The following is a 57671-nucleotide window of genomic DNA, read 5'->3' as shown; positions in this document are numbered from 1 at the left end:
ATGGGACAAAAAAGGTGTTTAAACGTACTGTAAACAGTATAAATTGGGGTTGTTGATTGGATTAATCTGCTTTAAATTGGCTAAAATATACTGAGTGCAATCTTTACCGCCAAATGTCAAATAGAATAAAGATTTTGAAATGTAAGATGGCCTTAACAAAAGCGTGCGCCAGCTATGCGTTATATTTTTAAAGAAGTGTTTTAATGCGTATTTGATTGGTTTTTCCTCTGGACGAATGAAATAAATAGTGTAATCTTTAAGTTTAGTGATCAGATTTGGAAACATTACAAATCTTCCGCCTTGCTGTATCAATAAACTTATTTCAAACAATGACAAACCTTCAATATTTTCTGTTTTCATGATCTATTGTTTTTAATTTAATGTTAGTGGTAGTATTACGATGCAAAGTTGCGACAGAAATTTAAAAACAAAAGGCTTTAAAAGTTTTAAAACTAATAACTTAAGACATTTTTTAAATAAAAAAATCGGAAACTCAACTGAATGAATTTCCGATTATTATTTTATATATGCCGTTTCGCATTAATTTACACTAAGAGACAATTGATTATTTAATTCTGCATCTTTTTCGTAAACATCTTGAAAGAAACCAATTTCTCCGTTTTCATTTACCAATGAAGTAAAATAAGTAATGAAAATAGGTACTTTTTTAGAAAGTTTAAAACTGTTTTCTGCTTTACCATCCATTGCTTTGTCAATTTTTGCCTGATTCCATTCAGGATAATCTTTCAGCATGGCAACAGCCAATTCTTTTGCCATTTTTACATTAATACATCCGTGGCTAAAAGTTCTTTTTTCAAAATCGAATAAAGTTTTAGATGGCGTATCGTGCATATAAATATCATCTGGATTTGGGAACATAAATTTTACCAATCCTAAAGAATTGTCTGGACCTGGTTTTTGTCGTACTTGACCATTAACCATTTCCATGTTTTTCTCTGCAAGATAATTTGGGTCTGCAGCAATTTTAGATCTCAACTCGTTTTGTACAATACTTTGAGGAACTGTCCAATAAGGGCTAAAAACGATTCGGTCAATTTCTCCATTAAAAATGGTTGTTTTGGTAAGAGGAGCTCCAACAAAAACACTCGAAGTCAATACTACTTTTCCGTTTTTAACATAAAACAATTCATAAGAGGGAACATTAACCAAAACATACTCATCGCTGGCAGCAATTTGAGCCGAAATCTCACGGCATCTTTCCATGTTAAGTTTTAAAGTCGCAACTTTACTTTCAAGCGGAATATTCATTTCGTTAATATGCTCTTCTGCCAGAATGTAATTCGGTTTAAATCCGTTACGAACTTTGTATTTCATAACAGCGTCCATCAATTCACGATCGTAAACATCGCTTTTAGAATCTGTTTTTAAATCTCCTAATAAATACAAACGAGTTCTAACTTGCGAAATAGTGCTTGAAACAGCATCTGGACGCAACTCTTTATAAGGAGACTCAGCCGGAACAATTGGTTTGTATTTACTAGATTTTTCTAATCTTTTGTATTTTTTTAAAGCGTCTTGCAATTTGTAATATTGATCAAATTCTACTTTTTCATTACTTGCAACTGCTGTTGTTTCTGCCTCTTCTAATGTGCTGTAGTTTAAGAAATCTTTTAGCATAGTATCATAAGCTAGTTTTTTCTTGTCGGCATTGCTTTTTTTGGCGTACACTATATATAATGAACTCAGAAGCATATCTGCATCAGTTTGAGAAAGTGTACTTTTATCTGATGAAGTGCTAAACAATTGGTCTATTTCTTTTTGATAAGGAATAATTAAATCATTTGTTTTTTTTGCTTTTTCATACAAAGCAGAGCCAAATTCGTTGATTTCGTTTTCGTCAAACCAGATTGTGCCAAGAGTTCTGGTTTTGTATAAAGACATGACATCAGATTTATATCTTTTCAAATCTGAATATCTTTTGAAGAAATCGTTCGAAATTTCGTTTATATCATTTTGATTATGGTAAACAGTTAAATGATTTGAAGCTTTTTTATATTTAAAATTGTTGTTTTCAATTCTGTTAAAAGAAAATACAAAAAAACTCAAACTTAAAATTACGGTGAATGAATAAAATGTTTTCATTTTTTTAATTTTTACGTTATTACTTTTCTACGTAAGTCGTTGGTAAAAATTTGGGGCTTTTTTACAATGCTAAATTACTATGGGAGTGCTCAAAACGTGTTTCCTGATTTTGTTTAAATGTTGCGAAATTGCCATGTCTTTAAGCTTTCTTTAACTTATATCCATTAGTGGCAAGAATTAATACCTTTATATTGAAGAAAAAATATTTTCTTTTTTATTAACATAATGTTATTTGATTGACCAAATATTAAAATAATTTGTACATTGGTCGCTTAAAATTATCATATTCATAAAATGGAACAACAAATACCATATATTCCTAAAAATAAAGTAAGAATTGTTACCGCTGCTTCACTTTTTGACGGACATGATGCCGCCATCAATATTATGCGCCGTATTATTCAGTCAACTGGGGTTGAAGTAATTCACCTTGGTCATGACAGAAGCGTTGAAGAAGTGGTAAATACCGCCATTCAAGAAGATGCCAACGCCATTGCAATGACTTCGTATCAAGGCGGACACAACGAATACTTTAAATATATGTATGATTTGCTTCGCGAAAAAGGAGCGGGGCATATTAAAATCTTTGGTGGCGGAGGTGGAGTAATCCTTCCAAGTGAAATTTCAGAATTGCATGAATATGGTATCACTAGAATTTATTCTCCAGACGATGGACGTTCTTTAGGACTTCAGGGAATGATTAATGATTTGGTACAGCGTGCTGATTTTCCTATTGGAGATAAATTGAACGGAGAAATTGATCATATCGAAAATAAGGTTCCAACGGCAATTGCACGTTTGATTTCGGCAGCAGAAAATTTCCCTGAAATTGCAAAACCTGTTTTTGATAAAATTCACGAAAGCAATGCCACTTCTAAAATTCCAGTTTTAGGAATCACGGGAACGGGCGGAGCCGGAAAATCTTCTTTGGTAGATGAATTGGTTCGCCGATTTTTAATTGATTTTCCAGAAAAAACAATCGGATTAATTTCTGTCGATCCTTCTAAGAGAAAAACAGGAGGAGCACTTTTAGGAGACAGAATCCGTATGAATGCCATAAATAATCCTCGTGTATATATGCGTTCGCTGGCGACACGTCAGTCGAATTTGGCTTTGTCTAAATATGTAGCCGAAGCAATTCAGGTTCTAAAAGTCGCAAAATACGATTTGATTATTTTGGAAACTTCAGGAATCGGTCAGTCTGATACTGAAATTATGGATCATTCAGATGTTTCTTTATATGTAATGACACCAGAGTTTGGAGCTGCAACACAATTGGAAAAAATCGACATGCTTGATTTTGCCGATTTAGTGGCTTTAAACAAATTTGATAAACGTGGGGCATTAGATGCTTTGCGCGATGTAAAAAAACAATATCAGCGCAATCATGGTCTTTGGGATAAAAGCCCAGACGAAATGCCCGTTTTCGGAACGATCGCTTCGCAGTTTAACGATCCAGGAATGAACACGCTTTACAAAGCGATTATGGATAAAGTGGTCGAAAAAACGGCTTCAGATTTGAAATCGACTTTTGAAATCACTAAAGAAATGAGCGAGAAAATCTTCGTGATTCCGCCACACAGAACGCGTTATTTATCTGAAATTGCAGAGAATAATAGATCTTATGATGAAATCGCCCTTTCTCAGCAAAAAGTAGCGCAGAAATTATACGGAATTTTCAAAACCATCGAATCGGTTTCTGGAAAAGTACCTCAAATCAATAAAGGAGGAATCGATGATGCTACAGTTTTACCAAGCGGAATTGCAGAACACGACGAAAATAGAATTTTTTTAAATCTTTTATTGAATCAGTTTGATAAAGTAAAAATGGATTTAGATCCATACAATTGGGAAATTATCCTGAATTGGGATGAAAAAGTAGCGAAATATAAAAATCCGGTTTACTCGTTTAAAGTTCGTGATAAAGAAATCAAGATTGCAACGCATTCTGAAAGTTTATCACATTTACAGATTCCTAAAATTGCTTTGCCTAAATATGAAGGCTGGGGCGATATCCTGCGTTGGAATTTACAGGAAAATGTTCCAGGTGAATTTCCTTTTGCTTCGGGATTATATCCGTTTAAGCGTGAAGGCGAAGATCCGTCAAGAATGTTTGCGGGCGAGGGCGGACCAGAAAGAACCAACAAACGTTTTCATTATGTAAGTGCGGGAATGCCTGCAAAACGTCTTTCGACAGCTTTTGACAGCGTTACTTTATACGGAAATGATCCAGATTTGCGTCCTGATATTTATGGAAAAATCGGAAATGCAGGAGTTTCAATCTGCTGTTTAGACGATGCCAAAAAACTATATTCAGGTTTCGACTTGGTTCATGCTTTAACTTCGGTAAGTATGACCATTAACGGGCCTGCGCCGATGTTGTTAGGTTTCTTTATGAATGCGGCAATTGATCAGCAATGTGAGATTTACATCAAGGCAAATGATTTAGAAAAAGAGGTTGAAGCTAAAATCAACAAATTATATAAAGACAAAGGAATCGAAAGACCGAAATACCAAGGCGAACTTCCTGCTGGAAACAACGGTTTAGGATTAATGCTTTTGGGTGTTACGGGAGATCAGGTTTTGCCTTTGGAAGTTTATAACGAAATAAAAGTAAAAACGTTAGCTCAAGTTCGTGGAACGGTTCAGGCCGATATTTTGAAAGAAGATCAGGCGCAGAATACTTGTATTTTCTCAACTGAATTTGCTTTGCGATTAATGGGCGACGTTCAGGAATATTTTATTACTAAAAATGTTCGTAATTTCTATTCGGTTTCGATTTCTGGATATCATATTGCTGAGGCGGGAGCAAACCCAATTACGCAATTGGCGTTTACGCTTTCAAATGGTTTCACTTACGTAGAATATTATTTGAGTCGCGGAATGAACATCAACGATTTTGGACCAAATTTATCATTCTTCTTCTCAAACGGAGTAGATCCAGAATATTCAGTTATTGGTCGTGTAGCGCGTAAGATTTGGGCGAAAGCCATGAAAAACAAATACGGAGCCAACGAAAGAGCACAAATGCTGAAATATCACATTCAGACATCTGGTCGTTCGTTACACGCACAGGAAATTGATTTCAACGATATTAGAACAACTTTACAAGCTTTATACGCGATTTACGATAACTGTAATTCATTGCACACAAATGCTTACGACGAAGCCATTACAACGCCAACAGAAGAATCTGTGCGTCGTGCAATGGCAATTCAGCTGATTATCAATAAAGAATTAGGTTTAGCGAAAAACGAAAACCCAATTCAAGGTTCATTCATCATCGAAGAATTGACAGATTTAGTAGAAGCTGCAGTTCTTCAGGAATTTGACAGAATTACAGAACGTGGAGGAGTTTTAGGCGCAATGGAAACGATGTACCAACGCTCTAAAATTCAGGAAGAAAGTTTGTATTATGAAACCTTAAAACACAACGGAGATTTCCCAATTGTGGGTGTAAATACATTCTTGAGTTCAAAAGGATCTCCAACAGTAATTCCGGCAGAAGTAATTCGTGCGACTGAAGAAGAAAAACAATATCAAATTACAATGCTGGAAAACTTGCACCAGTTTCACGAAACAAAAGTAAACGAGCATTTAAATACGTTACAGCAAGCCGCTATTAAAAACGAAAACTTATTCGACCACTTAATGGAAGCTACAAAGGTTTGTTCTTTAGGGCAGATTACTTCGGCGTTGTTTGAAGTGGGTGGGCAGTATAGAAGGAATATGTAAATTTTATTTTTTAATTATATGGAAAAACCTCTCAAGATTATTGGGAGGTTTTTTTGTTAGAAATTATAATATGTCTTTCAATTTGAGAACCTTCTAATTAGGCCAAAGGCCTAAAAGCATCTTTAGCATTGGGCAAAGCCCAATGTCTATAATTGAGCCTGATAATAAAGCCCTGAAAGGGCGTAAGCTATTAGATAACAAGAATGGCTGTTGCCCTTTCAGGGCTTCGATTTGTATTGGGTTTTGTGTAGTAGGAGGTTCGTGGTGTTCAGGGTGTTCTCTAATAGGGCGTTGCCCTATTTTGGAGCTGTTAGCCTTTCAGGCTTTTTTATGCAAGCTTTTAAGAATCTAAGCTTCTTAATAAATTTCCCGTTAGCGCGAGCGTCTCGCTCGTGAATGCAAAGTAATGCACTAGCGTAACGCTTACGCCAGCAAAAAAAGTCCTATTATCAAATATAGCCCGTGGTTTCAACCACGGGTACACAATACGAGTAAGACAATATTACGTTCCCGTGGTTGAAGCCACGGGCTATATGTTTATCGTTTTGGAATAGCAAAGGAGAAAATCATTCATTAACAACCTCCCCAACAAACCCTAAAAACTCCATTTCATCCATAGGAAACAAATGCAGAACAGTTTCCAAAATCAGACTCACATTAATAGTTGCACTTTTATCTTTTTTAGAAAAATTATGCATCTCATTATCAAGCGCTAGAATGCATAATTTCAGTAAATCGGTAATGAGGCAGCCAAGTTCTAAGTAATTGACCACTTTAAATTGTGCGGTATAAGAATTGGCTTCATCGGTTGGTTTTAGCGTTGTAAAATACTGAGCGATTAATTTTTGCAGTTTTTGTAGTTTTTCTGTTTCGTTTGTTTCCATAAGACGTATATTTTTAAATGGTTTACAATTTGACTTTTATGAAATTATTATAAGAAAAATTGTACTTTTGTTTGATTCAGCGAAGGAAGAAATAGATTTTGCTGTACGAAATCATTTTTTGTCGTAATGCACGGCGTAAAATCTGTTTTTTACATTTTACCGATTTTGAGACTTTATTATTATCTTTGAATTATGAGCACACTAACAAAACCAAATCATATAGGGCGAAAAATAAGCCGTATTCGTGAACTTCGTGATATGAAGCAAGAAGCTTTGGCGCAAGCTTTAGGAACAAACCAGCAAGCGATTTCGGCTATGGAAAACAGCGAAACCATTGATGACGATAAACTTGTTGAGGTGGCAAAAGCACTTGGTGTATCAGTTGATGCCATTAAGAATTTTTCTGACGAAGCGGCAATTAATTATTTTAATACTTTTAATGAAAGTCCCAATAATTATTTCGGACTTAATAATTGCACTTTCAATCCATTAGATAAATTAATGGAAACGGTAGAAGAAAACAAAAAGCTTTACGAGCGTTTGCTTCAAGCAGAAAAAGATAAAATCGAATATTTAGAAAAGTTGCTCAAAGATAAGTAGTAATTGAATTGAAATAAAAAGCATCTGCCACGGCGGGTGCTTTTCTCATTTTAAAACTTTCCAATTATTGAAAATAGTACTAGAAAATAAAGGCATTAAAACAGATACTTATTTTATACCGCCATTTACTTTGTATGAAGGCGAAATAATCGTTTTGTATTTGTACAACGGAAAACATTTATATGATGCTGAGATCTTGCTCAGGAATATTTTTTGCGGCAAAACTAAGCATGAAAATGTGACCTTGCATAGAAAAATGACCTTTGTTGAGTATTTTAAAAGATCATACTTCAGGGATATTTTTTTTTCCTTTAACAACAGTAAAAAGATACCTTAAGAAAAATGCAAATTGCAAATTGCAAGAGTCCTTTATATAAAAGAATATTTGAAGATAAATGGAAATGGATAACGCCCGAAACAAGATTGGAGAAAATTCCAGGAACGCCTAAAAAGCTGTTAACCTTGTATGCGGCGCTTTCAAAGACGAAAGATATCGTGTTTGATCTTGTAGCATTGGATGATGAAGGTTATGAGTATTCTTTTAAAGCAATTGAAGCAATTGTAAAACAGGATGAAGGTTCGGCTATTTTATTGCATTGTTTTGATAATATGGAAGAATATGCATCTAATATTATTACCCTTGAATGGAACGCTGGTCATCCTCCGGAGGGAAATGAATTTCAATATAATTTTAAACTGAAAGGTGGTCTCTAGTCTAACAAAACAATAAAACTCCGTAAAGTTTGTCATTTCGACCGAAGGGAGAAATCTTCGCAAGTAGCTCCGCAAAAGTGCGTGCCCAGCGTACGAAGATTTCTCCTCCGTCGAAATGACAAGATTGTGGATTAAATATAAAAACCTCTCAGTAATGAGAGGTTTTTTTATATCAATTCAAGTTTGATTAAACTTTGCTTTTTATCGAAGTTTTTGGTTTGCGTTTTAATTTTTCAATCAGCGCATCGGCTTTTTCATTTTCAGAAATAGAACGTAACGATTCTGCGTAGCGGTAATAATAAACAGGATCTAAATCTGTGGTTAGAGCGAAGAGTTCACTGTACCATTCGGCTGCTTTTTCTAGTTCGCAATTCGAATACGATGAATTTCCTAGTTTTTGAAACAAGTCTACAGACTTGTAGCCTTTTGCCGCAACCTTTTCGTAAGTTCTTATAACATCGACATAGGCATACTTTTCGCCAACTTTATCGGTTTTATAATAAGTTTCGTTTTGTGCAGAAGCACGAAATGAAAATGCGATAAACAATACTAAAATAGCTAGTTGTTTTTGCATAGGTTTAGTTTTGGTATTAATCGTATTTTTTGAATTGCTTTTAAAATGATTCTCTACACCAAAAAAGCTTTATTAATCGTAAACGGCATTTTTACTTTATTATTTTACGATTAAAGATACTTTTAGTATACAAATATATGGAAATCAGTAATGTAAAGTGTTTTTTAACGATTTTTTTTTGATTTGGTCGATTCTGTTAATGATTTTTAAGTGTTTGATTTTGTGTGTTTTTGTGTGTTTTCAAAAGCTAGAAAAGTGATTTTAGATGCCGTGTTTTTCATTCGTTAAAAAATATAATTTAACTTTATGTCATAACGCAATTTTTAAGATGACAATACAAGAATATCTGAATAAAATAGAAGCTTTACGGCAAGAGAAGACAACGATTGCATTTCAAGAGAATGTTGATCTGGAGTTCTGTGTTCAAAAAATACAGCAGAGTAGTCCTGATGCATCTTTTATAATAGATGATTTGTTTCAAGAAATTTCCGAAATAATTTTTATAAATAAAGATGTGGTGAAATATTTTGCCAATCATTTAGGTTTGTTGTTTTTAGAAGAACAAGAATCTGGAAATGTATGTTTTGCCAATAGCGAAGAAGTGCGTGCAGAATATAAACAAAGCTTCAAATTGATAGATGTGCTGGATTATATATATGCTTTTGGACATTCTACTGCTTTTAAAGAATCTCAAAAAGTAATCGTTCCCTCTGAAAAAGATCTTTTTTGGAAACTGGTAAAAATTGGTTTGAGTTTAAGAAATGATAAAATCTAAAACAAAAAAGCAGCTCCTGGTACGGGCTGCTTTTCTAATTCTTTTTTTGGGGGCAAAAAATTAACGACGGAAAGATGGACTCTGGTTAACAGATTGATCTAACTTTACAGTCTTCACTTTTTTAGCAGCGACTTTAATTTCGTGTTTCGCAACTTTGTCGTTTGCTTTCACTTCAAGAACATACGTTCCAGCAGGAAAACTTTCTAAACTAATTGTTTTAGAAACTTCTAATTTGTCTGCTGCAGATTCTCCCGCATAAAGTAAATTGTGATTTTCGTCGTAGATAGAGAAAGATGCATTTTCTACAATGTCTAAAGTAAAGCTAACTACTTTTCCATTTCCTGTTTTGATATTTAAAATGTAATCACCTTTTCCATCAATGGCGTAGGTAAACACAGTCGCTAAAAAAAAGGCAGCAACTAAACCAGCTTTGGTAAATTTTGTCATGTTTTTTTTAAATTGTTAATTACTAAATGTGGAACGCGTAAAACTACAAATACAAATTTAATTTTTAGCAATAAATTAGCATTTTTAAACGCTTAAGTTATTGAATTGTAATTATTTCGGTATTTTGTTTGAACTATGTACGTAAATACTGTGCTTTTGGATTTATTTTTAGAAAACTTTTTTTAACACTTAAAAATCAAAGAGTTGAATTAATAAGAATAATTTTCAGAAATTTTCTGTTTCATCATCTGTTTTAATTCTTAAACAAAAAAAACAGCTCTGTAACCACCACGAGCTGTTTCTTATAAGCGCAATTTTAAAATTTTCTAACCTTAATTTATACCTTTTTGAAGTATAAAATTTTAGCGTGTAGCAACACTAGTGTTTTTAGCAAAACCAGCTTTGTAAACAGAAGAAACTGCATTTCTAGATAAAGATGCATTATCTCCTATTGTGATTTCATATTTTACTCTTTTTACACTGTCTTCTACTTCTAAATAGTAAGTTCCCTCAGGAAATTCTTCTAGGCTGAAAGTTCTTAAAATTCCATCTTTTCCAGATGCGCTTTCAGAATAGATTAAAGTTCCGTCCTTGTCATAAATAGCTAAATTGGCTTTCTGTACTTTGTTAAGTGCGAAAGTGATCAGTTTTCCATTAGCTTTTAATACATGAAGATTAAATTCTCCATTTCCATCAATTGCGTATGTGCTTATTCCTGTGAAAAGCAACGCTGCTACTAAACTCAATTTTGCAATCTTTTTCATGGTACTTAGTTTTAAATTAATAGTTCTAATTCTCTGATGCTAAATTACTTATGTATTGCGTGAAAAAGAGCAACTGTATTTTCCTATTTCTATGCTCTATTCTCATTTACGAAACCGTTATAGGTTAAAACGTGAATTATTTTTAACGTTTTTGTTAATTCATTTATTATTTTTCAATGTTTTACTTGATTTTAAGTTTACAATGGGTTAAGGATTTATTTACAAAAACGAAGTGAGTTTTTTAACCGCAAAGTACGCTAAGAATTATTATACAAGAGGTTTATAAAACGAAAAAGTTCGCAAAGCTTTGTGAAAAAAACTTTGCGAACTTTGCGTAAATCTTTGCGCACTTTGCGGTAAAAAACTTTGTGGTAAAAAAAAACAGCTCTATAACCACAAAGAGCTGTTTTTAAAACTTTTGAAAGTTTTTAAACTTACTAACTATCTAACCTCACTTTTATACTTTATGAAAGCATAAACTTTTTAGCGTGCTGCCACGCTTGTATTTTTAACAAAACCTGCTTTGTAAACAGAAGAAACTGCGTTTTTCGATAAAACAGAAACTTCATCAGTAATCGTGATTTCGTATTTTGCTTTTTTTGTATTGTCTTCTACTTCCAGGAAGTAAGTTCCTTCTGGAAATTCTTCTAGGCTGAAAGTTCTTAAAATCCCGTCTTTACCTGAAGCGCTTTCAGAATAAATTAAAGATCCATCTTTATCGTAAATTGCTAAGTTGGCTTTTTGCGTTTGGTTAAGACCAAAAGTGATTTGTTTACCATTAGCTTTAATTACATGCAGATTAAAATCTGCTGTTCCATCAATTGCGTATGTGCTTATTCCAGTGAAAAGCAATGCTGCTACTAAACTCAATCTAACAATCTTTTTCATGGTATTTAGTTTTTAAATTAATAGTTCTAATTCTCTGATGCTAAATTACTTCAGTTGTAAGTAAAAAATCAATACTATATTCTCCATTTTATATGCTATATTCTCATTTACGAAACCGTTATATGTTAAAATTTAATCTATTTTATACCGTTTTTGTTGATTCGGTTATTATTTTTCAACGTTTTTAGTAATTTTTAATTTACATTGAGATAACGATTTGTTTAAAAAATGTAGGAATTATAAAGGTGCTAAGGTTCTAAGATGTTGAGATTCTAAGTTTTTATTTGGATTGTGTATTGTAACGCAAAGGGCACAAAGGTTACACAAAGTTCACAAAGGTTTTTTGAGTAAATTTTATATAATAAAAAAGTTCGCAAAGCTTTATAATAATATAGCTTTGCGAACTTTGTATTTGCAACTTGACAAAAAAACTTTGTGAGTCTCTGCGAAAAAGCTCTGTGAATCTCTGTGTTATAACCCACAAAAAGTAAAGAGCAAAAAAAAACAGCTCAGTAACCACAAAGAGCTGTTTTTAAAACTTTTGAAAGTTTTTAACTTACTAACTATCTAACCTCACTTTTTATACTGTATTAGAGTATAAAGTTTTAAGTGCCGTGAAGAATTGCACTTAACCTTAATATTTTCTTAGTTAACAGAAACTGTTCCTTTTGAAGACAAAACAGAACTATTAGCGTCAACAGTGATATCGTATTTTACTTTTTTGAAGCTGTCAGCAACCTCTAAAATATATTTTCCTTGAGGGAATTCTTCTAAACTGAAAGTTCTTAAGATTCCGTCTTTACCAGAAGCATTCTCAGTATAGATTAAAGTACCATTTGTATCATATATACTAATAACTGCTTTTTGTAATTGATTAATTCCAAAAGCAATTACCTTGCCATTTCCTTTTAATACATGAAGATTTAATGCTTCATTTCCATCAATTGCATATGTACTCATTCCTGTTAGAAGTACTGCAAATACTAAACTTAATTTCATAACCTTTTTCATATTCTATAGTATTAAATTTTTTTCGTTCATTTTTCTGATGCAAAGTTATAGCAGCATGTGTGGTATTTTAACATCTATATTTTCCAATTTATATGCTATATTCTCATTTACGAAACCGTTATATGTTAAAATTTGACTTTAATGTTGTGTTTTTGTTAATTTGATTGTTTTTATTCAAAGTTTTTAAAAAACTGAATACTTCTTAAAATTTCCATTTTTCTTACAAATTTTAGCATATTGGTATAAAATCGAGTTTTAAATAGGATAAATAAAAAAAAAGTGAAGAAAAAAAATAAGACCCTAAAAAAAAGCCGAATTTGATATAAATTCTTCAGTGTTAAGAAAGTTATTTTAATGTAAAATTCGCATTTACGAAACCGTTATAGGTTAAAATTTAAATTATTTTAGGTGATTTTGTTAAATTTGCTATTATTTTTTAAAGAAATTATCATGAAGACTATTGCCCCAGCTCTTGAAGTGATAACTAACTCATACGGAAGTTCTTTTACCTACACTAAACACGCCGAAAAGACCAATAGTAAAGCTCATTTATGGCACTATCATCCAGAAATTGAATTGGTCTATATAAATGGTGGGGCAGGAAAAAGACAAATAGGAAGCCATGTTTCTTATTATACCAATGGTAGTTTACTTTTAATAGGAGCTAATTTGCCGCATTGCGGTTTTACAAATGAGCAAACAGGAAATACAACGGAAACCGTTATCCATATTAAACCTGAATTTTTAGGAAGCGACTTTTTTGTGGCGCCCGAAATGAAAAAGGTGCAAAATATTTTGAAACAAGCTAAAGGCGGAATCGCTTTTGGAGGTGAAACGAAAAAACGTATCGGTAAGAAAATTGAAATGATGGAGAATGAACCTCCATTTCAAAGACTTATAACGCTTTTGAGTGTTTTAGACGAATTGGAATCTGCTGAAGAATATACCATTTTAAATGCAGACGGATTTTCGATGGAATTGCAAACTCAGGATAATGATCGTATGAATGTGGTTTTCAATTTTGTAAAAGATCATTTTCAGGAATCTATTTCGATAGATGAGGTTTCGAGTCTGGTAAGTATGACCACGCCTTCTTTTTGCCGTTATTTCAAGAAGATATCCAATAAAACATTTACGGAGTTTGTAAATGAATATCGTCTAGTGCACGCTTCTAAGCTTTTGGCAGAACAGCCAATGAGTATTAATGAGGTTTGTTACGAAAGCGGTTTTAATAACTTCAGCCACTTTAGTAAATCGTTTAAACAATATACGGGTAAAAGCGCTTCACAATACCGTCATGAGCATAAGATTATAATCAGCTAGTTTTAGCTTGAGTTTTTTTTAGCCACCAATTCACGAATTTTATTTAATATTAATTCGTGAATTGGTGGCTATTTTTTTTGTTTTTCTATAAATTCTACGAATTGCTAATTTGTACAATTTATAGCATCAAGTGATCTGAATAATATTTCGCAATTATTTGAAAAATAATTCGTGAATCGGTGGTTATTTTTAGCATCCAAAACCAGTCGGATTTTTCATATATTTTATTCTGAAAAAAGTTATATTTACAAACCCTAATCAGAAAAAAAATATCAAAATGAAGAAATTTAAAATGCTATTGTCTGCATTTTTGCTTTGTCTTACCACCATGACATATGCTGCAAAAGTGGACACACTTCAAGTTGCCAGTACCGCAATGGGAAAAACCTATAAAGCAGCGGTAGTTTTGCCAAATTCTTATGCAAAAAGTAAAACGGCTTTTCCTGTAATGTACCTTTTGCATGGTGCTTACGGACATTTTAGCGATTGGCTAAAAAGTACTCCAAACAAAAAATTGGTTCACAATCTGGCGGATCAATACAATATGATTATTGTAATGCCAGAGGGGGAAACGTTTAGTTTTTATATTGATAGTCCTGTAAATAAAGAAAGTCAGTTTGAGACTTTTATTACACAGGAAGTAATTCAGAAAGTAGATAAAACCTATAAAACAATTGCCAATAAAAATGGTAGAGTTATTACAGGTCTGTCTATGGGCGGACATGGTGCATTGTATTTGTCAGCCAGGCATCCAGAATTATTTTGTGCAGCAGGAAGTATGAGCGGGGCAGTAGATATGAGTACGATGCTTAACAGAGATTCCTCAGCGCAGGTTGTAAAATTGATGCAGCCCGTATTTGGGGATAAAAGCGGTAATACAGAATTGTACGAACAAAATTCTGTTTTAAGAATGGCCGATAAATTGAAATCGAATAAGCTTCCTTTAATTATAGATTGTGGTGTAGACGATTTTTTAATCGAGCCAAATAGAGAACTGCACAGAAGATTGGTTTATAATAAAGTTGACCACGATTACACAGAACGTCCAGGAGCTCATACTTGGGATTATTGGGAAAACTCACTTCCGTATCACGTATTATTTTTTAATAAAATACTAGCTAGAAATCAGGTGACTGTGAAAAAATAAGGACATTTTTATGGTAAAATAAGCCAAATCACTTTTTTTGGTTTAATTTTTGGAATACCTTTATATATAATCCTTAAAAAAAAATAATTATGAAAAAGATACTTACCTTATTTGCAGTTATCGGTTTAATTGCATTTTCTAGCTGTGAAGGACCAGAAGGGCCTCCAGGACCAGAAGGGCCTCCAGGTTTAATAGGAGCGGTTTATGAAAACATTGCACCAAATTATTATAATTTTACTAATGCTAATGATTACAGCGTTAGATTTAATTTTCCTGTACCATTAGTAGATTCAGATGTAGTTTTAGTCTATCGTTTTGATGGCACTGATAATGGAGGTAGACCAGTTTGGCAAGCATTACCAGAAACTTATTATTTTGATGATGGAACTAGGGATTTTTCATTAAAATATGTTTTCACTTATAACTATGTGAATATTTATTTGGATGGAAATGATCAAGCAACTATTCCTGCAGATTATAGGTTGAATCAAATTTTTAGAATTGTTGTTGTTCCTGCAGATTTTGCCGCATCAGTAGATAAATCTAATTATTTAGAAGTAATGAAAGGTGCTAATTTAAGTGAAAGCCAAGTGCAAAAAATTAAGTTTTAATATTTTTAAATATAGAAGAATAAAAAAGGAAATCTTACGATTTCCTTTTTTAATTTATAGAAGAGCTTTATTGTTTGATAAATGTTTTTTGAGTAATGCCTAAAATTTGATTTTCAATTATAATAAAATATGTGCCCGTTGTAAGATTTGTAATGTCTATACCTATTAAATTAGGTGTTATAACGGAATAGTTATTTGAATTAACAATATTTCCAAGAACATTGGAAATGGTTACTTTGGAATTAGATATGTTTGCTGTACTTTCAATATTTAAAAAGGAAGAAGCTGGATTCGGGAAAACTTTTATATAAGGTTCTGCTGAGGTGCCTTGGAGAGAAACTTCATTACTGTAGCTCGAAATTGTTGCATTGATCCATTTTGTATTGGAATAGAATTTATAATTAATTTTAGCAATTCGTCTATAATTGTAAGATGATTCAAATGTATAAGTTGCTCCTCTATTGTTGTTGTTAATTACATTTAGAGGTTGGTTTGGAAAGTAATCTTTTGATGTTGCTCCTGTTATGTCTGACCATGTAGTAAGATTTCTTGATTTAGTTTGAATTTGCCATTGATATGAAATAGATGTTACAATAAAATCACGATCGATATTATCTGTATCTTCTACAGTTGAAGTTGATCCTGTAAAAATTTGAGGTTTTTCAAAGTTTGTAAGAGACTGAATTTTTAAAATTTGATCACAGCAAATGGTATTGTTAAAACGTAAACTTCTGACCGCGATTTTTACTTCATTACTTGTTCTTGAAATGTTTTTATAAATTGCTATTCTCCTTACTGAATAGTACGTGTCTTCAAAATTAGAAAGTTGAGATGGATCTGAAAAATCTATAGCTTCTGTATTTGCGTTAGGAATAGTGACCCATGGATTACTATTGTATTTAATGTCTTTGTATTCCCATCTGTAGCTATCTACATCTTTAATATCATCGCCTCTTTGATTCGTATGATTTGGATCACTTAAAATGTTCAAATTTATTTTAGATACAAAACCATTTATATTTAAACTTTTGAGATTAGATAATTCATAAAACCCTTCTGTGTTAGGAATTGAGCCATCAGTTGGGAAAATACTATTGGTCAATATCGGTGAAGGTACAACTGTAATTGTAACTGTATTACTTGTGTTCGGATATTCATTGCGATAAATATAACCTAGCTTTCTTTTTACTGTAAAGCTTCCTAGAGAAGTGGTGTGGTCTAGAGTTAAACTATGGTTAATATTGTCTACATTTAAAATATTAGGAGGAAGAGGGTTGCCATTTGTTTCCCAACTAGCTTTAATGCCATAAGGTTCTTTTTCGTAAGGATTTAAAAATTTAGAACCAGTTATAGGCTGTGGTTTGTCGCCTAGTCTTACAGTTTGGTTGCAACATAATGTATTGGTAATTTTTGTTGGGTTAGGCGCATCTGCAGGAGGGTTAAGAGTTGTGCCTGAATTCATTGTTGAATTTTTAATCACGGCTAAATTTGAGCTTCTATAAGCCGTTCCTGCAGGATTTTTGTATTCAGCAAAAATAAATCCGCCAGAAGTTAGAAAATCACTCCAGAATAAATTTATTACAATGCTACGAGTTGCAATTCTTCCGCCACCAAAAAACAAAGTGCCACTATCTCCTCCAGACGCAATATTGGCATTTAATACACTTGAATTAGAATAATATATTTTTAATGTTCCGTAGTCACTGACAGCAACATTGCTTGGAATATCAACTTTAACGTTTAATGAGACGGTTGAAGTTGGAACAGAGGCTAAATTGATTGGCCCAGAATTTACATTGGTATTATTTACCGCTGTAGGTGTTAAGGTAACGGTTTGTGCAAACATTAAAGCGTTTAGCATTAATGTTGCAATGAGAAATAAATAATTTTTTTTCATAACAATAATTTAAATTAAAAAGTCTAAAATAAATATTTATATGTAATTTCTTTAAATTTAAATGTTAAAATATAGGAAAAGTATTAAAAAATAACTGACAGTTGTATAAAAAAAGGAAATCGTAAGATTTCCTTTTTTATAAATATATGTTTTGAAACTAATTATTCTTCGCTTGACGAATCATTTAAAACTTTTTCTGGTCCGAATTTAAGAGAAACTAAGATTCCTACTAGAAGAGATAAAGCAATAAATCCTAAAGAAGCCCATTCTGGAACGTGGAAGAAATCGTGCAGAAGCATCTTTAATCCAACGAAAGCTAAAATTGCAACTAAACTGTATTCTAAATAACTGAATTTTGCTAACATACTTGCTAAGAAGAAGTACATAGAACGTAATCCAAGAATGGCAAAAATGTTCGAACTGAATACCAAAAAAGGATCTTTGGTAATAGCCAGAATTGCAGGGACACTGTCTACAGCAAATAAAACGTCCATTACTTCAATAACAATTAAAGCTACAAATAGTGGAGTAGCTGCTTTTTTTGCCGTTTTGGTTGAAATGAAAAATTTCTCGCCATCTGTTTCTGCTGTAATCGGCATAACTTTACCTAAAGCTTTATAGATAAAAGAATCTTTTGGATGAAAATCTTCTTCTTCTCCAGAAAAAAGCATTTTTATAGCAGTAAATATTAAGAAAACTCCAAAGACATAAGTTGTCCAAGCAAATTTATTGATCAGCATAACTCCGAAGAAAATCATTAATCCGCGGAAAACTATAGCGCCTAATATTCCCCAAAATAAAACACGGTGCTGGTATTTTTGCGGAATTTTAAAAGAAGCAAAAATAATAGCAATAACAAAAATATTGTCAACACTCAAAGATAGCTCGATTAAATAACCAGTAATAAACTTCATTGAAGCAACAGCAGGTTTGAGGTTATCTGGATTATCTATGTAGTCTGTGGTGTATAGCCAATAAATTACTCCCGAAAACAGGAATGATAAAGTAACCCAAACCAAGGTCCATTTGCTGGCTTCTTTTGTGCTAATAATATGGGGTGTTTTGTTGAAGACACCTAAATCTAAAGCAAGAATAAAAACTACAGCAAGTAAAAAGAGTGACCAGACTATCATAATAATTTTTTTTAATGATTTACAAAGATAAGTTTTGATGTTTAACTTAATTAATTTAAAAATTAAATTAACCCTAAAATTAAGTAATATTTGTTATTTGTAAAATGTTAAGTGTTATAAAGTTATGAGGTTTAAGAGTGAAAATAGGTAAGATGGGAACTTTGACAAAGTTGGCAGTTAATTTGTAATTTAAAGCTCTCGGGTTTAGTATAAAAAAAATGCCAGCAAATAATGCTGGCATTTTTAGAATATAATTTAAGCTTAAAATTATAGTGCTGATTTAACAGTTTTGATAATTCTAGCAGCAATTTTGTAAGGATCTCCGTTTGAAGCTGGTCTTCTGTCTTCCAACCATCCTTTCCATCCTTTTTGAACAGTCATTAAAGGAATTCTGATAGAACATCCTCTGTCTGAAACTCCATAAGAGAAATCGTGAATAGAAGCTGTTTCGTGTTTACCAGTTAAACGTTGGTCGTTGTAAGCTCCGTAAACTGCGATGTGCTCAGCAGTAACAGGGCGGAAAGCCTCGCAGATTCTTTCGTAAGTTGCTTGGTCTCCACATGTTCTTAATACTTCGTTAGAGAAGTTAGCATGCATTCCAGAACCATTCCAGTCTGTATCTCCTAGAGGTTTTGGGTGATATTCAATATAGTAACCATATTTCTCAGTCAAACGGTCTAATAGGTAACGAGCAACCCAGATTTCATCTCCAGCTTTTTTAGCACCTTTAGCAAATAATTGGAATTCCCATTGTCCGCAAGCAACCTCTTGGTTGATTCCTTCAAAGTTGATTCCAGCAGCGATACATAAATCAGCATGCTCTTCAACTAATTTTCTACCGTGTGTGTTTTTTCCACCTACAGAACAGTAGTACATCCCTTGTGGAGCAGGGTATCCTCCAACTGGGAAACCAAGTGGAAGTTGAGTTTTAGTATCCATAATGAAATACTCTTGTTCGAAACCAAACCAAAAATCATCATTATCATCATCAATTGTAGCTCTACCGTTAGAAGGGTGTGGAGTTCCGTCTGCGTACATAACTTCAGACATTACTAACCATCCATTGATACGAGTTGGATCTGGATAAATTGCAACAGGAACTAAAAGACAGTCAGAAGAACCACCTTCAGCTTGTTTAGTTGACGAACCATCAAATGACCAGTTTCCAAGTTCTTCTAATGTTCCTTTGAAGTTTTCGTGTTCTTCAACTTTAGTTTTACTTCTAAGATTTTGAGTTGGTTCATATCCATCTAACCAAATGTACTCTAACTTAATTTTAGCCATAATAATATAAATTAATTTTTTTGTTTTTTTTCGTTGGGTCAAATATAGATTTATTTTTTTAGTCCTAAAAATTAGGGGGCTATTTTGTTTTGCGAAGTATAATTTTTTGGATAAGCGCAATTTTGTGAGGGGTATATTTTAAAAAAAGCAATTTTAGTAAGCTTAAAAAAATAAATTCGTAATAATTACGGCTCATTTTTGAATTTATGAGTTAAGAAATTATGAAAAAATGTTTATTTAATCAATAATACCGTACAGTTTTGTTATATTTCTACGATTTGAATTCATTATTCTTCGAAAAAAGCGTTTTATGTTGAAAAATCATTGACTAAAAATCTATAATTTATATTCTAAACAGGCTTATTTATTGTTTATATTTGTTGCTTCTTTTTTTAATGAAAATTAGTACGAATTTAAAATATACATAACCATGTCAACATTACGTTTCCAAGCTTTACAACAAGCTTCTAACAGAAAGCCGGTGCATTTTGAAGAAATTGGCCGAAAATCAAATCTTTTTGGTGCAAATGTGTTTAATGAAAAAGCAATGAAGCAATATTTAACTTCAGATGCATTTAAAGGAGTAAGAGATGCTATTCAGCATGGTACAAAAATAGACAGAAAGCTTGCAGATTATATTGCTATGGGAATGAAAGAGTGGGCTCTTTCTAAAGGAGTGACTCATTATACACATTGGTTTCAACCATTGACAGGAACAACGGCAGAAAAGCACGATGCTTTTTTTGAAACTTCTTATGACGGAAGCGAATCTGTAGAAAAATTTGGAGGAGCACAATTAGTGCAGCAAGAGCCAGATGCATCTAGTTTCCCGAATGGAGGAATTAGAAATACTTTTGAAGCAAGAGGATATACTGCTTGGGATCCGACTTCTCCTGCTTTTATATATGGTACAACTTTATGTATTCCAACCGTATTTATTGCTTACACAGGTGAAGCTTTAGATAATAAAATACCTTTATTAAGAGCATTGTCTGCAATTGACGAAGCTGCAACAGAGGTTTGTAAATATTTTGACAAAAACGTTAAAAAGGTAACTGCAACATTAGGATGGGAGCAGGAATATTTCTTGATTGATAAAGCGCTGGCAAATTCTCGTCCTGACTTAATGATGACAGGAAGAACTTTGTTAGGTCATACTTCTGCAAAAGGCCAACAGTTAGACGATCACTATTTCGGATCTATTCCAACTCGCGCTCTTACTTATATGAGAGATTTAGAGCAAGAATGTATGTTATTGGGTATTCCGGTAAAAACACGTCATAATGAGGTTGCGCCAAATCAGTTTGAGTTAGCACCGATTTTTGAAGAAACGAATTTAGCAGTTGACCACAACTCTTTATTAATGGATGTAATGCAGAAAGTTGCAGAACGTCATGACTTTAAAGTGTTATTTCACGAAAAACCATTTAAAGGAGTAAACGGTTCTGGAAAACACAATAACTGGTCGTTGGCTACAGATACAGGAGTTAACTTGTTGAGTCCGAGTAAAACGCCAATGAGCAATTTACAGTTCTTGACTTTCTTTATTAATACAATCAAGGCGGTTAACGACAACGAAACTTTATTAAGAGCCTCTATCGCAACAGCAAGTAACGACCATAGGTTAGGAGCAAATGAAGCCCCGCCAGCAATTATGTCTGTATTTATTGGAGCTCAATTAACTAAGGTCTTATCTGAATTGGAAAGCGTAACAACAGGAAAACTTTCGCCAGAAGAAAAAACAGATTTGAAATTGAATGTTGTTGGTAAAATTCCAGACGTATTATTAGACAATACAGACAGAAATAGAACTTCACCTTTTGCTTTCACTGGAAATAAATTTGAGTTTAGAGCTGTTGGATCCAATTCAAATTGTTCAAATGCGATGACAACTCTGAATGCGATTGTAGCAAAACAGTTAATTGATTTTAAAAATGAAGTAGAGAACTTGATTGAAAATAAAGACATGAAAAAAGACGATGCGATCTTTAATGTCTTAAGAGAATACATCAAACAATCTAAAAAAATCCTTTTTGAAGGAGACGGTTATAGTGAAGCTTGGGAAAAAGAAGCAGCTAAAAGAGGCTTGAGCAATTTTAAAACTACTCCAGAAGCTATTAAAGCTAAGGTTTCTAAACAAGCTTTAGAATTATTTGAACAATTAGGTATCTTTAATCACGTAGAAGCTGAAGCTCGTTACGAAATCGAATTGGAAGAATACACTAAAAAAATCCAAATTGAAGGAAGAGTTTTAGGAGACATTGCGAGAAATCATGTAATTCCGACAGCAATTCGTTACCAAAATACTTTAATTGATAATGTAAAAGGGTTGAAAGAAATTTTTGCAAAGGAGTTTGAGGCTTTAGCCAAAGAACAGATTGTTTTAATTAAAGAAATTTCGGGTCACATTGAAGGAATCAATTCTAAAGTATTGGCTATGACCAATGAAAGAAAAAAAGCAAATCAATTGACCGATGCTCAAAAAATGGCAGAAGCGTATTGCAATAACGTAAAACCTTATTTTGATGAAATTCGTAATCACTGCGATAAATTAGAATTATTAGTAGATGACGAAAGCTGGACATTGACCAAATACAGAGAATTATTGTTTACCAAGTAATTATATAATAACAATTTGTTAAAGCCTGTCTCAAAAAGACAGGCTTTTTTTTGAGATTATAATAAAAAAATGGTTTATGAAGAACTTTTTTGCCACTTATACCCCCTTAAATGTAAAGAAATTGTAATAAGTATCTTTTTTCCTATGAAAATTTTTAAGCATTTGGGCAGTTCATCGAGATAGTATTACAGTTCATCGAAAAGAGGTTAATATCTTGTAAAATAGGTATTTATACGTGAACCAATTTTAGAGAAAGTTTTCTAATTTTGGTCATGAAGTTGAGAAAATAAGATTAAAAATCTATTTCAAATGATGTTCTGAAGCCCCCTTCAAGTTGCCCCCCAAATTGTAAACCTGCAAGTACCTACATAATAATTTGTATTAATAACCAATTAAATATATTTATTATGAAAAAAGTAATTTTAAGCATCTCCGCGATGCTGTTTGTAGGTGTAGCAGCAATTGCTCAGGGAAACACTTCATCAGTAAACCAGGTTGGAAATTCTGACACAGGTATTGTAAATCAAAATGGTCAAACGAATGATTCTAAAATCGACCAATTAGGAGATTCGAACAAATCTGAAGTTTATCAAGGAATTCAGCCAGGAGTTTATAATGCAAAAAATAATGCAGCTGATGTAAAACAAAAAGGAAATAATAATACTGCATTTGCTTCTCAAAGTAACCATGACAACAAAGCTTACCAAACTCAAACAGGAGACTGGAATAAAGCAACAATTTGGCAAGATCAAATCGCTCCACCAGCATCAGCATTAGGCGGATTTGATAAAGCAACTCAAACACAAACAGGAAAAAACAACGAAGCTATTATTGATCAAGGTACAACAGGAAACGAAAAACCAACCGGAGCTCCTTTCAATGCAGCTCAATTGGCAGCTGTTAATGCTGTGAGTGTGCCATTTGCTCCTCATAACACTAACGAAGCTACTCAAACTCAAAACGGAGATGGTAACTACGCTTATGCTACTCAAGGAGGGGTTAAAAACAAATCATGGCAGACACAAAAAGCTCCAGCTGGAACTTCTGTAGCAGATGGTAACAAATCATACCACTATCAATATGGTAATGAAAACAAAGCTACTACATCTCAAGATGGTACTAAATTGAAAGAAAGCACTTTGCAAATTGGTAACAACAATACTGCAACTGTAACTCAAACTGGTGCTTCTCATAGCAGTGTTGCGTTTTCACAAGGTAACTTGAATACAATTACTGTTACTCAATCAGGACTTTAAGAGTAAAAACAAAATGTGATAGCCGTAAAACGGTTATCACATTTTTTAATTTAAATTATTAAATGATGAAACCTTTCATTTTATACATAATACTTTTAATCTTTTACTGCCCTGTGTTTTATGCTCAGGAAAAAGCAGATAATTCAGAATTTAAAAATTATAGTTCATCGCTTTTTAATTCAAAAGAGAAAGCATTTAGTATTGTTTCTAATTTGAATAAAAAAGAAAAAAACGAATTGAATTCTAGAATTCCATCTGGCGTGCAAATTCAGCAGATAGGAGATTTTAATACAGTTTATGCGTTCTTAAAATCGAACGATACAAAAGTTGCTATAGATCAAAATGGCGATAGCAACGCATTATTGTTAAATAAAAATGCTAAAACAATTACTCAAAGTGTTGTTCAGCAAGGAGACAATAATAAGATTACTGATTTTACATTGCACACTAATTACAATGTAAATATGGAAATGATCCAAAAAGGAGATAATCAAAGCATTCAAAACATTGGAACCAATTCACTGTCCAAAAACATGAAAATTACACAGACAGGAAATGGAGCCTCAATTATTCTTATAAATAATTAAAATAACATGCATTTTATCAACAGACATATTACAATCTTTTTAATGCTTTTTGCAGTTTTAGCCTATGGACAAGTTCCGCAGGATAAGATAAAAGCAAAAATTGAAATAGAGAAAGTAGAGAACAGCGTAAAAATTACAGGTACTGCAGAGAACTTAACAGATGTTATTCGAAGTGCAGCTTATCGCTTGTCTGTTATAAAAAATAATGATAAAAGTAATAATCAATCTAATAATGAGCAAGTTGGTGTTTTTACCTTACAGCCCAACGAGATTCAGAAACTATCCACCTCTCAAATTAATTTGGCCACAGATGACGAAGTAATTGTATTGCTATTGTTTTATGATGAAGACAAACAAATTGTCGCAAAAGATCGTGTGGTATTAGGTGAAAAAAAAAAGATAATGTAATAGTCCTTCCTACTGATGGGTTTGTTTTAAGAGGTATTATCACCGATGATACTAAAACAAAAGCAGGAAAAGATTTTTACGATAGGTATTATTACAAATACAATGAAATAGGGATAAACGCCGAAAAAATAGTAACAATAGGTGAAGAATATAGTTTTGCCAGAAATACTGCAATATCTATAGTGATAGATAATGAAGTTATTTATAATTTTCTAATTAGGCCAGACGACGAATTTTTAGATGCGGTTGCAGAAGAAGCTGTAAACGCAACCTTTACTTATTTGAAAGAAAAAGAAAAAGAACGCAAATATTTCACTCAGTATTAATTTTATTATTAGCGCTATGAAATTTATTTTAACCTTCGCAGCAGTACTCTGCATTTCTCCGTTTATAAACGCTCAGGCACTAGTTTATAAACCAGTCAATCCGGCTTTTGGAGGAGACACCTTTAATTATCAATGGCTTTTAAGCAGTGCAGAAGCACAGAATAAGCAAAAAGATAAAACAGCTGTTCCTGCAACCCAAACTGATTTAGAACGATTTAAAACCAATTTAAATTCGCAATTGTTAAGTCAGATCTCTAGCCAGCTTTACAAACAGCAATTTGGTACAGATGGTATCAAAGAAGGCTCTTATACTTTTGGGAGTTATTCGGTAGATGTTTTTCCGTCATCAGATGGATTAACACTTAATATTTTAGATACCAATACAGGAGAGCAAACACAAGTAATCATCCCAAATCAATAACATGCGATTACATCACTACCTATTTATTTTATTTGGATTTCTTTTTAATGGCTGCGGCGCTTACTACAATCAACCCACTGGAGTTCAAAAAGCTGTTTTGGGAGAGGGAACGCCTGCGACATCATTGCTAAAAGATTTGCCAAAACCTAAGGAACAAGTTGTTGTTGGGGTCTATAAATTTAGAGACCAAACAGGACAATACAAGCCTCAGGAAAATGGAAGCAGTTTTAGTACAGCTGTGACCCAGGGAGCCACTTCTATTTTGATAAAAGCGCTGGAGGACTCAAAATGGTTTATACCAATTGAGCGTGAAAATATTGGAAATCTATTGCAGGAGCGAAATCTTATTCGTGCTACTCGTCAAGAATATATAAAAAATGCTGATCCGAATGAACCGCAGCTAACTCCTTTATTGTATGCGGGTGTTTTATTAGAAGGAGGAATTGTTTCTTATGATTCTAATATTATTACGGGCGGATTTGGTGCGAGATATTTTGGTGCAGGAGCATCTGTAAAATACCGTCAAGACCGTGTAACGATTTATCTTAGAATGATTTCTACATCAAACGGTAAAATTTTAAAATCTGTTTATATTTCAAAAACGATCTTGTCGCAAGCAATCGATGAGAGCCTTTTTAGATATGTCAATTTTAAAAGACTTCTAGAAGTAGAAACGGGATATACTACCAACGAACCGGTGCATATGGCTGTTACAGAAGCTATAGAAAAAGCCGTCGAATCTTTAGTATTAGAGGGAATAAAAGATAATGTCTGGGAAGCCGATGCTCCAAAATGGGAAGTTGATAATTTACTGAAAGCTTATGCCGAAGAAACCAAAACTGCTGATGTAACTGGTTTGTATGACAGAGTGCTTGAAAACAGAAGGAGTAAATTTGCCATAGAACTTTCTGGCGGTACTACTTTAATGGATGGAGATTATCGAGATCCGCTATTAAGACCTTTTGGACGTGGAGCTTTAAAATGGATGCTTACTCCAAGTTTTACAGTAAGCGCTTCTACCAATGTTGTAAACCTCGCTAACAAAAATTTACTTGATGTCGGGTATATTACCTACGATCTTAATATGGAATGGATCATTCTTCCAAAAGATCGTTTTACTCCATATGTATATGCTGGAGGAGGATATGGTATGAATAGGAAATTTGAAAACACGTACGGAAAATTTCAATACGGTGCGGGTTTAGAATATATGGCATCAGATCGCATAGGAATAAAATTATTTGCTGAGCAGAATATCAATTTCAGTGACAATCTTGATTATATCGTAGCAGGAACACGTGATGATTACTATTATAAATTTGGGTTAGGACTAACGTTTTATTTCGGCAAAAAGAAGAAGTAATAGGTTAGAAATTTCGAAAATAGAAGACACACGTTTAAATCTTAAAGCAAGCTAATCATGAAGAATTTATACAAAATAATAAGTGCAATTTTTTTAGTGGTTTTTATTTCCTGTAGTGAAGAAAAAATTGGATCATCTGATTATGGAACCGTTACCGGAAAAGTCGTTAACAGCGAAACTTTTGTGCCGATGGAAAATGTAAAAATAATGTCTAGCCCAACAACTAGTACAGTATTTACAGACGCCGAAGGAAAGTTTACTGTTTCGAATGTCAAAGTTGGCGAATATTCTTTTCAGGCTCAAAAAGATGGCTTTACAGCAAAATTTGAATCAGTCAACGTGACAGCAAATAATACCTCAGAAATTGTTTTTGAATTAAATAAATCTACGGCAAATAATAAACCGCCAACAGTTCCTGTCTTAACAGTTCCTGCCGATAATAGTATAAACCAACTCGTAAATTTAGATTTAACCTGGACTGTTACAGATCCAGATAATGATGTAATGACCTATACTGTGACGCTTAGAAATGATAAAAATAGCGATGTGGCTGTTTTTAATGACATAAAAGATAAAAAGTTGACAGTCACAGATCTGATTTATGGAACTAAATATTATTGGCAAGTTACAGTAAATGATGGAGTAAATACGCCTGTATTAAGTACTATCAGCACTTTTTCTACAATAGCATTTCCTGCAACAAGGCATTTATTTGTCAAAAGTATCAGTGGCAATAATGTAATTTTTACTGCAGATGATGCTGGCAAACAATACCAATTGACAAGTTCAGAAAAAAATAGCTGGCGTCCTAGACGAAATAATCAGGCTCAAAAAATTGCTTTTATAGGAACAAGCGGTTCGCAAAATGATATTTATACTATGAATTTTGACGGAACCGATATTAAAAAGGTGACAAGTTCGGTTTCTATTGCAGGATTTAATGCCGATTATTTAGGTTATTCTTGGAATGCATCGGGAAGCGAATTTATCTATCCAAATTTTGATAAATTATACCGAATAAAAAGCGACGGCAGCGGATTAACAAAAATCTTTCAGACTCCAAATGGTAAATTTATTTCAGAATGCGACTGGAGTGCAGATGGAAGCAAAATAGCCTTAAAAGTGAATGATATAAATGGATATAATGTGGAAATTTACGTTATAAATCCGTCGGGCGTAATTGTTACACCTGTGTTGGCAGGAGAGCCAGGTGCCGTTAGTGGTTTGAATTTTTCTGTTTCAGGTCTAAAATTAGTTTACACAAAAGATGTTTCAGGATTTGAGAGTTCAAATTATCGTCAGTTGGATTCTAAAATTTTCGAATACAGTTTTATTCTTGGAAATTCATATCAATTGGCTACAGAAAAAATAGCAGGAACAAATGATTTAGATGTTCGATACTCTCCTAATGAAGCAGAATTAATTTTTCTAAATACTTCAAATGATGGCATCTCTGTAAAAAACGTCGTGAAATGTGGTATTGGAGTTGCGAATTCGAGAACTACCTTATTCACAGGATCATCCATGCCCGATTGGGAATAAAAAATAATAAACCAAGCTTTAATAACCAATTTTATTTCGGGAGATCGGCAGAATATATAATTCTGCCGATTTTTTTATCAATCAAATAATCGAATAAGGCAAAGAATTAAAAAAAGGGATTATCTTTGCTGCACATCAACACAAACTAATTTTCATGAGTTCAGATTCTAGCAAAAGATATGCACAAAGAGGTGTTTCGGCATCAAAAGAAGACGTACATAACGCTATAAAAAATATTGACAAAGGTTTATTTCCGCAAGCATTCTGTAAAATTGTTCCTGATTATTTAACTCAGGACGATGAGCATTGCCTTATTATGCATGCTGACGGAGCAGGTACAAAGTCGTCTTTGGCATACATGTACTGGAAAGAAACTGGAGATCTTTCTGTTTGGAAAGGAATTGCTCAAGATGCCTTAATCATGAATATTGACGATTTATTGTGTGTTGGTGCAACAGATAATATTTTACTTTCTTCAACTATTGGAAGAAATAAAAACCTAATTCCAGCTGAGGTAATTTCTGCAATCATTAACGGAACAGAAGAATTAATCAACGAGTTAAAATCATTCGGAGTTACCATTCATTCAACAGGAGGAGAAACAGCCGATGTTGGAGACGTAGTTCGTACTATTATTGTGGACTCTACCGTAACAGCTCGTATGAAACGCAGCGACGTTGTAGACAACGCAAACATTAAAGAAGGAGACGTAATTGTTGGTTTGGCTTCTTTCGGACAAGCAACTTATGAGAAAAGCTATAATGGCGGAATGGGAAGTAACGGATTAACTTCTGCACGTCATGACGTTTTTGGAAAATATTTGGCTAAAAAATATCCAGAAAGTTATGATGCAGCAGTTCCAGAAGAATTAATTTATTCTGGACAGGTTAATTTAACAGATGAAGTTGAAAACAGCCCAATCAATGCGGGCCAGTTAGTGCTTTCTCCAACTAGAACCTACGCTCCAATTATCAAGAAAATTTTAGATAAATATACTCCAAATGATATTCACGGAATGGTGCATTGCAGTGGAGGAGCGCAAACTAAAATTTTGCATTTCGTAAAAGATTTACACGTTATAAAAGACAATTTATTTCCAGTTCCACCATTGTTCAAATTAATTCAAGAACAATCAAAAACAGACTGGAAAGAAATGTATCAGGTTTTCAATTGCGGTCACAGAATGGAGCTTTACGTTCCAGAAAATATCGCACAAGATATTATCGAAATTTCGAAATCATTCAATGTTGATGCGCAAATTGTAGGTAGAGTAGAAGCATCTGATTCTAAAAAGCTAACTATTACAAGCGAATACGGAACATTCAATTATTAAAATAAATTAACCATATAAGTGATATAAGTTCATTTTAAATTAGATTGTCAGACTGAGCCCTTCGTTCCTCAGGATAAACTCCGTCGAAGTCCTATTTTGATTTGACAGCTTTCGATTTCACTCAGAAAGAATTTATATTTTCTTATATCACTTATATGGTTTAAAAATATTTAACTATGTACGAATTACTTTTTTGGAAATATCTAGACGAAATCTACCTGAACAATCAGGAAGTTTATGAAGCTCTTGTTGAAAAACAAGAAGTGGAAGGTCTGGCAGAACTTCAAGTTGAAGTAATCGTAAACAGAATAAATTCAGTCTTTTCTGAATGGGAAAGAGTGGATGAAAACAGCTGGAAAAACCCAAAAGGAAAAGGTGCATTTCAAGTAATCACTACTCCACAAAGCATAAAAATTGACTGCTACGGAACAGAAGGAAAAACCATGAATAAACTAGTAGATATCATGGAAGAATTCAAATGTCCGCTTTATGACCCTCAAGTTCCAGAACGTTACGATGAAATGAACGAGTAGCTTTCATTTATAATAAAATGTAAAATGAAAAAAGCAATCGTCTTTGTTTCCAATATCTTCTTAAGTATTCTTATCGCCGCACTTTTCGCTGTTTTACACAATCAATTCACTTATACAATTTCTAAAGAATTTTTTACACAATATCTGTTTGAAAAATTTGGTTTTGTGGAATACGGAAGAAATACTCCAAGATTAATAGCTTCAATTATTGGAGTATGGTCTGTTTGGTGGATCGGTTTATCTGCAGGATTTATCTTTGGTTTTATCGGGTTATTTAGTCGTAATACAAAAGAAATGATAAAAAGTATTAGTACTGCAATAATTATAATGTTGACTACGACAATAATAATCGGTTTACTAGGACTATGTTACGGATTTCTAGGTTTTTCAAGTTTAGAGTCAACTTGTTGTTTTCCTCTTCAAATCGAAAACGTGAAAAATCTAATTGCTGTTTCTGAAATGCATAAATTTAGTTATGTAGGAGGAGCGTTTGGGGGTATATTTGGAATCTTTTGTCAAATAAAAATTTTATTAAAGAATAAAATTAAATTATAAAGGCAATATCAATATCAATTATTTCTTTAGCCATTTTTCAACAGTAAATCCTGTTCTTTTCTCATTTTTTCTATCAATTGATTGATGTACGTTTTTATTTTCTGAGGAAGCGTATTCCAATTTTGATCTTTTTCAAAACTTCTGCAATCATCTAAATCGCATTCAACCGCGCGGATGACATATTTTTTGTTTTTATAAACCGTAATAATTTTTACGCGTCTTACATAGCCATCTTCATTGCGAGTTCCATAAACAATAATAGGTTCAATGTAACCGTCGCCATCAATATCTTTTGTACTGCAATATTTTGTCCAGAACCAAATGTTTGTTTCTTTCGGAATAGTATTTTCAAGCAAATCATTAATTCGCCATTTTTCTAGAAATCCGCCGTGATCATTGACTACGCAAATGGCTTGTAATTTGGTATTTAAAGTGTCTTTTTTAGAAATTGTTTTTTGATTTTCGCCTAAAACCAATTCGTAAACACCACCTTTATCCTGATATTCAAAAGCTCTGTAAATTGGAAAATCAGTTACGTTTTCAAGTTCTCTTTCTGAAATTTCTTGTTTGGTCAATTTATAGCTTTCTACTTTTTGAGAAAAAACAAATGTCGAATAAAAGGAAAGAAGAATTAAAATATATTTTTTCATATTTAGTGTTATACTTTTAGTATATCAAAGATATTTAATAGAACTTAGTTTTAATTATTAGCCTAAATTTTAATATCTATATTTTGCAATTTTATACCTATTTTTAAAAGCTCATTAATTAATAAAAAAGATTCTTCTATAATATAGTCGCTGGCATTATTGTATTTAGAAAAACTGGCATCCGAAGTTTTAAATTTACTAGAATCCCTTGATGGCTGTTTTACATATTTCTTTTCATTAACGCCCCATTCAGTTTCTTTATTAGATGGTATAGGTAAAAACAATGTATGACTTCTAAGTAACATTGATGATGTTGTAATTCCTTTTTTATAAATTCCAGCCCAAATTCCTTTTCCTAATTGTATATTAATTTCAATTGTCCAATCAGGTAATTCTTTGATGAAATTACAGCTTTTTGTTATTTCAAAAAGGCGTTTTTCTATTATTTGTCTTTCATTTTGCAAATTTTGAAAGTCAAACATTTCAGGGTTTAGATTTACTTTAAATTTCATTTTTTTATGCAAAGATATTTAGAAATTAAACGAAAGAAAAATCTTGTTTTTTTTTTAATATTTTTTTAGTGTAAGTATATATTTTTTTAAAACTACATTTTGTTGTATTTTTCTACATTCAAAAAGCAATAAAAGACAATTCTAAATGATTATAAGAAACTCCAAAAAAATTCTTCTAGGAATATCGGTTTTAATATTCTCTTTTTCGAATAATATAACAGGGCAAAAGAAAGCAACCGAAAAACGAAATTTAATTCAATATGTTGATCCAATGATTGGAACAGCAAAAATGGGACATACGTATCCAGGCGCAACAGTTCCGTTCGGGAGCGTGCAATTAAGCCCAGAAACTGATACTATTGCTTACAGTTTAAACGGAAAATACAACGGAGAAGTTTATAAATACTGCGCTGGCTATCAGTATGAAGATAAAACGATTGTAGGTTTCAGCCACACCCATTTCAGCGGAACGGGACATTCCGATTTAGGCGATTTCTTAATTATGCCAACAACTGGTAAACTGCAATTGAATCCTGGTGTAGCATCAAAACCGTTGTCTGGTTATAGATCAGCATTTTCACATTCGACAGAAAATGCAGAACCGGCTTATTACAGCGTTTTTCTGGAAGATCATAAAATAAAAGCAGAATTGACAGCGACAACGCGAGTTGGAATGCATCAATATACTTTTCCAAAATCTAATGAAGCACATATCATTTTAGATCTGACTTCAGGAATTTACAACTACGATAAAAAGAATGTTTGGACATTTGTTCGTGTAGAAAATGACACTTTAATAACGGGATATCGCCAAACAAACGGATGGGCGAGAACTAGAACGGTTTATTTTGCAATGTCTTTCAATAAACCAATTAAAAGTTACGGACAAGCTGCTCAGGAAAAAAGCGTTTATAGAGGTTTTTGGGGAAGATTCGATCAAACGAAAAACTTTCCAGAAATGGCAGGTCAGAACCTAAAATTATTTTTTGATTTTGATACGAATGAAGGCGAGAAAATCAAAATCAAAATGGCACTTTCTCCTGTAAGTTCTGCCGGTGCATTAGAAAATATGAAAAAAGAAGCTCCAGATTGGGATTTCGAAAAAGTAAAAAAACAAAGTCAGGAGGTTTGGAATAATGAATTGAATAAAGTTCAAGTAGAAACCATTCAAAAAGAAGATTTGGTTAATTTTTATACCGCAATGTATCACGCATTTTTAGGGCCAACAGAATACATGGATTTAGATAAAAATTATAAAGGTCTAGACATGAATGTGCATAAAGCCGAAAACTTTACCAATTATACCAGTTATTCGCTTTGGGATACGTATCGCGCTCTGCACCCTTTATTTAATATTGTGCAGCCAAAAAGAAACGGCGATATGGTAAGTTCTATGTTGGCGCATTCAGATCAGAGTGTTCATAAAATGCTTCCGATCTGGTCGCATTATGCCAACGAAAATTGGTGTATGATTGGATATCATTCGGTTTCGGTTGTGGCAGATGCAATTGTAAAAGGCAATATTAGTTTTGATGCCGAAAAAGCGCTTCAAGCTTGTGTAAATACTGCAAAAGTGCCGTATTACGATGGTTTGGAATTTTACATGAATAAAGGGTATGTTCCAGAAGATAAAAATGGCGCTTCGGTTTCTAAAACTTTAGAATATGCTTATGACGATTGGGCAATTGCACAGGCAGCTAAGAAATTAGGAAAAACAGATATTTATAATGAATTCATTGCTAGATCGAAAAACTATAAAAATGTTTATGACGAGAAAACGGGTTTCATGCGTCCGAAATTGAATGACGGAACATTCAAAAAAGAGTTTGATCCGCTAGATACGCATGGGCAAGGTTTTATTGAAGGAAATTCTTGGAATTACAGCTTATACGTTCCGCATGATCCTGCTGATATGATTAAATTGATGGGTGGAAATGAGAAATTTAAAGTTCGTTTAGATTCTCTGTTCAATATGCATCTTCCAGACAAATATTTTGAAAATACCGAAGATATTACAAGAGACGGAATAATCGGGAATTATGTTCACGGTAACGAGCCTTCTCATCACGTGGTTTATTTGTACAATTGGACAGATTCTCCTTGGAAAGCGCAAGATAAAATTAGAATGATTTTGAAAAAAATGTATAGAAATGGCGCTGACGGTTTAGGAGGAAATGACGATTTTGGACAAATGAGTGCTTGGTATATCTTTAGTAGTTTAGGATTTTATCCAGTTGCTCCAGGTTCTGACGAATATGCATTAGGAAGTCCGTTGATGAAAAATGCTATTTTAAATTTAGAAAATGGAAAAACTTTTGAAGTCGAAACTGTAAATCAATCTGATAAAAATGTATTTGTGAGTAAAGTTCTCCTTAACGGAAAACAATTGGAAAAACCATTTTTAAAGCATGCCGATGTGATGAATGGAGGAAAGATTACGTTTTATATGAGTAACAAGCCAAATAAAAAGAGATACTAGACGTGTCACCCTGAGCGAAGTTGAAGGGCTTTTTAGCTTAAAATTGCTTCGACTCCGCTCAGCCTGACAAACGACACTATTTAATTCGTGAAAATTTGTGCGATTCGTGGCAAAACAACAAAAAACTTCACGAAATTTGCACTTCAAATAAAGACAATCGATATGAAGATCAATTTAAAATCAGGAATAGAGAAACTGCTTTTCGGAATGAAGCAGAATGATGTAACAGCAGCTTTAGGAAAACCTGATAAAAACTATAAAGACGAAGACGATAATGTGATTTTTGTTTATAATGCACACAAAATCAGATTGACATTTTATCAGGAAGAAGATTTGAAATTAGGTTATTTAGTAGCATCAAGCAATGATCTAGAAGTTTTCGGATTCAAATTAATCGGAAGAAAAATTGCTGACGTAAAGAAAGATTTTGCTGCAAAAGGAATCACAAAATTCAATCAAGAAACTTTTGATACTTTTGAAAATTACTTCAACGAAGACAACTGGTTTATCCTTCAAACAGAATTTGATGAGGTAGTAAAGTTTGAAATTGGAGCCATCATCAATAGTAAAGATGAGTTTGATTGGAAATTTCCAGTAAAGAAATAACGCATTTTTTTGTCATCCTGAGGAACGAAGGATCACACAAGAAGCTCCGCAAAGTATGTCGGACAATCTTTGTCGATTTACGTGTGTGATCCTTCGTTCCTCAGGATGACAAACAAAAAAACCGACAATCACTTGTCGGTTTTTTTTATGTCTTTAAAAGAAATTATCCTTTTAACCATGCATTTTTAAGTTTCTCTTTTGAAGCATCTGTAGCTTTAAAAGTTTCTGTTTCTTCAAATGGCAGTTTTACAGTTCCTTTTATGGTTTCTTCTTTAGTTCCACGTTTTACTTTAAGTGTAATAGGATCATTTTCTTTCCAATTTTCACTTTCTGTAATTAAATCATAAATATTATCTAGGTTGTATGATTTATTGTTTACAGCTAAAATTTTATCGCCACCTTTTAAGTTTAGGTTTTTAAAGAATGCAGTTGATTCTGATTCAGGACGAACCGCGATTTCTTTTGTTGCCTTATCAATAGTAATGTAAGGAGTTTGTCCTTTAATGAACGGATTTCCAGCCTTTTTCTCGCTTGCTTTTGTAACACCCACTTTTGCTAGATAAAAATCGTAAGGAATTGGAGTAGTTCCAGCAACATATTTATTTAAAAAGTCACCCACTTCAGGATAAGTCAAAGAAGTGATTTTTGCGAATAATTCATCGTCATTAAAAGGTTTTTCAACCCCATATTCATCAGATAATTTATGCATTAAATCCAAAATACCTCTTTCTCCATTGCTTTTCTCTCTAATAATAATGTCAATACACATACCAATTAAAGCACCTTTTTGGTAAACATTTAAATATTGGTCTTTATAAGGCTGATCCAATACATTTTTACTCATTACTGTAAACGACATTGTATCATCTAACTGTTTAGATTGTGCAATTTTGTCTGCAATACGAGTGTAGAATTCAGCTTCGTCAATTAAACCTTGGTTAATTTGGAATAGATTAGCAAAATATTCTGTTACACCTTCGTACATCCATAAATGTTCAGACATTTTTGGTGCATTGTAATCAAAATACTGAATTTCTTTTGAGTGAATAGTCAATGGAGTCACAATATGAAAGAATTCGTGAGAAACTACATCCTTTAGTGTTTCTACCAATTTTTCTTTTGGCATTGATTCTGGTAAAACTACAGTTGTAGCAGTTGGGTGTTCTAAAGCTCCAAAACCGTGAGCATCATCTTTAGCCATGCTTGAGAGATAGACCAAAACAGTGTATTTTTTAGTAGAATTTACTTTTCCTAAAAAGTTTTTCTGTGCGGTCATCATGGTTTTCATCTCTGGAGTAATGCTCTCGGCAGTATATTTTCCGGTAGGAGAGTACACAGCAATTAAGATGTCCATTCCGTTTACATTAAAAGTAGTGTAATCAGGTTTAGAATACATAATTGGGTTTTCTACCAAAATAGCATAACGAGAAGTGGCAAACACATCAGAAGTATTGCTTGCATCTTGATCGGTCATAGAAGTAGCTCCCCAAAGTGTTTCAGGATGCGTGATCGTAACTTTGTACGGAACGTCTAATTTATCTTGAAAATATCCTACAAAACCATGAGTGTTAACCATGAAATTTTTTCCTGCATCGATGTTTGTTCCTGCTGGAGAAAAAACATCGTCATTTCCAAATCCAGTTCCTTTTTCTGTATCGAAAGTATCGTTTACCAGATAAGTAATTTTTTTTAATGTCTTTGCGTTTGAGATAGACCAAGAATTATCACCTAATCTTTTTACCGTAAGAGCGTTTCCTTTAGCATCAAAAGCTTTAAAATCTTCTGAATATTTTCCGTAATTATCTGTTGAATAAGTACCAGGAACGGTTTTAGGAATACTGTAAGTAATTTCGTCAGTCTTAATGGCTGGAGGAGTGACAGTTACTAAAACTTTGTCGTCTTTAACATCGGTTAAATTGATATTAACTTCAACTATATTGCTTTTCGCGGCTCCAGTGCTACCTGTTTTACAGCTCCAAAAAGTTACCGCTAGAGCTAAGGTGTAAAGTATTTTTTTCATTTTTATATGTTTAGTTATAGTATTTGACACAAAAAGTACCGAAAAGTTACTAAAAAATCACATTATATTTACAGATAAAAAAAAACTCCTGAAAAACAGGAGCTTTATTTTAGTCTAATTTATTCTTGATATAATATTTTCCGTCCAAATCTTCATCAAAATCATCTATTTTAACGGGTTTTGGTTTTGGTTTATTTGCAATTGCCTTCTTTTTCCACATCTCAAATTTTTCAAGAGGCATTTTCTTTTTCATGATGTCCAGGACTTCTTTTTCTGCCAATCCAAATTCTTTCTTTATAATTTCAAATGGATTTCTTTCTTCTAAAGCTAACGAAACAAGTCTTTCAATTTGTTCCGGAGTTAATTCTTTGCGGCTACTCTTTTTCATCTCGTGAAAATTAATTCAAAATAGGGTGTTAATTATTAATAGATTGATTTTCAATTTCTGTATCAATATTAAAAAAAAAAATAATAAGTTGGTTCAGTAAAGTTCAATTTTTTTAATGATTTTAACTGTTTTTGAAGGATCGTGATTTTTGAAATGGAATTTTTAACAGATTCTTCAATTCATTGTTTTCTTCAGACTGCATATGAGTGTCTACACCATATATAAGTTGATCTTTAGGTAAGTAGGTAAAGGTTTTAAAAAGCCTGTCCCAAATAGAAAAAATATTGCCATAATTGCTATCTGTAAAAGGCAGCACATAATGATGATGCACTTTATGCATATTAGGCGAAACAATAAAGTAACTTAAGAATAGATCCAATTTTTCTGGAAGCGAAATATTGGCGTGGTTAAATTGTGAAGCAACAACTGATAGTGATTGATAAAGAAAAACCATCCACATTGGTGTCCCGATAATTAAAACGCCGAAAGTGGTAAAAATAAAACGGACTACGCTTTCTCCAGGATGATGTCTATTGGCAGTTGTGGTATCAATCCAAGTGTCGGTATGGTGCACCAGATGAAACTGCCAAAGAATTTTTACTTTGTGTTCTACCAAATGAGCTAAATAAGCTCCAATTAAATCCAAAAGCAGTAAACCAATTATAGTATAGAGCCAGATTGGTATTTTTGGAAGCCATTGCAGAATTCCAAAATTATGTTCGATTGTCCAAGCAGCAGTTCGTATTAAAATAAACGCAAGAATAAAATTGACAACAATGGTAGTGAAGGTAAAAAAGAAATTTATACCCGCATGAGGCCATTTTTTATATTGCATTTTAAACAAAGGAAAACTGTTTTCAATAAGCCAGAAAATAGTAATACCGCCAACCAAAATTAAACTTCTATGCGAAGAAGGAATCGTAGAAAAATAATTAATAATGTCATTCATGATGCATAAATATTTGAATTAATTAAAGATTTCTTTCGGTTTTACTCCAATAAAAAAGAGAAAACCAAATATAAATATATCTGATTTTCTCTTTAGAAATTATTATTTAGGATATTATTTTTTGATGAGGCTGATTAAAAATAATAAAACCCACGCACCTCCTACAGCAATCAGAATCTGCCAGAGAAGACCGCCACCTCCAATGCCAAGTTTTCCAGCGATCCATCCTCCGATGAATCCGCCTATGATTCCGACAATAATATTGCCAATTAAACCAAATCCGGCACCTTTCCAGATTTGACCAGCTAGCCATCCAGAAATGGCACCTATAAGTAAGAAATATAAAAATTCCATATTTTTATTTTTTTGATGATGTGTTGAGTTCTTTTTTCAGTTATTATGCTTCTGCGTGATTTTGAAGCAGTGTTTTATAAAGAAAACCTGCGGCTAATGCACCAAGAATAGGAGCAGCCCAAAACAGCCAAACCTGTAATAATGGCTCTCCGCCAACAAAAATGGCTTGAGATAAAGATCTCGCTGGATTTACAGAAGTATTTGTAATAGGAATACTGATTAAGTGTATTAAAGTTAACGCCAAACCGATTGCGATTCCTGCAAATCTGCCATTTGCAAATTTATCAGTTGCTCCTAAAATCACTAATAAAAAGAATAATGTAAGTACAAATTCTGCAATGAAAGCAGACTGTAATGAATAGCCATCAGGAGAAAAAGCTCCAAAACCATTAGATGCAAAGGCTCCCGCTTTTGTACTGTCAATTGCAAAACCAGCTTTTCCAGAAGCTATTGTATATAAAGTTCCTGCTGCTGCAACAGCTCCAACACATTGTGCAATGATGTACGGAATAAGATCTTTTGCCGAGAATCTTCCGCCAGCCCATAAACCAAAAGAAACAGCGGGATTAAAATGACCGCCAGAAATGTGGCCAACCGCATAGGCCATTGTAAGTACCGTTAAACCAAAAGCAAGCGCAACACCAGCAAATCCGATTCCTAAATTTGGAATTCCAGCAGCAAAAATTGCGCTTCCGCATCCACCAAAAACAAGCCAATAAGTTCCGAAAAACTCTGCAAATAATTTTTTCATGATAAAATAATTTAAATGGTTAATGTTAGAATGTATATTGGTAAGCCCAATAAATTAAAACAATTTGTAAGGGCAAACGTACAAATAAAATCCATAATGGTAAACCAAATCCTGCTTTTTTATTTTGAAACATGTACAAATTGGCAGGAAAAATAGCAATTAATAGCATTATAATTCCCCAGGCGGCAATTTGTGTTGTAAAAGGCAGGATTAGAAAGATGCCCAGAATAATCTCAGCGGCACCACTTAAAATATTTATTAATTTGGGGTTTTTAAATGCGGGCGGAATGATCTTTATGTACATTCCAGGTTTTCTAAAATGATTTAGCCCGGCAAGAATATAAAGGAAAGCCATTAAATATAAATGCCAAGGTAAAATCATGATATTTAATTGTTTATCACGAATTTATAAAAAAATTAACAATTATTGCATTACAAGACTTCTTTTTTTGAAATTATGTATTTTGGGCTATTTTTTTGACTTGAAATTTACATTCATAATAATTATGGCCAGAATAATCAATACAATGCCGACCCATTGAGAAAAGATTACTTTTTCGTTTAATAAAACATACGCCATCATTACAGAAACGGGCAGTTCAAGAGCAGAAACAATACTTCCTAGTCCAATTCCTGTTAACGGAAAACCTGCAGTCATTAAAAGCGGTGGAATTATGGTACCAAATAAGGATAATACAATTCCCCATTTAAGGAATATTTCCATATTAAAGGCCGTAACCTGTGTTGCAAAAGCAAATGAAAATACAATAACAGCACCTCCTAAAAGCATATAAAGACTTCTTTGAGCAGATGAAATTTCGGTTGCTACACTATTGGCAGTAAACATAGTTGTAGTAAAAGAAGCAGCAGCAAGCATTCCCCAAACTAAACCTCTCCAGTCTAATTCGATATCGTTATTGATAATATTAGTGGCTAAAACAGTTCCAAAAAGCACTATTAATACCGCAATGACTTTTTGTTTTGAAGGGAGTTTTTTTTCTAAAATCATTTCAAGCAAAACACCCATCCAAACCGTTTGCATCAATAAAACGATTCCGATAGAAACGGGAATGTATTTTACCGCCAAATAATAAAATAAGCTTGTCATTCCTAAAGAAGTTCCCGCAAGCATTAAATTGAAAATATTTTTTCGAGATGCTTTTACGGCAGGTTTGTTTTTGTTTTTAATACGCTGGAAAAGATTGATTGCAAGAATACCTAGAATTCCGTATATAAACTGTGAGGTCGTTACTTCTGCAGTTGTGTATCCTTCAGAATAGGCCATTTTTACAAAAGTAGCCAACATTCCGTAAGTAGTTGCTCCCAAAGCAACAAGAAAAACACCCTTTAATACATTATTTTGCGACGTCATAAATTATCTGTTTTTAAAAAAATTAAGCCGGCAAAGGTAAGCTATTTTGTTTAGGATTCTCTTGTACTATGTTGAAAATAATGATTTAATTATAACAGAATTGATTTTTAAAGGCTTAAAATAAGAATTCTTTAAAAAGCTAAAGAACAAAAAATAGAAAAGCCATCAAGAATAATTCTGATGGCTTTTTATATCTATAAAGAACAAATATTCTCTTTTCTAATTACTTAGGCTGGTTTTGATACGTTTCAATTTCAAAAATCAAGGTTGCATTTGGAGGAATAACTCCGCCAGCGCCTTTTTCGCCATACGCTAAATTTGAAGGTAAAAAGAAAGTCGCTTTTTCTCCGTCTGTCATCATATCCAGAGCTTCAAGAAAACCAGGAATCATTCCCTCTTTTTTACCAACTGTAAAAGGAAACGCTTTGTATCCGCCTTGCGCATCTCTATTGGCATCATATTTTCCATATGCTTTTGCTACTGGAGCCATGCTGCTATCAAATAAGTTTCCATCTTCAAAGTATCCAGCGTAGTGAAAATAGATGTTAGAACCTTCAGCACCTTTAACGCCAGTACCTTTTTGAGTGATTACATATTTTAAACCAGAGGCTGTTGCAGTTGCTTTTGCTTTTAAGTCTTTAAAATAAGCTGCTTTTGCAGTTATTACTTTTTTTGCTTCTTCTTTTTTAGCCGCTTCTTTTTTTACATCGTCACTTAAAACTTTTAAAGCATCAAATTTCTTTGCAGCAGCACCTTTGCGTGTAATAACAATTTTTGTCATTACATCGTCTTGAACAATTTTATTTACATTATCCATTCCAGATACTACGTGGCCAAAAATAGTATGTTTTCCGTTTAACCAAGGAGTATCTTTGTGTGTAATGAAAAACTGGCTTCCGTTTGTTGCCGGACCAGAATTTGCCATAGCAAGAACACCGCCTTTTTCGAATTTTAAATCGTCTACAAATTCATCTTTAAAAGAATATCCTGGACCTCCAGAACCATTTCCTTCTGGATCACCACCCTGAATCATGAAATCGTTAATTACTCTATGGAATTTTAATCCGTTGTAAAATGGTTTTCCTTTAAGAGATGCTTTAACATTAGGATTTGTACCTTCTGCCAAAGTAATAAAGTTTGCTACTGTAACAGGTGCTTTTACATACTCTAAAGAAAGAACAATGTCTCCTTTTGTAGTAGAAATTGTAGCAAAAATCCCGTCACTAGGATTTGCAGCAGCAGCTGCTGTAGTTGTAGGTTTCGCTGCTGGTTTTGCCGCAGGCTTTTTAGTTTGAGCTTGTATATTTACTATTGCTAAGCAAAATAAAAATAGAAATTTAAATTTCATTGCTTTTAAAATTTTAAGTCTTTAATTCAATTACTGTTTGTCTGAAATCTGGATTTCGAAAATGATATTAGCGTTTGGCGGAATTACACCTCCAGCACCCGTTGCTCCATAAGCTAAGTGCGATGGAATGAAAAGAACTGCTTTGTCTCCATAAGACAATTGCTCAACTCCTTCAATAAAACCAGGAATTAAACCGTCTTTTTTCCCAGCTTGAAATTGAATTGGTTGGTAGCCGTTTTGCGCTGCTCTTGCAGGATCAAATTTCCCGAATGGTTTTGCCACTTCTTCAATGCTAGTGTCAAATAAAGTTCCGTTTTCAAGGAAACCAGCGTAGTGAATGTAAATTTGACTTCCAATAGCAGGTTTCTTGCCACTTCCTTTTTCTGTAATTACATATTCTAAACCGCTTGTAGTTTTAGTTGCTTTTGGTTTTAGAGAAGCATAATAATCTACTTTTTCTTTTTGAGCTCCAGCATATTTTTGTTGTTCTTTTGCAATGTCAGCAAAATAGTCGTGGAATACTTTTACAGCATCAAATTTTTTCGCTGCTTCACCATTTCTAATAATAGTTACAGCAACGATATTGTCTCCTTGAACAACTTTGTTTACTACTTCTTGATCTTTTGCGCTTACCACATGACCAAAAATAGTATGTAGGTTGTCTAACCAAGGAGTTTCTACGTGAGTGATAAAAAACTGGCTACTGTTTGTTCCAGGTCCGTTATTTGCCATTGCTAGAACTCCAGCTTTGTCAAATTTTAAATCTGAAAATTCATCTTTAAATTTATATCCTGTATCTCCAGAACCAGTTCCTAATGGATCACCACTTTGAATCATGAAACTTTCAATTACTCGGTGGAATTTTAAACCGTCAAAAAAAGGTTTCTTTTTTAATTGTTCGTGTGTTACAAACTCGTTTTTACCTTCAGCCAAAGTCACAAAGTTAGCCACTGTTATAGGTGCTTTTTTGTAATCAAGCTCTACAATGATGTGACCTTTGTTTGTTTCGATATCGGCATATAAACCATCAGGAAGATTACTGTGGTCATCTTTACAAGAATAAAATGAGCCTACGGCTATTAGTAATAATAAAATACTCTTTTTCATTTTAAGATGTTGTTTTTATTGAGTTAATGTAATGTATCTTTTTTAGCTGGCGCAGCAGGTTTTGCAACTGCAGGTTTTGGCGTTACGGCTGAAGGCTGAGCAGCAGGTTTTACTGTTTGTGCCGCAGGATCTGGAACAAAATTTCTAAGCGTTACTGTAACGATTAGAGATTCGTTTGTTCCAATTTTTTTATTATCTCCGTGATATCCGTAAGCCATATGCGATGGAAATAAAAACGTGACAGTTTCGTTTTTATGCATTCTTTTTATTCCGTCACGAAGCCCCATCATAATGTCTTGTTTGTCTACATAGTAAGTTTGAGGACCAAGATCTGATTCAGAATAAATGACATTGCCTTTTATGTCTTTTACTTCCATATTAAAGTAAGCAATATCGCCTTTTCTTGGAGCTGCAGTTTCATTTGTATTTCTTTCGTCGTAATAAAACCAATAGCCTTTTGGAGTAGCATAATATTTTACTTTCGGATTGCTTTTGATTATTTTCTTAATGACATCTTCTTCATTTGCCACTAATTTTTTGTTTCGGTCAGCCGATTTTTTCATGAATGTTCCCGAAGCACTAGAAATGGGTCTTCTGGCTTCTTCATGATGCTTACAGCTGCTTAATAAAACTGTAAAAAGCAAAGTGTAAATGCTAAGTTTTAGGTAGTTCATGATTTGGACTATAATTTTAGTTTTTTTACTAAATCTTCAAATTTATTAACTGTTTCTTGCATCGAAACTTCAGATCTTCCGCCAGCTGCATTGCTATGTCCGCCACCGTTGAAATGATCTCGAGCAAACTGATTTACATCAAAACCTCCCTGCGAACGGAATGAAATCTTGATAATGCCTTCGTCTTTATTTTCGATAAAAATAGCAGTAAAAACAATATCTTTTATACTTAAGCCATAATTAACAATTCCTTCAGTATCACCTTTAACATAATTAAAAGAATCTAACTCTTCTTGTGTTAACGTCGTATATGAAGTTTTATGATTTTCGAGGATCTTCATGTTCTGCAAAGCACGTCCTAATAACTGTAATCTACTGAAAGAGCTATTATCAAAAAGTAATACAGGAATCTGAGTGTTTTCGACTCCTAAATCAATTAATTCTGCAATAATTCTATGTGTATTTCCTGTTGTGCCAGGAAAACGGAAAGAACCAGAATCGGTTAAAATACCTGTGTAGATGCAAGTTGCAATGGTTTTGTCAATATCTTCTTTTTTGTTTAAGAAAGTGATAAAGTTATAAACCATCTCACAAGTAGATCCGTATGAAGTGTCAGAATAAGTATATGTAGCGTAATCATCAGGTTTTTGATGATGATCGATCATAATGAAAGTAGCTTTAAGCTTTGCTAAAGTATGTTCCATTTCGCCTGTACGGTGAAAAGCATTAAAATCAAGTGTGAAAATGATTTCAGCTTCTTCTAAAATCTGTGTGCAGATTTCGGTTTCTTTTTCGAATATTTTTACGGTTTCAGATCCTGGAAGCCAAGCTAAAAAATTAGGAAAATCATTTGGAGCAATTACTGTTGCCTGATGATTGTTTTTAATTAAAAAATGGTATAAACCTAACGTTGATCCCATTGCATCGCCATCTGGTCCTCTGTGCGGAATGATGACAATTTTCTTTGGGGTGGCGAGTAATAATTGAATCGCTTGAATATCTTGTATTTTCATAGTGTGCGAATTTACATTTTTTTAATGTAATGCTGAAAATAATTTTAGTGGACAGTCGGAGTAGTTAGTGTTCAGTTTTTAGTGTTCAGTTTTCAGTCGCAGTTTTCAGTCTCAAAACTAAGTCTCCTTATTTTTGGATTCAGTTTTCAGATATTTTAGGGTTAAAAAGAATGTACGCGGATGAAACGGATTCGCTATCGCGAAAACGCGAATTTGGACGGATTTTTTTATTTTGAAACTGAGAGTGTAAACTGCGACTGCGACTGAAAACTCCTTTAAAGAAACTTTTGATACAATTTATATTTAGCCCCCTTTACAATCTGTGATTTGTAAATTCCTACAGAACCAGAAGAAAAATAAGCAATTGTACAGGCAATTGCGATGAATATTCCAGGAGCAATTCCGAATAATTCCATTCCCATAATCGTACAGGCGATAGGAGTGTGGGTTGCACCAGAGAAAACAGCAACAAATCCGATTCCTGCTAAAAGCGCAATCGGCATTGGAATTACGGTCGATAAAGCACTTCCTAAAGTCGCACCGACAAAAAATAGCGGCGTTACTTCGCCTCCTTTAAAACCAGCTCCTAATGTGAATCCGGTAAATAAAATTTTTAGCAGAAAATCATACCATTGGTTTGGATTCGAAAAAGAATCTACAATTACAGGAACTCCTAATCCAGAGAATTTTGTAAATCCGAAACCGGCAATGGCAATAGCCAAAACGACTCCACCAATTACAGGACGAAGTGGAGGATATTTGATGTTTTTTGAAAAAAGAGAACCCCAGAAATGAGTACTTCTAGAAAATAATAATGCTGCAAATCCAGATAAGATTCCAACAATTAGAGTGAAAATAATGTTGTTTAAACTAAGTTCTGGAACAACAGGAATACTGTAATGCGTATGTTTGATTTCCCAGAATTCTACGGTGAAATAAGCTGCGTAAGCGACTAAAAAAGAAAGTAAAATGCTTTTAAAATTAATTTTACTGAAGTATAAAACTTCTAAAGCAAAAATGGCTCCCGCAAGAGGAGTTCCAAAAACAGAAGCGAAACCTGCACTGATTCCGAGAATAATCAGAATCTTTCTTTCTGAATTATCAAGTTGGAAGAATTTTGTAAACTGATCGGCAATTGCGCCTCCCATTTGTACCGCAGTTCCTTCTCGTCCTGCAGATCCTCCGAATAAATGTGTCAATAATGTTCCTAAAAGTACTAAAGGAGCCATTTTAAACGGAATGACTTTTTTAGGATTTTCGTATTCTTCCAATAGAAGATTGTTTCCTTTTGCAACCGATTCTCCCCAATAATAATAACTCAATCCAACCAGAAATCCGCCGAAAGGCAAAAGCCATATAATCCAGTCATGCTGAATTCTAAATTGCGTAACCCATTCTAAAGAAACTAAGAAAAATGCTGAAGCCGATCCAGAAAGTATTCCGATTAAAGCACAGATAAGAATCCATTTTGGAATATCAAGTAGTAGTTGTTTTGAGGCTTGAAAAGTCATTCAAATAATAAAAATATTTTAGCCACGAATTTCGCCAATTTTCACGAATTAAAAGGGAAATAATCATTTTTAATCCATTTAATCTGTGGCATAAAAAAATAATTAGCGCAATTAGTGTAATTCGTGGCTATAAAAAATTACTGAACAACAGCAGTAAATTCTATTTCAACTAGATATTCTGGAGCAACCAGTTTACTGATTTCGTAAAATCCTGTTGTTGGTTTTATATCTTTAAAGAAAGCAGAATGCGCTCTTGCCACTTCTTCAAAAGTAGAAACATTGGTAGTAAAAATTCTAGTTCTAATCACATCTTTCATCCCCACATTTAAATCTTCTAAAACTTTTTCAACTCGTTCCAAAATATTATAGGTTTGAGCATAAGCATCATCAGCTTTTACTTTATCACCGTCAACAATGGCTACAGTTCCAGAAACTTCGACAATATTGCCAATTCTTACGGCACGGCAATATCCCATTTTGTCTTCCCATGGCGATCCGGTTAAGATGTTTTCTCTTTTCATTTTTTTAGTTTTTTTGCGAATTTGTCTGTACGTTTTTAAGCAAATTCAGGTTAATTAAAGATGCTGCAATTTAAGAATTATGGTTCTGAAAGGAATTAAAAAAAGCTTGAAATCAATTCAGAAATTCAAGCTTTTTTGTGATATAAATCGTTATTCGGTTTCTTTTTCTTCGTAAAGGCGAAGCTTGTTTTGTACCGTATTTAAATTTTGCTGTAAGGTTTCAATCTTATTTAATAAATGTGCAATGGCATCAATTCCTTCTAGATTTATTTTGAGATCGTAATGCATTCGGATCATTTTTTCCACTGTTGGCAACTGTTCTGGTTCCAGAAATTCGTCATTTTCTTGTGTAATAATATGAATGAGTCCGTAGTTATTAAGTTCAGTTATAAAAGTGTTTTCAATTTCGTGATACATACAAAACTGTTTGATCTGGATTAAATTTTTACTTTTCATGACTTTCTTAGTTTTGCTAATTCTTCAAATAATTCTTTTTCTTTATCAGAAAGTTTTGTTGGAAGTTTAATGGTATAAGTGATGTATAAATCACCAAACTGATTCTCTTTTTTATAGACAGGAAAACCTTTTCCTTTCAGTTTCACTTTTGTTCCAGGTTGTGTTTCTGCTGGGACTTTAATTTTTACTTTTCCATCAAAAGTATTAATAAACGTTTCTCCGCCTAAAATAGCTGTGTACAAATCAATTGGTGCCTCAGCATACAGATTATTTCCTTCACGTTTAAAATCTGAATTATTTGAAATTATAAAGGTAATGTACAAATCGCCGTTTGGTCCGCCGTTTACACCTGGACCGCCATGATTCGGAATTTTGATAATTTGTCCGTTTTCTACACCAGCGGGAATTGTAATTCTAATATTTTTTCCGTTTACTGACAAGTTTCGTTTATGTGTTGTGTAAGCTTCAGCTAGGTCTAATACCAGTTCGGCATTAAAATCTTGGCCTCTATATTTAGATTGAGATCTGCTTCTTCCTCCGCCATACATCGAATTAAAAAAATCGGAAAAGTCGCTTCCAGAAAAGTCACCACCTTCAAAACCAGAGAAATCGCCTTCAGAATATTGATAACCGCCTTGCTGTCTGCTTTGCTGCTGGTTCGGATCGTAGCCTGCTTTTTCAAATTCGTCAGCATGTTTCCAGTCTTTACCGTACTTATCGTATTTTTTTCGATTTTCAGGATTGCTTAAAACCTCGTTTGCTTCATTTATTTCTTTGAATTTTTTCTCGGCTTCTTTATCATTCGGATTTAAATCTGGATGATATTTCCTAGCCAGTTTTCTATAGGCCTTTTTGATGTCTGCTTCTGTAGCCGATTTTGTAACATCTAATGCTTTATAATAGTCAATGTAGTCCATTTGCTTAGATTTTTAATTATAACGATAAATTAAAATATTGAAGTTACTCATAACTTATTAGATGTCAAAGGGATTGATCACTTTTCAATTAAATAATATGAAACTAAAAAAATAACTCTTATTTTTTTAAGTTAAATCTTACTTTTTATTCGTTTATCCTAATTTTTAGTTATATAATTGCAGAAATAAGCTACAAAAATGTACTTATTAATCGTTTTAAAATATTAAAATTATGAGAAAATTATCTTTTTTAAAATCGTCAATTAGTTTTGTTCTTTTATTTACCATGTCAATTTTATTGGTAAGTTGTAGTTCAGGCAGTGATAATGATGATGTGCCATCGAATGCTAATACTTTTAATGTGGCTGATTTTGCTTTAACAGTTACTTCAAAAAAGTTAATTGGTAGTGATTGGCTTGAAATTGACTATAGTGTAAAAAATACTTCGAAAATATCATATACCAAATATGAACAAGGAAATTTCACAGTGAAATTTACTGCTAAAACTACTGATGGCGAAATTTTTCAGAGTACCAGATACGTGGAGTACGTTGAGGCTGGAGTAACGTATACAGATAATGTACATCTTAAATATACTGTTGGCAAAACACTGGATGTTTCTACATTAACAGCAGTTATTGTTAAAGATTAATTCTATAATAATTTCTTTTTAAATTAAAAGTAATTTAAATTTTATTACTCAAAAAATCCGATTTGTCCAGACAAGTCGGATTTTTCTTTTTATGTATATTGTGATAAATAAATACAAATAAAGAGTCTTTCTGGCAGGTTTTTTGATTCCAAAAATTAGCTTAATTTAATGTTATAAAACTCCTAAAGTTGCAGCACCTAACTAAATTATACTATTTTTGTGATGCTAGACTTTTGGTTTGTATTAATTATAAAAGGCGATTCGATAATACTTTTTCAATGAAGCACATTTTATTTTTCATATTATTTTTTACTGTGATGTCTGTATCAGCTCAAATTGAGTCTAATACTAAATTCAAAGCAATTCCAGGGGGAAAGTTTACTGCGAAGCCCAAAAAAACTCCGATTCCTGAAGTCAAAGATCCGCAGGCAGATTTTAATGATATGCCAGCAATTAAAACGCCAAATGTTTTTGAGAATACTACTATAACTCCAAAATCAAAATTTCAGATTGGAGAAGAAAAAAGCAAATTTACCATGTCTACTGAAACCGATTTTGCTAATCCCGGTGACCGATATGTAGCAAAAATGGAAAAAGATTTAGATAAATCTTTAAAAGATGCAGGTTTAAGAGAAGGACGCGGTGTGTTGGTAAAAAGGAATATTTCGTTGGGTGATTTTAAAACGAAATCAGAATATTTTATAGTGAAGTTTCGAGATTTTGGAGCAATTGATGGCGATTTGGTAAAAGTATCTTGCAATGAAGTTGTGGTAAGAGACCGAATTTTGCTAGATTCCAATTTCCAGCAAGTAAAAATCAATCTTGGGCAAGGTTTTAATAAATTAGATTTTGAAGCTCTAAATATAGGAACGCTTGGAGGAAACACAGCAGAAATACAAGTTTACGACGATAAAGGCAATCTAGTAACCAATGATTACTGGGATAATCTAGCCGCAGGTTTTAAAGCGTCGATAGTGGTGACGAAAGAGTAAAGCACTTTCAGCGCTAGAAGATACAAAGTGACAAAGGTTCAAAGTAACAAAGTTTTTATACTTCGTTTCTTTGAACCTTTGTTACTCTGTCACTTTGTTGCTTTGATCAAAATGGATCCGCAGTCACCTTAAACTTCATTTCTGCTTTTACAGTCACATCCTTTGTTAAGGTTTCTTTCAATGTTACTTTCGTTCTGATTTTGTAACTGTCTGCTTTTATATATTCATCTAATCTTTTATCAGTACAAATCAAATCGATCGTGTTGCTGGATACATTGATATTGTCAGCATACGCTAATTCAATTTCTTCTGAGTTAGCCGTAGAAATATATAGATGTATAGATTTTAAAAAGGTAAAAGTTTTATCCGAAGGATCTGTAATTGATAATTTCAGCGATCTGATTTTTACGTCTTTCACCAAATTTGCTTTTGTTTTATTGTTTTCAAACTCAGCAGAAGAATTGGTCGTAACCTCTGGTGTAATAATTTCTGAAGGCAAATTGATTGGAGAAGTGCTTTGAATTTTAATCGAAGCATTGTTCGAAATAGTAAAAGTCAGCAAATCATCAACAGTGTTACAAGAGCTAAAAAAGATCGATAATAAAGCTGTCAGGGCAATAATTTTTGATTTCATGGTTAAATTAAATTGGGTTTTTCGTTAGATACGAAATAATTGGGTTTTTGGATTTGCAAAGATACTGAGTTGCTAAGGTTCTAAGATGTTAAGTTTTTTGTTTTTGAGTTAGAAAAAAGCTCCGAATCTTAGTAACTAAGTATCTTAGAATCTACAGTGAAAAAAAAATATTTTTTTTCACTGCTCCGATTTTTCAATTTCGAATATAAAAAGTATTTTTGCGCATGCAACACAACGTACTTATTTTAGATTTCGGATCGCAATATACTCAGCTTATTGCGCGTAGAGTTCGCGAATTAAATATATTCTGCGAAATTTTTCCTTACAATCACATTCCAAGTGATTTATCAAGTTATAAAGCCGTAATTTTAGGAGGAAGCCCTTTCTCTGTTAGAGGAGAAGATGCGCCACATCCTGATTTATCACAAATTAGAGGTAAAATGCCTTTGCTTGCTGTTTGTTACGGAGCTCAATATTTGGCTCATTTCAGCGGCGGTGAAGTAGCTGCTTCCAATACAAGAGAATACGGTAGAGCAAACTTGTCTTATATTAAAGAAGGTGAAACTTTCTTTGAAGGAGTTTCAGAAAACAGTCAGGTTTGGATGAGCCATAGCGATAGTATCAAAGCGCTTCCAACAAATGCTGTAAAATTAGCAAGCACGCATGACGTAGAATACGCAGCTTACAAAATTGAAGGCGAAACTACTTATGCAATTCAATATCATCCAGAGGTTTACCATTCTACAGATGGTAAAAAAATGTTGGAGAACTTCTTAGTTAAAATTGCTGAAGTTCCTCAAAACTTTACTCCAAATGCTTTCGTTGACGAAATGGTAGCAGAACTAAAAGAGAAATTAGGAAACGATAAAGTGGTTCTTGGTTTATCTGGAGGAGTAGATTCTACTGTAGCGGCAGTTTTATTAAACAAAGCAATCGGACAAAATTTATACTGTATTTTCGTTAATAACGGACTTTTACGTAAAAACGAATTCCAAAATGTATTAGATCAATACAAAGGAATGGGATTGAATGTAAAAGGTGTAGATGCTGGAGATCGTTTCCTTGGCGAATTGGCCGGAATCAGTGATCCTGAAACGAAACGTAAAACAATCGGTCGTGTATTTATCGAAGTTTTTGATGATGAATCGCACTTATTAGAAGACGTAAAATGGTTAGCGCAAGGAACTATTTACCCAGACGTAATTGAGTCTGTTTCGGTAAAAGGGCCATCTGCAACAATTAAATCGCACCACAACGTTGGTGGATTGCCAGATTATATGAAATTAAAAATTGTAGAACCACTTAGAATGCTTTTCAAAGACGAAGTAAGACGAGTAGGAGCTACATTAGGAATAGATCCAGAATTATTAGGAAGACACCCTTTCCCAGGACCAGGATTGTCAATTAGAATTCTAGGAGATATTACTCCAGAGAAAGTACAGATCTTACAAGATGTAGATTCTGTATTTATTGAAGGATTAAAATCTTGGGGATTATACGATAAAGTTTGGCAGGCTGGAGCAATTTTGCTTCCTGTAAACAGTGTTGGTGTTATGGGTGATGAGCGTACTTACGAAAAAGTAGTAGCGCTTAGAGCTGTAGAATCAACAGATGGTATGACTGCTGACTGGGTTCATTTGCCTTACGATTTCTTGATGAAAGTGTCAAACGACATTATCAATAAAGTAAAAGGCGTGAATCGTGTAGTTTACGATATTAGTTCGAAACCACCTGCAACAATTGAGTGGGAATAGTAGCATAATTTAAAATTAAGGTCTTACATTTGTAAGGCCTTAATTTTTTATAACCTACTATTTATGAGAGAACTTTTAACGATTTCTCTTGTGTTTGTTTTGTCTTTTAACAAAATAACTGCACAAGATGCAATAATTGAACACAGAATTCAAAAAGGAGAAACTGCTTTTTTCATTGCCCAAAAATACAAGGTTTCTGTAGACGAGATTTACAAACTCAACCCCGAATCGCAAAACGGAATCAAGGATAATCAAATTATAAAGATTCCAGTTCACTCCTTACAAAATACAACTTCAAAGCAACAAACCCATATTGTTGCACCCAAAGAAACATTGTTTGGTTTGTCAAAACAATATCATGTTTCAGTTGAAGCCATTCAGAATGCCAATTCAGAAATTCTGGCCAACGGACTCCAAATTGGTCAAGAATTAATAATTCCTCAAAATTTAGATAGTGTAACTAAATCAGAAGCTGGTGTTTCTTCAAAAACTACGCATCAGGTTGTGGCTAAAGAATCTCTATTCAGTATCGCGAGACAATACAATGTTTCGGTTCAAGATTTAGAAAATTTAAATAAAGATATTTTGATTAATGGATTGCAAATTGGTCAAACGATTTCAATTCCGAACAAAAGAAAAACTTTGGATGGGAGAGTTCGTGTAATTAATCAAGAAACCATTTTTCATGTTGTAGAGCCAAAAGAGACCAAGTTTTCGATTGCTAAGAAATACGGAATTTCAATTGACCAATTAGAATCTCAAAATCCTGAAATCGTAAACGGATTAGTTGTTGGAAACAAATTAGCCATTAATACTGCAGCCATAAAACCATCAAACGAAAGTGAAGAATTAATGTTGGCTTTGGCCGAAAAACAAGTTGTGGTTGAAAAAACAAAAGCTAAAACAGTCGAAATTGAAGATTTAAAAGACCGTCTTGTGGTTCAGAAAGAAATGAATCAGAAAATTATAAAAATTAATGATCTGAAAGTGAATCTGAACGATATGAATGGTTCTAAAGAAAACTCGGTCGAAAAATTGCGTCTGGTTTTGGAAGCAAATAAAAATGTTCAAGATATTTTAATGGTAAAATTAGATTCGCTTGTCACTTCAATGAACAATGATTTGAAAGAATTGAAGAGAATGGATATTTTGAATGTTGAAGAATCTAAAAGATTGGAAAAACAATCTTCTGAAGGAATTAATAAAACGAATGAATTATCGTCTCAATTGAAAAAGGAACTGGCCGAAAACCGAAAAGCCTACGCTGGTTTGATGAATAAAGTAGAGAAAATTGCAGTTGAGGAAAATCAGGAATACAAGAAGAAAATCCGCGAAAGCGAGAAAAAATCCAATACAGAACCTTTACAGCAGCGTTTGTCTTTAGAAGAAATTAAACGTTATAAAATCGAGCAGGAAAAAGGAGATGAAAAAAATCAGCTTTTGATTGCTAAAATAGATTCTTTGGACACTCAGAAAAAAATTGAGGTTAAAAGACATATCAGTAAAGCTTCTTATTATAGTATGGAAGCTCGAAAATTTGATGATAAATTGGCTTTGATCAAATTGAAAAAATATCAGGATGAAGCGGTTAAGAAACAGGAAAAAAAGGGTGTAGCTGAAAATTCAAAAACAATTTCGTTGCAAGAAATGAAACAAGAATTGAAAGACAATCCGTTAAGACCTGACAAAACAGTAAAAGTTGAAGTTTATGATAATCTTAAAGAAGTTTCAAACGGGTATTACTTAGTTTTAGGTATATTTACAGACGCAGTTGACCGAGATAAGCTCATTATGAAACTTATTGATTCTGGCGAATTTAACGCTAGCTTCTTTTTCAACATTAACAGTCTTTCGTATTATGTTTACGCCGATAAGTTCGAAAACATGGAAGAAGTGCTTTATAAATGCAAGAAAAAAGAAGAAGATGAGTTATATAAAGAAATCATTATTGCTAAAGTAGAAATCGATTTAAGGTAATTTTTACAGCGATAAAGCAAACGGCGCGAATTTTGCTTTTAGTAAAATTGTAACTTATTTTAGAATTAGAAATTAAATTGTTTTAAGCCTTATTATGAAATATTATTTAACAGTATTGTCTCTCGTATTTTTTATGACTTCCAGCGCATTTTCGCAAGAAAAAGTGGTGAAGTACAAAGTATCGAGCGGTGAGACGATTAATCAGATTGCACAAAAATTTAAGGTAACGCCTTATGATATCTATCAGCTCAATCCAGATGCAAGATCGGGATTGGTGCCCAATTCTGTGCTGTTGATTCCGACAAAAACAGGAGAAGCAAAAAAAGAAGTTTCTGAAACTAAAGCTGTAGTGGCTTCAGGAAAAGAGATTATCCATGAAGTGCAGCCAAAGGAAACTTTTTATAGTATCGAGAAAAAATACGGAATTTCAGATGAAGCTTTAAAAGCTGCAAATCCGTTTTTGGAAAAAACTGGTGTTCAAATCGGACAAAAATTGGTTATTCCAGCAAAAGGATCTGCTCCAAAAGCAGCGGCAGCAAAACCTGCGAAAGAAAAAGGTGCCGAAAAATATGTTTATCATGATGTTCAGCCAAAAGAAACAAAATTTGGTATTGCAAAACAGTATAATATTACGGTTGACGAATTAGAAAAACGCAATCCAGATATTGTGAACAGCTTGCCAGTTGGTTACAGATTGACCATAAAAGGAACAGCTCCAAAAACAGAAGCTGCTCCAGTAGAAACGGCAAAAGCTGTAGAAAGTAAAAAGCCTGCTGAAACTTCTAAAAAAGCGGTGACTTATATGGAATATCAGGTTAAACCAAAGGAAACTTTTTATAGTTTAGGAAGGGTTTTTCATCTGTCGCAAGAAGAACTAGTGGCATTGAATCCGTCACTTTCTGAAGGTGTAAAAGAAGGAATGGTTTTGAAAGTTCCAACAGGATATGTGGCTCCAGCACCAATTGTTGCTGCACAAGTGCCAGATAAACCTGCCGATTCTTCAGTGTATAAACCTGTTGAAAATACTGGCGGTGGAATTAAAATTGTCGATAAAGTAAAATCGACTGAAAACGAAAACGTAGAAATTGTTGAATTGACCAAAAAGAAAGGTCTTAACGAGCGTAAAAAAGTAGTTTTATTGCTTCCTTTTAATTTGGCTAAAGTACAAAGCGATACTTCTGGAACAGCTAACAGAATTAAAAACGACAAGTTCTTAAACATGACTTTAGATTTTTATGCTGGAGCTATGATGGCGATTGATTCTGCAAAAACATTAAAACTTCCAATTGATGTTGCTATTTACGATTCTCAGGAAACTAAAACAACTTCTAATGTTGTAGGTTTAACTCCGAAACTTCAAGATGCGGATGCTGTAATTGGACCATTTTACCAAAGTAACGCAGAAACTACAGCAAACATGCTACGTTCGTATGATGTTCCGGTAATTTCTCCTTTATCAAAAGATAGTGCAAATCCGATTGACAATTTATACCAAACCGTACCTTCAAGTGATGTAATTAGAAATTCGGTTTTTGATTATATGCGATCTAAAAATGGAAATATTGTAGCGGTAGTAGATAAGAAAAAGGAATCGGTTATTAATTATATCAGACAAAACCAAAAAGGAGTTGCATTTGCAACTTTAACAGAAACTGGTGGTTTGGATGTGGCTAATTTAAAAAGCTTGTTGATGCCAAATCGAATGAATTATGTTGTGATGGAAACCGGTAATACAGCGATGGTTAAAGCTACGATTAAAGCATTGCTTGATTCTCAAAAAACATGTCAGGTTCAATTGGTGATTTTAGAGCCAAACAGCACATTGGATACAGATGAAATTAGTTTTGATAATTTGATAAAATTGAAATTAATGTATCCTTCTGTAACGCGCGAAAGTGATGAACAGCCAGTTTTAATTTATGAAAAACAATTTCGTTTGAAAAACAAAGCAAATCCAACAACCTATGCAACTAGAGGATTTGATGTAACTTTTGACACGATGATGCGTTTATCTCAAGGAAAAACATTTCAAGAAACAGCTGATTTGATGACGACTCAGCAAGTAGACAATAAATTTCAATATTATAGAAAAGAAGATGGCGGACACGCTAATAAAGGTGTTTACATCTTATATTATGATAGTGACTTAACTTTAAAAGTAGCAAATTAATGACATCAAAAGTAACCTATTTAGGAGATTTAAGAACAAGTTCAATTCACGTGCAATCAGGAAGCGAAATCATTTCTGACGCACCATTAGATAATAACGGAAAAGGAGAGGCATTTTCTCCAACAGATACTGTAGCAAACGCATTAGCAAGCTGCATGATGACGATTATGGGAATTAAAGCTCGTGATTTGGAAGTAGATTTTGTTGGTTCTACAGCTGAAGTAACTAAGATTATGAATGCTGAACCAAGAAGAATTGGAGCAATCGAAATTGTATTTCAAATGAAAAGCAACGCTGACGAAAAAAGTAAAACTATTTTAGAACGTGCTGCAATGACTTGTCCAGTTTTTCTAAGTTTAAGCAATGAAATCGAAAAAAGAATTAGTTTCAACTGGAATTAATTTTTATTCAAATAAAATTAAGAAAGGAGGTGTCTCAAAAAGACAGCTCATTTTTTTGTAGGCTTCGAAGAAACGAATTATTTATAGTAAAAAATAAATGTATACAATATGAAGAGCTCCAGAGATAAGCTTCGGAGAAGCGTAATATTTATAGCAAAGAATAAACGTATGCAATGTAAAGCTCCAGAGGAGCGACATGTTTTTTTTCAATCTAAAAATTTTATGAACAGTCTAAAACAGACAAGAGAGCAACATCTACTTTGCCCTCTTGTCCCTCTTTAACTAACCAATATATTTATTCTGAAAACTCTAATTTTTTCAATTTATTCCAGCCTCCTCGAGTAAAATCTGGTATTTCAACAGGAGCTGAATTGTTGTCTAATGAAATTTCAGTTAATGGACCAAGGCAAGACCATTCTGCCAAATCGTAAACATCCATATCTAATGGAAGTCCTTTTTGAAGACAGTAAATTAATCGGTAATCCATGATAAAATCCATACCACCATGACCGCCTACTTTTTTGGCTTGTTCTTCAATACCTTTAGCAATTGGATGTTTGTATTTTTCCATGAGTGCTTTTTTAACTTCTTCAGGAACAAAAGAGTGTGCGCTTAACTTTTCGTGATTT

At 33.3% G+C, this 57671-nt stretch carries 56 protein-coding genes (1 of these 56 running past the window's edge); 26 read left to right on the top strand and 30 right to left on the bottom strand.

Annotation, left to right across the window (positions count from 1 at the left end; translation table 11 throughout):
• Positions 1 to 18: 18 nt before the first annotated feature.
• Together ACFO3N_RS12205 and ACFO3N_RS12200 are read right to left on the bottom strand one after the other, a co-directional pair.
• Positions 19 to 360: a hypothetical protein gene (locus tag ACFO3N_RS12205; protein WP_379798063.1), complete on the bottom strand. Its 342-nt coding sequence runs from the start codon at positions 358 to 360 to the stop codon at positions 19 to 21.
• 180 nt (positions 361 to 540) lie between these two features.
• On the bottom strand, positions 541 to 2103 hold the full coding sequence (locus ACFO3N_RS12200; protein ID WP_379798061.1) for a L,D-transpeptidase family protein: 1563 nt from the start codon (positions 2101 to 2103) through the stop codon (positions 541 to 543).
• Positions 2104 to 2397: 294 nt separating this feature from the next.
• On the opposite strand from ACFO3N_RS12200, the gene ACFO3N_RS12195 reads away from it, so the two are divergent.
• Positions 2398 to 5838: a methylmalonyl-CoA mutase family protein gene (locus ACFO3N_RS12195; RefSeq protein WP_379798059.1), complete on the top strand. Its 3441-nt coding sequence runs from the start codon at positions 2398 to 2400 to the stop codon at positions 5836 to 5838.
• A gap of 566 nt (positions 5839 to 6404) precedes the next feature.
• On the opposite strand, the gene ACFO3N_RS12190 is transcribed toward ACFO3N_RS12195, so the two are convergent.
• On the bottom strand, positions 6405 to 6722 hold the full coding sequence (locus tag ACFO3N_RS12190; RefSeq protein ID WP_379798057.1) for a hypothetical protein: 318 nt from the start codon (positions 6720 to 6722) through the stop codon (positions 6405 to 6407).
• Positions 6723 to 6914: 192 nt separating this feature from the next.
• Between ACFO3N_RS12190 and ACFO3N_RS12185 the strand changes: the two genes are divergently transcribed.
• Together ACFO3N_RS12185 and ACFO3N_RS12180 are read left to right on the top strand one after the other, a co-directional pair.
• Positions 6915 to 7322: a helix-turn-helix domain-containing protein gene (locus tag ACFO3N_RS12185; protein ID WP_379798055.1), complete on the top strand. Its 408-nt coding sequence runs from the start codon at positions 6915 to 6917 to the stop codon at positions 7320 to 7322.
• A 342-nt stretch (positions 7323 to 7664) separates the two neighbouring features.
• Positions 7665 to 8036, top strand: a complete 372-nt coding sequence (locus ACFO3N_RS12180) for a hypothetical protein (protein ID WP_379798053.1) — start codon at positions 7665 to 7667, stop codon at positions 8034 to 8036.
• Between the two features lie 187 nt (positions 8037 to 8223).
• Here ACFO3N_RS12180 and ACFO3N_RS12175 read toward each other — a convergent pair whose 3' ends face one another.
• Positions 8224 to 8610 (bottom strand): tetratricopeptide repeat protein, encoded by a 387-nt coding sequence (locus ACFO3N_RS12175; RefSeq protein WP_379798051.1) that lies wholly within the window; start codon positions 8608 to 8610, stop codon positions 8224 to 8226.
• Between the two features lie 328 nt (positions 8611 to 8938).
• On the opposite strand from ACFO3N_RS12175, the gene ACFO3N_RS12170 reads away from it, so the two are divergent.
• Positions 8939 to 9385 carry a hypothetical protein gene (locus ACFO3N_RS12170; RefSeq protein WP_379798050.1) on the top strand — a complete coding sequence of 149 codons (447 nt, stop codon included), beginning with the start codon at positions 8939 to 8941 and terminating at the stop codon, positions 9383 to 9385.
• Between the two features lie 60 nt (positions 9386 to 9445).
• Here the strand turns inward: ACFO3N_RS12170 and ACFO3N_RS12165 are convergent, their stop codons facing one another.
• The 4 genes from ACFO3N_RS12165 to ACFO3N_RS12150 all read right to left on the bottom strand — a co-directional run bounded on the left by ACFO3N_RS12165 (position 9446) and on the right by ACFO3N_RS12150 (position 12495).
• A complete protein-coding gene (locus tag ACFO3N_RS12165; protein WP_379798048.1) occupies positions 9446 to 9832 on the bottom strand; it encodes a secretion protein in 387 nt (128 codons plus the stop codon).
• Positions 9833 to 10194: 362 nt separating this feature from the next.
• Complete coding sequence (locus ACFO3N_RS12160; protein WP_379798046.1) at positions 10195 to 10596, bottom strand: secretion protein; 402 nt, start codon at positions 10594 to 10596, stop codon at positions 10195 to 10197.
• Positions 10597 to 11079: 483 nt separating this feature from the next.
• Entirely contained in the window at positions 11080 to 11484 is a 405-nt protein-coding gene (locus ACFO3N_RS12155) for a T9SS type A sorting domain-containing protein (protein WP_379798044.1), read from the bottom strand.
• A gap of 645 nt (positions 11485 to 12129) precedes the next feature.
• On the bottom strand, positions 12130 to 12495 hold the full coding sequence (locus ACFO3N_RS12150) for a T9SS type A sorting domain-containing protein (RefSeq protein ID WP_250835333.1): 366 nt from the start codon (positions 12493 to 12495) through the stop codon (positions 12130 to 12132).
• Between the two features lie 450 nt (positions 12496 to 12945).
• Between ACFO3N_RS12150 and ACFO3N_RS12145 the strand changes: the two genes are divergently transcribed.
• From ACFO3N_RS12145 to ACFO3N_RS12135, 3 genes are all read left to right on the top strand, one after another.
• Entirely contained in the window at positions 12946 to 13818 is an 873-nt protein-coding gene (locus tag ACFO3N_RS12145) for an AraC family transcriptional regulator (protein ID WP_202000552.1), read from the top strand.
• Between the two features lie 277 nt (positions 13819 to 14095).
• Positions 14096 to 14965, top strand: a complete 870-nt coding sequence (locus ACFO3N_RS12140; RefSeq protein ID WP_379798041.1) for an alpha/beta hydrolase — start codon at positions 14096 to 14098, stop codon at positions 14963 to 14965.
• Between the two features lie 89 nt (positions 14966 to 15054).
• Positions 15055 to 15576 carry a hypothetical protein gene (locus ACFO3N_RS12135; RefSeq protein WP_379798039.1) on the top strand — a complete coding sequence of 174 codons (522 nt, stop codon included), beginning with the start codon at positions 15055 to 15057 and terminating at the stop codon, positions 15574 to 15576.
• A gap of 67 nt (positions 15577 to 15643) precedes the next feature.
• Here the strand turns inward: ACFO3N_RS12135 and ACFO3N_RS12130 are convergent, their stop codons facing one another.
• The 3 genes from ACFO3N_RS12130 to ACFO3N_RS12120 all read right to left on the bottom strand — a co-directional run bounded on the left by ACFO3N_RS12130 (position 15644) and on the right by ACFO3N_RS12120 (position 19890).
• Positions 15644 to 17473: a T9SS type A sorting domain-containing protein gene (locus ACFO3N_RS12130; protein WP_379798037.1), complete on the bottom strand. Its 1830-nt coding sequence runs from the start codon at positions 17471 to 17473 to the stop codon at positions 15644 to 15646.
• 161 nt (positions 17474 to 17634) lie between these two features.
• Positions 17635 to 18606: a TerC family protein gene (locus ACFO3N_RS12125; RefSeq protein ID WP_379798035.1), complete on the bottom strand. Its 972-nt coding sequence runs from the start codon at positions 18604 to 18606 to the stop codon at positions 17635 to 17637.
• Between the two features lie 267 nt (positions 18607 to 18873).
• Entirely contained in the window at positions 18874 to 19890 is a 1017-nt protein-coding gene (locus ACFO3N_RS12120; protein WP_012024410.1) for a glutamine synthetase beta-grasp domain-containing protein, read from the bottom strand.
• Positions 19891 to 20320: 430 nt separating this feature from the next.
• Between ACFO3N_RS12120 and ACFO3N_RS12115 the strand changes: the two genes are divergently transcribed.
• The 11 genes from ACFO3N_RS12115 to ACFO3N_RS12065 all read left to right on the top strand — a co-directional run bounded on the left by ACFO3N_RS12115 (position 20321) and on the right by ACFO3N_RS12065 (position 30834).
• Entirely contained in the window at positions 20321 to 22510 is a 2190-nt protein-coding gene (locus tag ACFO3N_RS12115; protein ID WP_379798033.1) for a glutamine synthetase III family protein, read from the top strand.
• A gap of 407 nt (positions 22511 to 22917) precedes the next feature.
• On the top strand, positions 22918 to 23766 hold the full coding sequence (locus ACFO3N_RS12110; RefSeq protein WP_379798031.1) for a hypothetical protein: 849 nt from the start codon (positions 22918 to 22920) through the stop codon (positions 23764 to 23766).
• A 62-nt stretch (positions 23767 to 23828) separates the two neighbouring features.
• The gene (locus ACFO3N_RS12105) at positions 23829 to 24353 is read left to right on the top strand and encodes a hypothetical protein (RefSeq protein WP_379798029.1); all 525 of its coding nucleotides are present in this window, start codon (positions 23829 to 23831) and stop codon (positions 24351 to 24353) included.
• A 6-nt stretch (positions 24354 to 24359) separates the two neighbouring features.
• Positions 24360 to 24761, top strand: coding sequence for a curli-like amyloid fiber formation chaperone CsgH (gene csgH, locus ACFO3N_RS12100; RefSeq protein WP_250835340.1), 402 nt, complete (start codon positions 24360 to 24362; stop codon positions 24759 to 24761).
• Positions 24761 to 25087: a CsgE family curli-type amyloid fiber assembly protein gene (locus ACFO3N_RS12095; protein ID WP_379798164.1), complete on the top strand. Its 327-nt coding sequence runs from the start codon at positions 24761 to 24763 to the stop codon at positions 25085 to 25087. The genes csgH and ACFO3N_RS12095 overlap by 1 nt, the downstream gene beginning before the upstream one ends.
• Before the next feature lie 16 nt (positions 25088 to 25103).
• Complete coding sequence (locus tag ACFO3N_RS12090; protein WP_250835341.1) at positions 25104 to 25508, top strand: curli production assembly/transport component CsgF; 405 nt, start codon at positions 25104 to 25106, stop codon at positions 25506 to 25508.
• Between the two features lies 1 nt (position 25509).
• Positions 25510 to 26871, top strand: coding sequence for a CsgG/HfaB family protein (locus tag ACFO3N_RS12085; RefSeq protein ID WP_379798027.1), 1362 nt, complete (start codon positions 25510 to 25512; stop codon positions 26869 to 26871).
• Between the two features lie 57 nt (positions 26872 to 26928).
• The gene (locus ACFO3N_RS12080; RefSeq protein WP_379798025.1) at positions 26929 to 28413 is read left to right on the top strand and encodes a carboxypeptidase regulatory-like domain-containing protein; all 1485 of its coding nucleotides are present in this window, start codon (positions 26929 to 26931) and stop codon (positions 28411 to 28413) included.
• Positions 28414 to 28567: 154 nt separating this feature from the next.
• Positions 28568 to 29746: an AIR synthase related protein gene (locus ACFO3N_RS12075; protein ID WP_379798023.1), complete on the top strand. Its 1179-nt coding sequence runs from the start codon at positions 28568 to 28570 to the stop codon at positions 29744 to 29746.
• A 176-nt stretch (positions 29747 to 29922) separates the two neighbouring features.
• Positions 29923 to 30279: a hypothetical protein gene (locus ACFO3N_RS12070; RefSeq protein ID WP_250835345.1), complete on the top strand. Its 357-nt coding sequence runs from the start codon at positions 29923 to 29925 to the stop codon at positions 30277 to 30279.
• Positions 30280 to 30303: 24 nt separating this feature from the next.
• A complete protein-coding gene (locus ACFO3N_RS12065) occupies positions 30304 to 30834 on the top strand; it encodes a hypothetical protein (RefSeq protein ID WP_379798021.1) in 531 nt (176 codons plus the stop codon).
• Positions 30835 to 30860: 26 nt separating this feature from the next.
• On the opposite strand, the gene ACFO3N_RS12060 is transcribed toward ACFO3N_RS12065, so the two are convergent.
• Together ACFO3N_RS12060 and imm9 are read right to left on the bottom strand one after the other, a co-directional pair.
• Positions 30861 to 31484 (bottom strand): M949_RS01915 family surface polysaccharide biosynthesis protein, encoded by a 624-nt coding sequence (locus ACFO3N_RS12060; protein ID WP_379798019.1) that lies wholly within the window; start codon positions 31482 to 31484, stop codon positions 30861 to 30863.
• 62 nt (positions 31485 to 31546) lie between these two features.
• Positions 31547 to 31996, bottom strand: a complete 450-nt coding sequence (imm9, locus tag ACFO3N_RS12055) for an Imm9 family immunity protein (RefSeq protein WP_379798017.1) — start codon at positions 31994 to 31996, stop codon at positions 31547 to 31549.
• Positions 31997 to 32141: 145 nt separating this feature from the next.
• On the opposite strand from imm9, the gene ACFO3N_RS12050 reads away from it, so the two are divergent.
• Positions 32142 to 34475, top strand: coding sequence for a GH92 family glycosyl hydrolase (locus ACFO3N_RS12050; RefSeq protein ID WP_379798015.1), 2334 nt, complete (start codon positions 32142 to 32144; stop codon positions 34473 to 34475).
• A 162-nt stretch (positions 34476 to 34637) separates the two neighbouring features.
• Complete coding sequence (locus tag ACFO3N_RS12045) at positions 34638 to 35081, top strand: hypothetical protein (protein WP_095929892.1); 444 nt, start codon at positions 34638 to 34640, stop codon at positions 35079 to 35081.
• Between the two features lie 163 nt (positions 35082 to 35244).
• Here the strand turns inward: ACFO3N_RS12045 and ACFO3N_RS12040 are convergent, their stop codons facing one another.
• From ACFO3N_RS12040 to ACFO3N_RS11970, 15 genes are all read right to left on the bottom strand, one after another.
• Complete coding sequence (locus ACFO3N_RS12040) at positions 35245 to 37101, bottom strand: M61 family metallopeptidase (RefSeq protein WP_379798013.1); 1857 nt, start codon at positions 37099 to 37101, stop codon at positions 35245 to 35247.
• Positions 37102 to 37210: 109 nt separating this feature from the next.
• Complete coding sequence (locus ACFO3N_RS12035) at positions 37211 to 37489, bottom strand: DUF2805 domain-containing protein (protein ID WP_095929894.1); 279 nt, start codon at positions 37487 to 37489, stop codon at positions 37211 to 37213.
• A 121-nt stretch (positions 37490 to 37610) separates the two neighbouring features.
• Positions 37611 to 38438 carry a sterol desaturase family protein gene (locus ACFO3N_RS12030; protein WP_379798011.1) on the bottom strand — a complete coding sequence of 276 codons (828 nt, stop codon included), beginning with the start codon at positions 38436 to 38438 and terminating at the stop codon, positions 37611 to 37613.
• Between the two features lie 114 nt (positions 38439 to 38552).
• Complete coding sequence (locus ACFO3N_RS12025; protein WP_250835350.1) at positions 38553 to 38792, bottom strand: GlsB/YeaQ/YmgE family stress response membrane protein; 240 nt, start codon at positions 38790 to 38792, stop codon at positions 38553 to 38555.
• Between the two features lie 43 nt (positions 38793 to 38835).
• The gene (gene aqpZ / locus ACFO3N_RS12020; RefSeq protein WP_379798009.1) at positions 38836 to 39543 is read right to left on the bottom strand and encodes an aquaporin Z; all 708 of its coding nucleotides are present in this window, start codon (positions 39541 to 39543) and stop codon (positions 38836 to 38838) included.
• A gap of 25 nt (positions 39544 to 39568) precedes the next feature.
• Positions 39569 to 39925, bottom strand: a complete 357-nt coding sequence (locus ACFO3N_RS12015) for a DoxX family protein (RefSeq protein WP_379798007.1) — start codon at positions 39923 to 39925, stop codon at positions 39569 to 39571.
• A gap of 87 nt (positions 39926 to 40012) precedes the next feature.
• Entirely contained in the window at positions 40013 to 40915 is a 903-nt protein-coding gene (locus ACFO3N_RS12010) for an EamA family transporter (RefSeq protein WP_320494067.1), read from the bottom strand.
• 223 nt (positions 40916 to 41138) lie between these two features.
• Positions 41139 to 42263, bottom strand: coding sequence for a peptidylprolyl isomerase (locus ACFO3N_RS12005; RefSeq protein ID WP_379798004.1), 1125 nt, complete (start codon positions 42261 to 42263; stop codon positions 41139 to 41141).
• Between the two features lie 30 nt (positions 42264 to 42293).
• Positions 42294 to 43370 carry a peptidylprolyl isomerase gene (locus ACFO3N_RS12000; protein ID WP_250835355.1) on the bottom strand — a complete coding sequence of 359 codons (1077 nt, stop codon included), beginning with the start codon at positions 43368 to 43370 and terminating at the stop codon, positions 42294 to 42296.
• Between the two features lie 23 nt (positions 43371 to 43393).
• Entirely contained in the window at positions 43394 to 44044 is a 651-nt protein-coding gene (gene gldI, locus ACFO3N_RS11995; RefSeq protein WP_379798002.1) for a gliding motility-associated peptidyl-prolyl isomerase GldI, read from the bottom strand.
• An 8-nt stretch (positions 44045 to 44052) separates the two neighbouring features.
• Positions 44053 to 45057, bottom strand: a complete 1005-nt coding sequence (locus ACFO3N_RS11990) for a DHH family phosphoesterase (RefSeq protein ID WP_095929903.1) — start codon at positions 45055 to 45057, stop codon at positions 44053 to 44055.
• Positions 45058 to 45332: 275 nt separating this feature from the next.
• Positions 45333 to 46568 carry a voltage-gated chloride channel family protein gene (locus tag ACFO3N_RS11985; RefSeq protein WP_379798000.1) on the bottom strand — a complete coding sequence of 412 codons (1236 nt, stop codon included), beginning with the start codon at positions 46566 to 46568 and terminating at the stop codon, positions 45333 to 45335.
• A gap of 137 nt (positions 46569 to 46705) precedes the next feature.
• Positions 46706 to 47089, bottom strand: a complete 384-nt coding sequence (locus tag ACFO3N_RS11980) for a RidA family protein (protein WP_111286823.1) — start codon at positions 47087 to 47089, stop codon at positions 46706 to 46708.
• Between the two features lie 150 nt (positions 47090 to 47239).
• Entirely contained in the window at positions 47240 to 47545 is a 306-nt protein-coding gene (locus ACFO3N_RS11975) for a chaperone modulator CbpM (protein ID WP_379797998.1), read from the bottom strand.
• The gene (locus ACFO3N_RS11970; protein WP_379797995.1) at positions 47542 to 48462 is read right to left on the bottom strand and encodes a DnaJ C-terminal domain-containing protein; all 921 of its coding nucleotides are present in this window, start codon (positions 48460 to 48462) and stop codon (positions 47542 to 47544) included. The genes ACFO3N_RS11975 and ACFO3N_RS11970 overlap by 4 nt, the downstream gene beginning before the upstream one ends.
• Before the next feature lie 232 nt (positions 48463 to 48694).
• Between ACFO3N_RS11970 and ACFO3N_RS11965 the strand changes: the two genes are divergently transcribed.
• Positions 48695 to 49114: a hypothetical protein gene (locus ACFO3N_RS11965; protein WP_379797993.1), complete on the top strand. Its 420-nt coding sequence runs from the start codon at positions 48695 to 48697 to the stop codon at positions 49112 to 49114.
• Positions 49115 to 49392: 278 nt separating this feature from the next.
• On the top strand, positions 49393 to 50106 hold the full coding sequence (locus tag ACFO3N_RS11960) for a hypothetical protein (RefSeq protein WP_379797991.1): 714 nt from the start codon (positions 49393 to 49395) through the stop codon (positions 50104 to 50106).
• A gap of 106 nt (positions 50107 to 50212) precedes the next feature.
• Here the strand turns inward: ACFO3N_RS11960 and ACFO3N_RS11955 are convergent, their stop codons facing one another.
• Positions 50213 to 50740, bottom strand: coding sequence for a hypothetical protein (locus ACFO3N_RS11955; RefSeq protein WP_379797989.1), 528 nt, complete (start codon positions 50738 to 50740; stop codon positions 50213 to 50215).
• 224 nt (positions 50741 to 50964) lie between these two features.
• Between ACFO3N_RS11955 and guaA the strand changes: the two genes are divergently transcribed.
• From guaA to ACFO3N_RS11935, 4 genes are all read left to right on the top strand, one after another.
• The gene (guaA, locus tag ACFO3N_RS11950; RefSeq protein ID WP_012024443.1) at positions 50965 to 52494 is read left to right on the top strand and encodes a glutamine-hydrolyzing GMP synthase; all 1530 of its coding nucleotides are present in this window, start codon (positions 50965 to 50967) and stop codon (positions 52492 to 52494) included.
• A 63-nt stretch (positions 52495 to 52557) separates the two neighbouring features.
• Complete coding sequence (locus ACFO3N_RS11945; protein WP_379797987.1) at positions 52558 to 54471, top strand: lytic transglycosylase; 1914 nt, start codon at positions 52558 to 52560, stop codon at positions 54469 to 54471.
• Between the two features lie 94 nt (positions 54472 to 54565).
• A complete protein-coding gene (locus ACFO3N_RS11940; protein ID WP_379797985.1) occupies positions 54566 to 56641 on the top strand; it encodes a LysM peptidoglycan-binding domain-containing protein in 2076 nt (691 codons plus the stop codon).
• On the top strand, positions 56641 to 57042 hold the full coding sequence (locus tag ACFO3N_RS11935) for an OsmC family protein (protein ID WP_379797983.1): 402 nt from the start codon (positions 56641 to 56643) through the stop codon (positions 57040 to 57042). Before ACFO3N_RS11940 ends, ACFO3N_RS11935 begins: the two co-directional genes overlap by 1 nt.
• A 295-nt stretch (positions 57043 to 57337) precedes the next feature.
• On the opposite strand, the gene ACFO3N_RS11930 is transcribed toward ACFO3N_RS11935, so the two are convergent.
• A protein-coding gene (locus ACFO3N_RS11930) for a Gfo/Idh/MocA family protein (protein ID WP_379798162.1) crosses the window boundary here: on the bottom strand, positions 57338 to 57671 show its 3' portion. It continues 1004 nt past the right edge of the window; only the last 334 of its 1338 coding nucleotides appear in the window; its start codon lies beyond the right edge, outside the window; the stop codon is at positions 57338 to 57340.

The sequence above is a fragment of the Flavobacterium chungangensis genome (assembly GCF_042654045.1).
In the GTDB taxonomy this organism is placed as follows: domain Bacteria; phylum Bacteroidota; class Bacteroidia; order Flavobacteriales; family Flavobacteriaceae; genus Flavobacterium; species Flavobacterium chungangensis.
The sequence above is the reverse complement of the archived record's forward strand: the minus strand, read 5'-3'. Positions and strand labels throughout refer to the sequence as shown.

Bases quoted from the DNA above. Each gene is read 5' to 3' on its own strand.
- ACFO3N_RS12205 (WP_379798063.1), bottom strand. From the start codon at position 360: ATGAAAACAGAAAATATTGAAGGTTTGTCATTGTTTGAAATAAGTTTA.
- ACFO3N_RS12200 (WP_379798061.1), bottom strand. From the start codon at position 2,103: ATGAAAACATTTTATTCATTCACCGTAATTTTAAGTTTGAGTTTTTTT.
- ACFO3N_RS12195 (WP_379798059.1), top strand. From the start codon at position 2,398: ATGGAACAACAAATACCATATATTCCTAAAAATAAAGTAAGAATTGTT.
- ACFO3N_RS12190 (WP_379798057.1), bottom strand. From the start codon at position 6,722: ATGGAAACAAACGAAACAGAAAAACTACAAAAACTGCAAAAATTAATC.
- ACFO3N_RS12185 (WP_379798055.1), top strand. From the start codon at position 6,915: ATGAGCACACTAACAAAACCAAATCATATAGGGCGAAAAATAAGCCGT.
- ACFO3N_RS12180 (WP_379798053.1), top strand. From the start codon at position 7,665: ATGCAAATTGCAAATTGCAAGAGTCCTTTATATAAAAGAATATTTGAA.
- ACFO3N_RS12175 (WP_379798051.1), bottom strand. From the start codon at position 8,610: ATGCAAAAACAACTAGCTATTTTAGTATTGTTTATCGCATTTTCATTT.
- ACFO3N_RS12170 (WP_379798050.1), top strand. From the start codon at position 8,939: ATGACAATACAAGAATATCTGAATAAAATAGAAGCTTTACGGCAAGAG.
- ACFO3N_RS12165 (WP_379798048.1), bottom strand. From the start codon at position 9,832: ATGACAAAATTTACCAAAGCTGGTTTAGTTGCTGCCTTTTTTTTAGCG.
- ACFO3N_RS12160 (WP_379798046.1), bottom strand. From the start codon at position 10,596: ATGAAAAAGATTGCAAAATTGAGTTTAGTAGCAGCGTTGCTTTTCACA.
- ACFO3N_RS12155 (WP_379798044.1), bottom strand. From the start codon at position 11,484: ATGAAAAAGATTGTTAGATTGAGTTTAGTAGCAGCATTGCTTTTCACT.
- ACFO3N_RS12150 (WP_250835333.1), bottom strand. From the start codon at position 12,495: ATGAAAAAGGTTATGAAATTAAGTTTAGTATTTGCAGTACTTCTAACA.
- ACFO3N_RS12145 (WP_202000552.1), top strand. From the start codon at position 12,946: ATGAAGACTATTGCCCCAGCTCTTGAAGTGATAACTAACTCATACGGA.
- ACFO3N_RS12140 (WP_379798041.1), top strand. From the start codon at position 14,096: ATGAAGAAATTTAAAATGCTATTGTCTGCATTTTTGCTTTGTCTTACC.
- ACFO3N_RS12135 (WP_379798039.1), top strand. From the start codon at position 15,055: ATGAAAAAGATACTTACCTTATTTGCAGTTATCGGTTTAATTGCATTT.
- ACFO3N_RS12130 (WP_379798037.1), bottom strand. From the start codon at position 17,473: ATGAAAAAAAATTATTTATTTCTCATTGCAACATTAATGCTAAACGCT.
- ACFO3N_RS12125 (WP_379798035.1), bottom strand. From the start codon at position 18,606: ATGATAGTCTGGTCACTCTTTTTACTTGCTGTAGTTTTTATTCTTGCT.
- ACFO3N_RS12120 (WP_012024410.1), bottom strand. From the start codon at position 19,890: ATGGCTAAAATTAAGTTAGAGTACATTTGGTTAGATGGATATGAACCA.
- ACFO3N_RS12115 (WP_379798033.1), top strand. From the start codon at position 20,321: ATGTCAACATTACGTTTCCAAGCTTTACAACAAGCTTCTAACAGAAAG.
- ACFO3N_RS12110 (WP_379798031.1), top strand. From the start codon at position 22,918: ATGAAAAAAGTAATTTTAAGCATCTCCGCGATGCTGTTTGTAGGTGTA.
- ACFO3N_RS12105 (WP_379798029.1), top strand. From the start codon at position 23,829: ATGATGAAACCTTTCATTTTATACATAATACTTTTAATCTTTTACTGC.
- csgH (WP_250835340.1), top strand. From the start codon at position 24,360: ATGCATTTTATCAACAGACATATTACAATCTTTTTAATGCTTTTTGCA.
- ACFO3N_RS12090 (WP_250835341.1), top strand. From the start codon at position 25,104: ATGAAATTTATTTTAACCTTCGCAGCAGTACTCTGCATTTCTCCGTTT.
- ACFO3N_RS12085 (WP_379798027.1), top strand. From the start codon at position 25,510: ATGCGATTACATCACTACCTATTTATTTTATTTGGATTTCTTTTTAAT.
- ACFO3N_RS12080 (WP_379798025.1), top strand. From the start codon at position 26,929: ATGAAGAATTTATACAAAATAATAAGTGCAATTTTTTTAGTGGTTTTT.
- ACFO3N_RS12075 (WP_379798023.1), top strand. From the start codon at position 28,568: ATGAGTTCAGATTCTAGCAAAAGATATGCACAAAGAGGTGTTTCGGCA.
- ACFO3N_RS12070 (WP_250835345.1), top strand. From the start codon at position 29,923: ATGTACGAATTACTTTTTTGGAAATATCTAGACGAAATCTACCTGAAC.
- ACFO3N_RS12065 (WP_379798021.1), top strand. From the start codon at position 30,304: ATGAAAAAAGCAATCGTCTTTGTTTCCAATATCTTCTTAAGTATTCTT.
- ACFO3N_RS12060 (WP_379798019.1), bottom strand. From the start codon at position 31,484: ATGAAAAAATATATTTTAATTCTTCTTTCCTTTTATTCGACATTTGTT.
- imm9 (WP_379798017.1), bottom strand. From the start codon at position 31,996: ATGAAATTTAAAGTAAATCTAAACCCTGAAATGTTTGACTTTCAAAAT.
- ACFO3N_RS12050 (WP_379798015.1), top strand. From the start codon at position 32,142: ATGATTATAAGAAACTCCAAAAAAATTCTTCTAGGAATATCGGTTTTA.
- ACFO3N_RS12045 (WP_095929892.1), top strand. From the start codon at position 34,638: ATGAAGATCAATTTAAAATCAGGAATAGAGAAACTGCTTTTCGGAATG.
- ACFO3N_RS12040 (WP_379798013.1), bottom strand. From the start codon at position 37,101: ATGAAAAAAATACTTTACACCTTAGCTCTAGCGGTAACTTTTTGGAGC.
- ACFO3N_RS12035 (WP_095929894.1), bottom strand. From the start codon at position 37,489: ATGAAAAAGAGTAGCCGCAAAGAATTAACTCCGGAACAAATTGAAAGA.
- ACFO3N_RS12030 (WP_379798011.1), bottom strand. From the start codon at position 38,438: ATGAATGACATTATTAATTATTTTTCTACGATTCCTTCTTCGCATAGA.
- ACFO3N_RS12025 (WP_250835350.1), bottom strand. From the start codon at position 38,792: ATGGAATTTTTATATTTCTTACTTATAGGTGCCATTTCTGGATGGCTA.
- aqpZ (WP_379798009.1), bottom strand. From the start codon at position 39,543: ATGAAAAAATTATTTGCAGAGTTTTTCGGAACTTATTGGCTTGTTTTT.
- ACFO3N_RS12015 (WP_379798007.1), bottom strand. From the start codon at position 39,925: ATGATTTTACCTTGGCATTTATATTTAATGGCTTTCCTTTATATTCTT.
- ACFO3N_RS12010 (WP_320494067.1), bottom strand. From the start codon at position 40,915: ATGACGTCGCAAAATAATGTATTAAAGGGTGTTTTTCTTGTTGCTTTG.
- ACFO3N_RS12005 (WP_379798004.1), bottom strand. From the start codon at position 42,263: ATGAAATTTAAATTTCTATTTTTATTTTGCTTAGCAATAGTAAATATA.
- ACFO3N_RS12000 (WP_250835355.1), bottom strand. From the start codon at position 43,370: ATGAAAAAGAGTATTTTATTATTACTAATAGCCGTAGGCTCATTTTAT.
- gldI (WP_379798002.1), bottom strand. From the start codon at position 44,044: ATGAACTACCTAAAACTTAGCATTTACACTTTGCTTTTTACAGTTTTA.
- ACFO3N_RS11990 (WP_095929903.1), bottom strand. From the start codon at position 45,057: ATGAAAATACAAGATATTCAAGCGATTCAATTATTACTCGCCACCCCA.
- ACFO3N_RS11985 (WP_379798000.1), bottom strand. From the start codon at position 46,568: ATGACTTTTCAAGCCTCAAAACAACTACTACTTGATATTCCAAAATGG.
- ACFO3N_RS11980 (WP_111286823.1), bottom strand. From the start codon at position 47,089: ATGAAAAGAGAAAACATCTTAACCGGATCGCCATGGGAAGACAAAATG.
- ACFO3N_RS11975 (WP_379797998.1), bottom strand. From the start codon at position 47,545: ATGAAAAGTAAAAATTTAATCCAGATCAAACAGTTTTGTATGTATCAC.
- ACFO3N_RS11970 (WP_379797995.1), bottom strand. From the start codon at position 48,462: ATGGACTACATTGACTATTATAAAGCATTAGATGTTACAAAATCGGCT.
- ACFO3N_RS11965 (WP_379797993.1), top strand. From the start codon at position 48,695: ATGAGAAAATTATCTTTTTTAAAATCGTCAATTAGTTTTGTTCTTTTA.
- ACFO3N_RS11960 (WP_379797991.1), top strand. From the start codon at position 49,393: ATGAAGCACATTTTATTTTTCATATTATTTTTTACTGTGATGTCTGTA.
- ACFO3N_RS11955 (WP_379797989.1), bottom strand. From the start codon at position 50,740: ATGAAATCAAAAATTATTGCCCTGACAGCTTTATTATCGATCTTTTTT.
- guaA (WP_012024443.1), top strand. From the start codon at position 50,965: ATGCAACACAACGTACTTATTTTAGATTTCGGATCGCAATATACTCAG.
- ACFO3N_RS11945 (WP_379797987.1), top strand. From the start codon at position 52,558: ATGAGAGAACTTTTAACGATTTCTCTTGTGTTTGTTTTGTCTTTTAAC.
- ACFO3N_RS11940 (WP_379797985.1), top strand. From the start codon at position 54,566: ATGAAATATTATTTAACAGTATTGTCTCTCGTATTTTTTATGACTTCC.
- ACFO3N_RS11935 (WP_379797983.1), top strand. From the start codon at position 56,641: ATGACATCAAAAGTAACCTATTTAGGAGATTTAAGAACAAGTTCAATT.